The 57,671-nt window shown below is 39.8% G+C and carries 50 protein-coding genes and 6 tRNA genes (1 of these 56 running past the window's edge); 35 read left to right on the plus strand and 21 right to left on the minus strand.

Annotation, left to right across the window (positions count from 1 at the left end; translation table 11 throughout):
• Positions 1 to 281: 281 nt before the first annotated feature.
• From CWC18_RS04230 to CWC18_RS04270, 9 genes are all read right to left on the minus strand, one after another.
• Positions 282 to 509, minus strand: coding sequence for a hypothetical protein (locus tag CWC18_RS04230; protein ID WP_138593684.1), 228 nt, complete (start codon positions 507 to 509; stop codon positions 282 to 284).
• Between the two features lie 63 nt (positions 510 to 572).
• Entirely contained in the window at positions 573 to 1,811 is a 1,239-nt protein-coding gene (locus tag CWC18_RS04235) for an aspartyl protease family protein (protein WP_138674783.1), read from the minus strand.
• Positions 1,812 to 2,034: 223 nt separating this feature from the next.
• Complete coding sequence (locus tag CWC18_RS04240; RefSeq protein ID WP_138597398.1) at positions 2,035 to 2,673, minus strand: BPSL0067 family protein; 639 nt, start codon at positions 2,671 to 2,673, stop codon at positions 2,035 to 2,037.
• Between the two features lie 306 nt (positions 2,674 to 2,979).
• Positions 2,980 to 5,169, minus strand: coding sequence for a serine/threonine protein kinase (locus CWC18_RS04245; protein ID WP_138674784.1), 2,190 nt, complete (start codon positions 5,167 to 5,169; stop codon positions 2,980 to 2,982).
• The gene (locus CWC18_RS04250) at positions 5,166 to 5,726 is read right to left on the minus strand and encodes an ECF-type sigma factor (RefSeq protein WP_171041036.1); all 561 of its coding nucleotides are present in this window, start codon (positions 5,724 to 5,726) and stop codon (positions 5,166 to 5,168) included. Before CWC18_RS04250 ends, CWC18_RS04245 begins: the two co-directional genes overlap by 4 nt.
• A 354-nt stretch (positions 5,727 to 6,080) precedes the next feature.
• Positions 6,081 to 6,157 (minus strand) — tRNA-Val (locus tag CWC18_RS04255).
• 28 nt (positions 6,158 to 6,185) lie between these two features.
• Positions 6,186 to 6,262 (minus strand) — tRNA-Val (locus CWC18_RS04260).
• Between the two features lie 117 nt (positions 6,263 to 6,379).
• Positions 6,380 to 7,387 carry a DUF3080 family protein gene (locus CWC18_RS04265; protein WP_171041037.1) on the minus strand — a complete coding sequence of 336 codons (1,008 nt, stop codon included), beginning with the start codon at positions 7,385 to 7,387 and terminating at the stop codon, positions 6,380 to 6,382.
• Positions 7,365 to 8,714, minus strand: coding sequence for an MATE family efflux transporter (locus CWC18_RS04270; protein WP_138674787.1), 1,350 nt, complete (start codon positions 8,712 to 8,714; stop codon positions 7,365 to 7,367). The genes CWC18_RS04265 and CWC18_RS04270 overlap by 23 nt, the downstream gene beginning before the upstream one ends.
• 147 nt (positions 8,715 to 8,861) lie before the next feature.
• On the opposite strand from CWC18_RS04270, the gene CWC18_RS04275 reads away from it, so the two are divergent.
• Positions 8,862 to 9,497, plus strand: a complete 636-nt coding sequence (locus CWC18_RS04275; protein ID WP_138591955.1) for a riboflavin synthase subunit alpha — start codon at positions 8,862 to 8,864, stop codon at positions 9,495 to 9,497.
• 27 nt (positions 9,498 to 9,524) lie between these two features.
• On the opposite strand, the gene CWC18_RS04280 is transcribed toward CWC18_RS04275, so the two are convergent.
• Both CWC18_RS04280 and CWC18_RS04285 read right to left on the minus strand, forming a co-directional pair.
• Positions 9,525 to 9,728 (minus strand): CPXCG motif-containing cysteine-rich protein, encoded by a 204-nt coding sequence (locus CWC18_RS04280; protein WP_119860407.1) that lies wholly within the window; start codon positions 9,726 to 9,728, stop codon positions 9,525 to 9,527.
• Positions 9,729 to 9,813: 85 nt separating this feature from the next.
• Entirely contained in the window at positions 9,814 to 10,668 is an 855-nt protein-coding gene (locus tag CWC18_RS04285) for a fructosamine kinase family protein (protein ID WP_138674788.1), read from the minus strand.
• A gap of 217 nt (positions 10,669 to 10,885) precedes the next feature.
• Here CWC18_RS04285 and CWC18_RS04290 point away from each other — a divergent pair, with 217 nt between their 5' ends.
• Positions 10,886 to 11,575: a DUF445 domain-containing protein gene (locus CWC18_RS04290; protein WP_138591957.1), complete on the plus strand. Its 690-nt coding sequence runs from the start codon at positions 10,886 to 10,888 to the stop codon at positions 11,573 to 11,575.
• Between the two features lie 58 nt (positions 11,576 to 11,633).
• Here the strand turns inward: CWC18_RS04290 and CWC18_RS04295 are convergent, their stop codons facing one another.
• Complete coding sequence (locus tag CWC18_RS04295) at positions 11,634 to 11,987, minus strand: DUF3718 domain-containing protein (protein WP_138591958.1); 354 nt, start codon at positions 11,985 to 11,987, stop codon at positions 11,634 to 11,636.
• Between the two features lie 271 nt (positions 11,988 to 12,258).
• On the opposite strand from CWC18_RS04295, the gene CWC18_RS04300 reads away from it, so the two are divergent.
• From CWC18_RS04300 to CWC18_RS04310, 3 genes are all read left to right on the plus strand, one after another.
• On the plus strand, positions 12,259 to 13,053 hold the full coding sequence (locus CWC18_RS04300) for a hypothetical protein (protein ID WP_138674789.1): 795 nt from the start codon (positions 12,259 to 12,261) through the stop codon (positions 13,051 to 13,053).
• Positions 13,054 to 13,161: 108 nt separating this feature from the next.
• Positions 13,162 to 14,544, plus strand: coding sequence for an amidohydrolase (locus CWC18_RS04305; protein WP_138674790.1), 1,383 nt, complete (start codon positions 13,162 to 13,164; stop codon positions 14,542 to 14,544).
• 11 nt (positions 14,545 to 14,555) lie between these two features.
• Positions 14,556 to 15,794 (plus strand): amidohydrolase family protein, encoded by a 1,239-nt coding sequence (locus CWC18_RS04310; RefSeq protein ID WP_138674791.1) that lies wholly within the window; start codon positions 14,556 to 14,558, stop codon positions 15,792 to 15,794.
• A 150-nt stretch (positions 15,795 to 15,944) separates the two neighbouring features.
• Here the strand turns inward: CWC18_RS04310 and CWC18_RS04315 are convergent, their stop codons facing one another.
• Genes CWC18_RS04315 through CWC18_RS04335 form a run of 5 tightly spaced genes read right to left on the minus strand, consistent with a single transcriptional unit; the run spans position 15,945 to position 17,972 of the window.
• Positions 15,945 to 16,274 (minus strand): TusE/DsrC/DsvC family sulfur relay protein, encoded by a 330-nt coding sequence (locus tag CWC18_RS04315; RefSeq protein WP_138591962.1) that lies wholly within the window; start codon positions 16,272 to 16,274, stop codon positions 15,945 to 15,947.
• Between the two features lie 2 nt (positions 16,275 to 16,276).
• Positions 16,277 to 16,543 (minus strand): tRNA 2-thiouridine-synthesizing protein, encoded by a 267-nt coding sequence (locus tag CWC18_RS04320; protein WP_138591963.1) that lies wholly within the window; start codon positions 16,541 to 16,543, stop codon positions 16,277 to 16,279.
• Positions 16,544 to 16,545: 2 nt separating this feature from the next.
• On the minus strand, positions 16,546 to 16,902 hold the full coding sequence (gene tusC, locus CWC18_RS04325) for a sulfurtransferase complex subunit TusC (RefSeq protein WP_138674792.1): 357 nt from the start codon (positions 16,900 to 16,902) through the stop codon (positions 16,546 to 16,548).
• On the minus strand, positions 16,899 to 17,252 hold the full coding sequence (tusD, locus tag CWC18_RS04330) for a sulfurtransferase complex subunit TusD (protein WP_138591965.1): 354 nt from the start codon (positions 17,250 to 17,252) through the stop codon (positions 16,899 to 16,901). The genes tusC and tusD overlap by 4 nt, the downstream gene beginning before the upstream one ends.
• A 54-nt stretch (positions 17,253 to 17,306) precedes the next feature.
• A complete protein-coding gene (locus CWC18_RS04335) occupies positions 17,307 to 17,972 on the minus strand; it encodes a Bax inhibitor-1/YccA family protein (RefSeq protein ID WP_138674793.1) in 666 nt (221 codons plus the stop codon).
• Positions 17,973 to 18,210: 238 nt separating this feature from the next.
• On the opposite strand from CWC18_RS04335, the gene CWC18_RS04340 reads away from it, so the two are divergent.
• The 23 genes from CWC18_RS04340 to CWC18_RS04450 all read left to right on the plus strand — a co-directional run bounded on the left by CWC18_RS04340 (position 18,211) and on the right by CWC18_RS04450 (position 47,353).
• Positions 18,211 to 18,301, plus strand: a tRNA-Ser gene (locus CWC18_RS04340).
• Positions 18,302 to 18,356: 55 nt separating this feature from the next.
• Positions 18,357 to 18,447, plus strand: a tRNA-Ser gene (locus CWC18_RS04345).
• A gap of 34 nt (positions 18,448 to 18,481) precedes the next feature.
• Positions 18,482 to 18,572 (plus strand) — tRNA-Ser (locus CWC18_RS04350).
• Positions 18,573 to 18,607: 35 nt separating this feature from the next.
• Positions 18,608 to 18,698 (plus strand) — tRNA-Ser (locus tag CWC18_RS04355).
• Between the two features lie 147 nt (positions 18,699 to 18,845).
• Complete coding sequence (locus tag CWC18_RS04360; protein WP_138674794.1) at positions 18,846 to 19,220, plus strand: hypothetical protein; 375 nt, start codon at positions 18,846 to 18,848, stop codon at positions 19,218 to 19,220.
• Between the two features lie 133 nt (positions 19,221 to 19,353).
• Positions 19,354 to 19,812: a GAF domain-containing protein gene (locus CWC18_RS04365; protein ID WP_138674795.1), complete on the plus strand. Its 459-nt coding sequence runs from the start codon at positions 19,354 to 19,356 to the stop codon at positions 19,810 to 19,812.
• Positions 19,812 to 20,090, plus strand: a complete 279-nt coding sequence (locus CWC18_RS04370; protein ID WP_119860394.1) for a hypothetical protein — start codon at positions 19,812 to 19,814, stop codon at positions 20,088 to 20,090. Before CWC18_RS04365 ends, CWC18_RS04370 begins: the two co-directional genes overlap by 1 nt.
• Positions 20,091 to 20,105: 15 nt before the next feature.
• The gene (gene proQ / locus CWC18_RS04375; RefSeq protein WP_138591969.1) at positions 20,106 to 20,756 is read left to right on the plus strand and encodes an RNA chaperone ProQ; all 651 of its coding nucleotides are present in this window, start codon (positions 20,106 to 20,108) and stop codon (positions 20,754 to 20,756) included.
• A gap of 10 nt (positions 20,757 to 20,766) precedes the next feature.
• On the plus strand, positions 20,767 to 22,797 hold the full coding sequence (prc, locus tag CWC18_RS04380) for a carboxy terminal-processing peptidase (RefSeq protein ID WP_138674796.1): 2,031 nt from the start codon (positions 20,767 to 20,769) through the stop codon (positions 22,795 to 22,797).
• A gap of 181 nt (positions 22,798 to 22,978) precedes the next feature.
• Positions 22,979 to 24,433 carry a Na+/H+ antiporter NhaC gene (gene nhaC, locus CWC18_RS04385; RefSeq protein WP_138591971.1) on the plus strand — a complete coding sequence of 485 codons (1,455 nt, stop codon included), beginning with the start codon at positions 22,979 to 22,981 and terminating at the stop codon, positions 24,431 to 24,433.
• Between the two features lie 40 nt (positions 24,434 to 24,473).
• Positions 24,474 to 27,074: an aminopeptidase N gene (pepN, locus tag CWC18_RS04390; RefSeq protein WP_171041038.1), complete on the plus strand. Its 2,601-nt coding sequence runs from the start codon at positions 24,474 to 24,476 to the stop codon at positions 27,072 to 27,074.
• 3 nt (positions 27,075 to 27,077) lie between these two features.
• Complete coding sequence (locus tag CWC18_RS04395) at positions 27,078 to 27,299, plus strand: DUF2835 family protein (RefSeq protein WP_010363942.1); 222 nt, start codon at positions 27,078 to 27,080, stop codon at positions 27,297 to 27,299.
• A gap of 238 nt (positions 27,300 to 27,537) precedes the next feature.
• Entirely contained in the window at positions 27,538 to 29,655 is a 2,118-nt protein-coding gene (locus CWC18_RS04400; protein ID WP_138674798.1) for a DUF1302 domain-containing protein, read from the plus strand.
• 11 nt (positions 29,656 to 29,666) lie between these two features.
• Positions 29,667 to 31,034, plus strand: coding sequence for a DUF1329 domain-containing protein (locus tag CWC18_RS04405; RefSeq protein WP_138591975.1), 1,368 nt, complete (start codon positions 29,667 to 29,669; stop codon positions 31,032 to 31,034).
• Positions 31,035 to 31,131: 97 nt separating this feature from the next.
• Positions 31,132 to 32,127 carry a YCF48-related protein gene (locus CWC18_RS04410; protein WP_138591976.1) on the plus strand — a complete coding sequence of 332 codons (996 nt, stop codon included), beginning with the start codon at positions 31,132 to 31,134 and terminating at the stop codon, positions 32,125 to 32,127.
• The gene (locus CWC18_RS04415) at positions 32,127 to 34,457 is read left to right on the plus strand and encodes an efflux RND transporter permease subunit (protein ID WP_138591977.1); all 2,331 of its coding nucleotides are present in this window, start codon (positions 32,127 to 32,129) and stop codon (positions 34,455 to 34,457) included. Before CWC18_RS04410 ends, CWC18_RS04415 begins: the two co-directional genes overlap by 1 nt.
• Before the next feature lie 202 nt (positions 34,458 to 34,659).
• Positions 34,660 to 39,498, plus strand: a complete 4,839-nt coding sequence (locus tag CWC18_RS04420; protein ID WP_138674799.1) for an NAD-glutamate dehydrogenase — start codon at positions 34,660 to 34,662, stop codon at positions 39,496 to 39,498.
• Between the two features lie 98 nt (positions 39,499 to 39,596).
• Entirely contained in the window at positions 39,597 to 40,607 is a 1,011-nt protein-coding gene (gene pyrD, locus CWC18_RS04425) for a quinone-dependent dihydroorotate dehydrogenase (RefSeq protein ID WP_138591979.1), read from the plus strand.
• Positions 40,608 to 40,732: 125 nt separating this feature from the next.
• Positions 40,733 to 41,260 carry a cell division protein ZapC domain-containing protein gene (locus CWC18_RS04430; protein ID WP_138591980.1) on the plus strand — a complete coding sequence of 176 codons (528 nt, stop codon included), beginning with the start codon at positions 40,733 to 40,735 and terminating at the stop codon, positions 41,258 to 41,260.
• 68 nt (positions 41,261 to 41,328) lie between these two features.
• Positions 41,329 to 43,440 carry a bifunctional 23S rRNA (guanine(2069)-N(7))-methyltransferase RlmK/23S rRNA (guanine(2445)-N(2))-methyltransferase RlmL gene (gene rlmKL / locus CWC18_RS04435; protein ID WP_138674800.1) on the plus strand — a complete coding sequence of 704 codons (2,112 nt, stop codon included), beginning with the start codon at positions 41,329 to 41,331 and terminating at the stop codon, positions 43,438 to 43,440.
• Positions 43,433 to 43,663, plus strand: a complete 231-nt coding sequence (locus CWC18_RS04440; RefSeq protein WP_138591982.1) for a glutaredoxin family protein — start codon at positions 43,433 to 43,435, stop codon at positions 43,661 to 43,663. The genes rlmKL and CWC18_RS04440 overlap by 8 nt, the downstream gene beginning before the upstream one ends.
• A gap of 1 nt (position 43,664) precedes the next feature.
• A complete protein-coding gene (uup, locus tag CWC18_RS04445; RefSeq protein WP_138591983.1) occupies positions 43,665 to 45,590 on the plus strand; it encodes an ATP-binding cassette ATPase Uup in 1,926 nt (641 codons plus the stop codon).
• Positions 45,591 to 45,601: 11 nt separating this feature from the next.
• Positions 45,602 to 47,353, plus strand: coding sequence for a DUF3466 family protein (locus CWC18_RS04450; RefSeq protein ID WP_138674801.1), 1,752 nt, complete (start codon positions 45,602 to 45,604; stop codon positions 47,351 to 47,353).
• 89 nt (positions 47,354 to 47,442) lie between these two features.
• On the opposite strand, the gene CWC18_RS04455 is transcribed toward CWC18_RS04450, so the two are convergent.
• Complete coding sequence (locus tag CWC18_RS04455; RefSeq protein WP_138591985.1) at positions 47,443 to 47,949, minus strand: DUF2062 domain-containing protein; 507 nt, start codon at positions 47,947 to 47,949, stop codon at positions 47,443 to 47,445.
• 165 nt (positions 47,950 to 48,114) lie between these two features.
• Here CWC18_RS04455 and CWC18_RS04460 point away from each other — a divergent pair, with 165 nt between their 5' ends.
• From CWC18_RS04460 to tcdA, 7 genes are all read left to right on the plus strand, one after another.
• Complete coding sequence (locus tag CWC18_RS04460) at positions 48,115 to 50,211, plus strand: DNA internalization-related competence protein ComEC/Rec2 (protein WP_171041039.1); 2,097 nt, start codon at positions 48,115 to 48,117, stop codon at positions 50,209 to 50,211.
• A gap of 110 nt (positions 50,212 to 50,321) precedes the next feature.
• Positions 50,322 to 52,058, plus strand: coding sequence for a lipid A export permease/ATP-binding protein MsbA (gene msbA / locus CWC18_RS04465; RefSeq protein WP_138591987.1), 1,737 nt, complete (start codon positions 50,322 to 50,324; stop codon positions 52,056 to 52,058).
• 3 nt (positions 52,059 to 52,061) lie between these two features.
• Positions 52,062 to 53,045, plus strand: a complete 984-nt coding sequence (lpxK, locus tag CWC18_RS04470; protein ID WP_138674803.1) for a tetraacyldisaccharide 4'-kinase — start codon at positions 52,062 to 52,064, stop codon at positions 53,043 to 53,045.
• Positions 53,032 to 53,229 carry a Trm112 family protein gene (locus CWC18_RS04475; RefSeq protein WP_119860375.1) on the plus strand — a complete coding sequence of 66 codons (198 nt, stop codon included), beginning with the start codon at positions 53,032 to 53,034 and terminating at the stop codon, positions 53,227 to 53,229. The genes lpxK and CWC18_RS04475 overlap by 14 nt, the downstream gene beginning before the upstream one ends.
• Positions 53,217 to 53,978: a 3-deoxy-manno-octulosonate cytidylyltransferase gene (gene kdsB, locus CWC18_RS04480; RefSeq protein ID WP_138591989.1), complete on the plus strand. Its 762-nt coding sequence runs from the start codon at positions 53,217 to 53,219 to the stop codon at positions 53,976 to 53,978. The genes CWC18_RS04475 and kdsB overlap by 13 nt, the downstream gene beginning before the upstream one ends.
• Positions 53,965 to 54,630: a TIGR01621 family pseudouridine synthase gene (locus tag CWC18_RS04485; RefSeq protein ID WP_138591990.1), complete on the plus strand. Its 666-nt coding sequence runs from the start codon at positions 53,965 to 53,967 to the stop codon at positions 54,628 to 54,630. The genes kdsB and CWC18_RS04485 overlap by 14 nt, the downstream gene beginning before the upstream one ends.
• A 4-nt stretch (positions 54,631 to 54,634) precedes the next feature.
• Positions 54,635 to 55,423, plus strand: coding sequence for a tRNA cyclic N6-threonylcarbamoyladenosine(37) synthase TcdA (tcdA, locus tag CWC18_RS04490; RefSeq protein ID WP_432760769.1), 789 nt, complete (start codon positions 54,635 to 54,637; stop codon positions 55,421 to 55,423).
• 27 nt (positions 55,424 to 55,450) lie between these two features.
• Here tcdA and CWC18_RS04495 read toward each other — a convergent pair whose 3' ends face one another.
• The 3 genes from CWC18_RS04495 to CWC18_RS04505 form a co-directional block, all read right to left on the minus strand.
• Positions 55,451 to 55,855, minus strand: coding sequence for a SufE family protein (locus CWC18_RS04495; RefSeq protein WP_138674805.1), 405 nt, complete (start codon positions 55,853 to 55,855; stop codon positions 55,451 to 55,453).
• Positions 55,856 to 55,858: 3 nt separating this feature from the next.
• Positions 55,859 to 57,076 (minus strand): aminotransferase class V-fold PLP-dependent enzyme, encoded by a 1,218-nt coding sequence (locus CWC18_RS04500; protein ID WP_138674806.1) that lies wholly within the window; start codon positions 57,074 to 57,076, stop codon positions 55,859 to 55,861.
• A 102-nt stretch (positions 57,077 to 57,178) separates the two neighbouring features.
• Positions 57,179 to 57,671, minus strand: partial view of a citrate synthase gene (locus CWC18_RS04505; RefSeq protein ID WP_138591994.1) — the 3' end only. 794 nt of this gene lie beyond the right edge of the window; the window shows 493 of its 1,287 coding nt (coding positions 795-1,287); the start codon falls outside the window, past its right edge — the gene reads right to left on this strand; its stop codon occupies positions 57,179 to 57,181.

A 57,671-nucleotide genomic window follows, 5' to 3' on the forward strand; every position in this document is an offset into this window, starting at 1 on the left:
TCAAGTCTGAGCTAGTACATCGGGTTCTGGGCTTTTATTATCTGGCAATAACAGGTGGCGAATACGGCGTTCGCTTATAAACCACTCATTGTTTTTTAATGTTAGGTTTAATGGGGATACTAAGTCATTAACGAACGTGGTGACTGGATAAGGGGAGCGAGCAAGTAAATCGATAATACTCAGTCTGCCGTTGCCAGAAATAGGTGCGATTTCTAATACCAGTAATCGGCCATTTGTAAGAGGGTATAACCCATCAGGAACTGCTAATTTTCGTTGCAGGTTTAGTTGAGAGAAGACCCGTTTATTTCTTCTTTATCTATCGTTGCGCGCACTAACGTACCTTCAGAATATAGCCCAAAAATTAAAATGCTATTTGGGAGTACCGCAATATCTGCCGGCCCAATACGACCAGCAGTACATAATTTACTGTTAAAAAAGTGAGTGAACTTAGAGGTGAGTGAATTCAAATGATAGACTCTATTTTTAGTACTATCTATAATTTTAAACACGTCCCGCTGCCTTTAATAAACCGCATTAGGGTTAAAGGCCAGCGTAAACACTGGTCGAAAAAACTAATGGATAGAATAACCCGGTATGTGTTGACTGGTTAACTCAACACAGGCCTTGTGTTCTAAGCATAGCGAGTATGTGGCAGGGCGTGTGCTATAAGTTAGCCAATCACCTTTAGAAATATTTTTAGTTGGGATTGTATTTAGATGCGTAATGACATCTCCTGCTTTTATACCAGCGCCTTCGCCGGGTAAGTTAGGCATAACATAACGAACTAAGAACTCACCTGATAATAACTTACGTACTTCTAAGCCCATTAAGTTGTAGCGAATTGTTATTGCATGATTGCTAATTGGGGTTAGGTAGAGCGTTTCACTAAAGTAGTCGACCGTGGTTTCAAATTGATTGAATATGCCGTTACCAATAACCCAATAATCCTCTTCATCGACGTTTTCTATTAAATTTGTTTTAATATGTGGTAGGGTTAGCTCTCCAAAACTGACACTTGGCAAACTAACACGCTTATGCTCCGTTTTACCACTTAGGCCTATATCTGCGCCTGTCACATATGCTGTAGGCAAAGGGATTTTATGGTTTTCTAGGTATTGTGCACTGAGCTTCAAATAATGTCGGCTACCGGTATCAATAATTATGTCTTGTTGGGTAATATGTTGGTGGCCAAAATCTACTTCACCTTCAACATAGAGCTTACTCATAAAAATATCGAAAGAGATTGAGTACGTGTGTTTTGATGGCGTGAAAGGGCGCTTTGAAACACTGACTTGATTTGCTTTTTTATTAAATGTCCAAGAAAAGTGGCGCAATAGATCATGGCCAATCACACCGTCGAAGATTAACTCGTCAGGGCGGTCAAAATAGCGGGTTTTGCTGGTCTTAATAAACGCACCATGGAATTGACGAACTTCCAAATCACCGAATTTGAGTGAATCCATAGTAATTTGATGGCTTTGGCTGTCTTCTTCATCCCCCCAACCGCCCAGTTGCAACTCGTAGCCTTTAGGTAACTTTAAGGCACGTACTTTTGGGGAATCAAGTAGGATAGTAAATGAAGCACCGGTGTCTATCAAAAATTTGAAGTTATCAACGCCATTAATGCTGCCATATATAAAGGTTTTTTCACCAATGTAATCTGTTTTTATATCAAATTGATTGAATTGGCTATGCCAATTTGGCACGACATCATCGTTTGCACTGCGTAATTTAAAGATATTTATTATGTTACAGCCACTCATCATTATTAAAGCGGTGATCACTATCAATATTCGAATTATGTTCATCATGTGCTCGTACCTGTGTTGTATGGAGTGGAGCAGGGTAAATGATTGGCCGTGAAGTAAATGTGAAGGAAAGTACCGATACACGATAGCAGTTACAGATTTATATGAGGCGATTTATTATACTTTGTGCTTATCAAACTCTATTCTTATTATTTTCCTTCATAAGTTCAACTGTATGAGATTCATACCATCAATGTTATTTAAGTGATGGTATGAATCCTTTAAACTAAGTCTTTGGAACTGTTAAGAGTGAGTAATTTTCTGCTTCATGCCATGGGAGCAAGTGTACAGAAACTTTTCCATAATCAGCGGTACCATTACCTTCCCAGTTTTGATCTATTACGTATACGCCATTTGAATTAGAGCCGATAGCAATAGCCACATGACCATATGGCTTTGAATCTCCTGGTTGCCAGTATTTACCGTTAGACTTGAATTTTGCAATTACTCGCCATTTTAGATACATAGATGAATTTAACTTTGCACCACTCCAACGCCAATGGCTTGTATGCTCAGCATCAGATAAAGCTCTAATAAATTGAACGCATTGAAAGTAAGTATCGAAGCTTTCACCAACCGAAATTAGGTCATTTAAAGAGGTTATATATCTACTATCATGCTTACTAGCACTTGTTGAACCGTACTTTTTAAATACATTGGCAATATTGTTTGTGTATTTTAAATATAGAATACTTCCACCAAAAACATGGTCTGTTTCTCTAGAGAAATTATTAGGGTTTGAAATTAAACTCTCTAAGTCGTTTTTGACACCTGGTTTTAGGGTGGCAAATTTATAATCTTGGGCGTATAAGCCTTGTGATTGAATAATTACAAAAAGAAATAGTAAACTTTTTATGAGTTTCATATGATAAATCCTTATCGAGCGTTTATCTTGAGTGTTAATTAAATTAAAGGTTTACTGCCGTACATCTTGACCTTATGGTTCCGGTATATGGTAAATTAGTGACCTTACAATAAGCCATACTCATCAGTCTTATAGTTGTTGGGCTTTGTATATTAAAAAGCGCAGTACTATATGCTTTGCAGTGATAAGAAATTTACGTAGTTTTTTTTCTGGGAAAAAGGCACGCAATTGACTTGTTTTTTTTCATTTTTTGATTGGCTTGGTGTTAATTACTATTTACGGGAGAGCTCAAACGACTTATAAATTTCAGTAACTATTTATAAAGTATGGTTTTTTTCTTGCCGATAATTGTAAGATCTTAGCGCCTATGTCGGCAACTTCGGCTCTGGTAACTATTTTTTTTGGGTGAAAGTAGTTACTTTCAGCGCTACAAAATTTGTAGAAGTGGCAGAGTTGTGCGTGCTTTAGTGATTTTAAGTCGTTAAAGGAGGTCACATCTTTAAAGTGAATCGGTGTATAACTTTTGAGTTGGTTTGGGTCATATAGCTGTAAAAGCTGACTTACAGTTACAGCTAGCCATTCTTTTGAAACTGGCTTTTTTGGGTTGAAAGCATGAGGCGATGGTAAAAATCCAGCTTTATGGGCATAGTTGAGGTATGCATTAGCCCAAGAGAAGTCTTCAATAAAGCCTTGCTGATTATGTATTACTAGGTTTTTAAAATATTTATCGGTTTTACTTAATTGAATTAGACCTTTCTCGTGTGCGGATAGAAAAAGGATAGAAAGCGCTTCAGCTTGTTTGGAAACTTGTTCAGGTTGAAATACTCGTTGTTTACCATCATGCGAGGGTCGTCCAATGACTATACCTCGCATAGCTAAATAATGAATATTAGTATAATAGGGGTTATATGGCGTGACATCGCTAAATTCTATTGGTAAATCAGACCCATTCCGAATTACGAACCTTAAAGTTAATTTCTCATATTTTTTATTATATTTTAAAGCTTGAATGGTGATCGTGTGGATGCCATCGTCATAAAATATGTTGTGATAATACCCATCACTACTAATATAGCCACCGCCTTTAACCTTGAGTGATAGATCGGATATGTTGATACTATCGGGTATGACTTTCAATTTAATTTCTTCATTAACTTTACCTCCATGATTGGTAAAAACATAGGGAGAAAAAAAATTACCATGTCCCTCAAAGTTATTAATAGGACTAATAACAGGCTGGGTATTGCTTCCTTTCATAGTGTCATTGTTTAGTATTTTATAAAACTCACCGTTACTTTCTTGTGCTGTAAAGAGTGTGCTTAGAAAATCAATAGCTTGATTTTGCTTGGTTTGTTGCTCTCTAATAGTTGTGTTTTTAGATGATACAACATACAAAAAGGATGCCGAAAAAATTGAAATAAAGAAAAAGTATGTGAATACAGGCTTAAACTTTGCACAATAGCATGTGAATCTATCTGTGTTTGATACATCCTTTATTTTTGACACGTCTAATACATATGCAGATTGCAGTGATTTTCTAAGTTCAGCGATTGTTGGCGTTCTATTAATCGCTTCTTTTAGAGAAGCTTGTTCAAGGACTGAATTAATCAGGCGTACTTTAAGTTGCGTTTGTCGAAAGTGGTTTTTTAAGACGTATTGGAACACCTTAGCAGCAGAATAGACATCACTGGAAAAGTTTAAAGTATCACCATTTAATTGTTCGGGACTTGAGAAGTTTAGGGTAAAGCCCAGAGGCTTTGTATTTGATTTGACGGATAAGCTAGAATGAGACTCTCGCGCGATACCAAAATCAACCAAACTCGGCTTCATTTTACTATTTATCAATATGTTACTTGGTTTTATATCTGCATGCAGGATTTGCTGATTATGTGCATGCTCTAATGCATCACATATATCGAGAAAAATACTAAAAGCTTGATCAAGGGATAAGTTCCGTTTGGACAAGAAGGTATTTAGCGGTAAACCAGGCACATAGTCCATAACCATATAATAGTAATGTTGGTATTCTCCAATATTAAAAACGCGCACTATGCCATGATGGCTGAACTTAGCTAAGCTTTGAGCTTCGTAGTTAAGCGTTGTCATACCGGCAGTTAGGTGAGGCGCAGGGTAAAGAAGTTTTATGGCAACGGTTTGATCGAATTTTCCATCACAGCGCTGAGCTTTATAAACCACTCCTTGGCCGCCTTCTCCTATGAGTTCTATCAACTTGAAATCGTCGATAATCTCCCCACTTAAGAACAATAGGTCATTATTGCCAAGTGCAAAATTTACACTGTTAGAAAGTAAAAGTGGTAAAAAGTGGTCTTGTTTATTTCGGATGTGTGAGGAGATGAGCTGCTTAACCTCTGCGGCAACTTTATTGTCTAGGTTGTTTATCTTAGACAGCTCAAGGGTCATTTCATTATCTGAAAAAGCTAATAAATCAGAAAATATATCGAGGGCATCGGTTTTTTTGCTCTCGTTGATAGTCATAGTGTGTCTACGAACTTACTGCGTAGAAAAGCGTTTGCTATATCAAGTTGCCGATAAACCTTTCCTGTTGATAAGCAGAGCTCGTTTGCTATTTCGTCGCCTGTCATACCTAAAAAATAGTAAAAAAGAGCCACTTCGTAACATGATTCTGACTTGTTTTTGAGTAGGCTTATTGCTTCATCAAAAATAGTGTATTGCTCATTTTCAATGATAGTTTGTTGGTCTAGCTGGCTTAAAGATGTATGGGTTATTAAATTACCACGTTTAGATGCATGTATTTTTCTCAGCTCACTCACTAAAGCATTTCGTATAAAAGTGGATACGTCTTTTAAATACTGTTTTCTACTGAAGTAATCTTTAGTGGGAGGAGCAAAGTAAATAAAGTATTCATTTAAAAAAGACGTCGTATTAGGCATTAAACTAAGTTCGGGGTTATTTTTTTGTAAGTTAGCTTTATGTTTTTTTAAGCTTGTTTTTAAGTGTAAAAATATCGCTGATTTAAGCTCATTTTCAGATTCGACACAGCCTGCCTTCCACTTTTGTATTAACAAAGTCACATCGTTTTTCATTATTAATGACCAGTCTATCCTAAGTAAGTGTTTTTTCTTATGCATTTACATATAAGCATTGTAAATCTAAAGTTAAAAAAGTTAAAGGGTTAACTTTGTTGGTCGTAGTGTATGCTGTTTTTTCATTAAAAAAGTGGTGCGTCACTGTATAGATTACTTAACAAAAACAAGTCGTTTTTTCAGTCTCTGTACTATTAATAATAGTGACATGCGGCTTTATTGAGTAAATGGCAGACTGAGGATTTAGATTTATGTAAAGCGAACTATGTATATTGACGTATTATTTGAATGTTATATGAAACTTGGTGGAATAGAGGATGAGGTGTTTTATAATGTTATTTTTGGTACAACCGAGTGGATTCGAACCACCGACCCCTACCATGTCAAGGTAGTGCTCTAACCAACTGAGCTACGGTTGTATTTCAGGTATGAACTCTAAATTAGAGTTGGTACGACCGAGTGGATTCGAACCACCGACCCCCACCATGTCAAGGTGGTGCTCTAACCAACTGAGCTACGGTCGTACTATAACGTTGTTATGTAATGAATATTACTTGGCAACGGCGGCTAATATATAGCGACAATGCGTTTTGATCAAGCGTGTTTTATAAATTTTTGTTTGTTTGCACTTTTTTTATTCATTAAGGACGAATTTCGCACGTTTTATAAAAGTCTTGCCACCACTTGACGTGCGTTACCGTACTCACTTTCATTTGCTTCAGCAGTGAGTTGGTATGTTCAGGGTTAAAAGATTCCGCTAAATCAGGGTGATTGCTCCAAAGCTTGAATAATAACGGAGATGCTTTTTCTAGCATATTGGTCAATTGTGATTGATAGGGTTGCAGCTTCTCTAAATAATACTTTGAAAATACATTGCTGAGTATTTGCGCTTTTTTCTTATTTTTACCTACTGGGCATAGCTCATCACTGATTTTTATTTGGTTTAACCAGCGTGTGGTTGTGTCGTTGAGTAATATGTGTTGTTTGGTGGATGTGATGAGCTTGGGAATGAATTTGTTTTTATGTAATTTTTGCAGCGCGATGGTAATGTTGTCGGTGTTTATCTTATTCACAGTAGCCTGATGTAGCAAGTGTGCTTGTAAATTAGAAAGCGCGGTCAGAGCTTCTAAGCTGGCTGTTTGTTGCTCTAGATGGCGGTCAAACGCAATTTCACTGGCGGTGAGGTACGTGAGCTGGGAGAGCTCAGCTTCATTAAAAAGCATGTGTTCAAAAGATTGCGCAAACTGTAGCTGCTTTTCTTTTTTTACTGCAATGAGTTTGTTTTTAATCGCCGTATCGTGAGTCTGCGGATCATCAAGACAGTTTTGCACATGTTGAACAAACTCAATGTTATATTTAAGTGCTTCGCTTGCAGGCCATACTTTGCCCAATTGATTATTTTTTTTTGCGATTAATTGGCTCAATTTACAGTGGTTAATACTGGCAAATTCTATGATTGATAAACTGACTTCTGAGGAAGGCTTGTCGACATTAGGGTGAGGCAGTTGTTGTAGTTCTTCGTTGTTTGGCGCATCTTTTTCCACAACAGAGCTTAGCCGCTGTTGATATTCTACGTAAGTATTGCTGGGCTGTGGCGAGCAAGCAGCAATATAAACTATGCATATACTAAGTAATGTTAATTTTAACAAGACGATTCCTTACACTGACTAATAACAACACAGAGGCAACACTGAGCCCGACGATGATCCCAACCCAAAAACCTTTGGGGCCCATAGCGGAAGTAATTATATCTGTTTTAGTTAATACGTAACCCAAACTAAAACCGATGATCCAGTATGAGAAAAATGTGATACCTGTGATCGGTTTAGTATATTTTAGCCCCCTGAGTACACCGTTAGCAGCAACTTGCAATGCGTCAGGGAGCTGATAAACACATGCAAGTATAATAATACTTGATGCGAGTAACGCGACCTGCTCATCTTTGGTATACAATAACACGATAGCGTCACGGCCGAAAAATGTAACTAGAGCGACAAAAGCAGCAATCATAACAGCAAGGAATAAGCTGGTAGAAATTGCCGTTTTTAATTGAGTGTTGGCTTGTTGCCCAGACAAGTTACCAATCCTAATGGCAATTGCCATTGATAAGCTCAGAGGCATCATAAATAGGATGGTGGTTACACTTGCCGCGACTTGGTGCCCTGATACAGCAATCGCGCCTAAGTCTGCGATGAACAATGGAATACAGGCAAATAAGGTAACTTCAAAAAAAGTCGCTAAGCAAATAGGCAGCCCCAATTTGGCGATATAGCCCATAAGATGGAGGTTCGGTAATTTTAAGCTTTGGAGTAGCCATTTCCCTTTGATTTTTTTACTGTTAAAACTATATACGATTTGCGCTAAGGCCATTGCCCAAAATACCAATGCGGTAGCTAGCCCGCATCCTGCACTACCAAGCGCAGGCATCCCTAATTTTCCATAAATGAAAATATAGTTTGCGATTACATTGATACCAAGCCCGATGATACTGATGTAAAAAGCCGGTTTTGTTAGGCCTATTCCTTCTGTGACATTTCGATATACAGAGAATAATAAAAAACCGAGTATGCCCCATTTTACGAAATCGATATAGCCTTGTGCCAAATCGGTAATTTCGGTTGTCGTGCCTAGATTTAAAAATACCGCTGGTGTGAACTGAGCAACGATGAAACCAAGCGAAGAAAGCAATAAACAAAGGTAGAGGCTTTGCTGAAAATACTGTTTTATCCCTTTTTCATCATTGGCGCCAAAACAATGGGCGACAATCCCCGTCAAGGCTAACAAAATTCCTTGTAATGAAAAGACTAACGGGTTCCAGATACCGGTAGCAATTGATAACGCAGCAAGATCATTGGTACTGACTTGGCCTGCCATAATCGTATCGACGACAGACATAAGGACCAACATGATTTGTGCTAAAAATACCGGAGTGGCAAGTTGGAGTAAGCGCTTGGCTTCCCAATAACTGAACTTCATAATCACACTACATGAGTAAAAACCCAATATTAATCATACCCTCACTATAAAGCCAGAGATTAATCACTCATTGAATATGGCCAATACCTTTAGCCATGATGCGCAATGAGGTATCATTATTCATACTATCATTCATTAAGGTCTTTCATGTTCACAGGTATTGTTCAAACTCAAGCAACGGTTATTTCGTGCAATAAATCAGAAGGAGTGTTAAGGCTGGTTCTATCTGTTGCAAGCAGCTACTTACAGCATTTAGATATAGGTGCAAGCATTGCAATTAACGGATGTTGTTTAACTGTCGTACGTTACGAAGTAAACGCTCAAGATATTGTTGGGCAAGTGTACTTCGATGTGATTGATGAGTCATTAAAATTAACAAATTTGGGATTATTACAACGTGGATCTAAGGTTAACTTTGAGCGTTCGTTAACATTTGGCACAGAGATCGGCGGCCATATTGTGTCTGGACATATTCATTGTGCGGCAGAAGTTGTCTCAGTGGTGAAAGATCACGATAATTGCAAAGTGCATTTAAGTTTACCAACTGAGTGGCTTAAATTTGTGCTTTATAAAGGGTTTATCACGATAAATGGCGCGAGTTTAACGGTAGGGGAAGTCGATGAACACGGTTTTTGGCTGCACCTCATTCCTGAAACTTTGGTTATTACAAATCTAGGGCGCGCAATGGCTGGAGATTTACTCAATATTGAGGTCGACCAACAAACGTATACAATAGTTAATACTGTGGAAGGGTATTTACGTAAAAGTACACAAGTTGCTTAAAAGTGCAGTATTCCTTCTGACTTAAATTCAGAATATCTGTTCGTCGTCACTGTCTACATGTAACTCAAGCTTATTAAATGCTCTATCTATATGCATATTTAAGTGGATAGGGTTACAGCATGCAGCGCAATCCTCGTAAAAGTCTTGATCGCCTTCGCTGGTATCAAGGCTTACAAATATATGGTGCCCACAGTGTGGACAGCTAATTCTTTGGTCATATACAGTTTTCATCTGGCTCTCCATTAGGCCTTATTAACCTAATTAATGCACTAATTTAAATATAGCACTAAATGCCAGTATGACAGATTTATTATGACTATTTTAAAATCTCTTGAATGCGCTGTTTAGCTTGATAAAGGTAATCGCCTGCGAATAAGTTTGCACTTAAAAGAAGGGGGTAAAGCTGATAGATAGCTTTTTTTAAGGTACGCTCTTGTTTTGCAGGTTTGACGGTATTGTAGCCGCTGTAAAAGGCTTCAGGCAGCGGGGTATAGAGCTCTGCCATCGCAATATCTACCTCGCTATCGCCGTAATAGCATGCAGGGTTGAATAGACAGGGTTTGTCTTGATTAAATGCGATATTGCCCGACCAGAAATGGCCATGTAATAGGGAAGGTTGTACATGGTGAGGCAGCAGTGTTTTTATAAGTGTGACAAATTCATCGATGTTAACTAGCATAATGCCTTTTTCTGCTAATAGTTGTAGCTGCCAACCAATGCGATCTTCAGCAAAAAATGTTTCCCACTTTTTGTGCCATTGATTTGGCTGGAGTAATTGCTGAATATAGTTATCGTGCTCTAAGCCGAACATCTCCTGCTCATGGCGTTGGTGCATTTTGGCAAGTAACGCGCCGCAATCGTGCCAATTAGGCGTACTCTGTTGTGTATCTAACCACTCCAAAACCATAAAGCTAAAGTCTAAGCTACTCCCTATGGTGATAGTGTCCCCTATCATAAAGTCACTATCACGGGTCAAAAGGTCTAATGAATGTGCTTGCGCTTCAAATCTTTCTAACGCGGTAAGTCGGTCAACTTTCACGAGATAGGCATGCTTATCATCACAGATTTTATACAACTTCTCTTTGTTATGAGAGGCTAATTGCTTTTTGTCTGTGAACTCAAAATCACTGTGTAGTGCGCTTGATATTTGTTGATTAACCATATTCCACATATGAAACATTACCTGAAAACGACAACTGGTTAAACAAACTATGGATGAAAACGGATAGAACTCAAATGAATAGTCGCTTTTTTTACTGCGTGTAGGTAGATGTAAGTATTTAGGTATGATAACTAGTGCATTGTTTGGTGGTTTTAACGCTTAACGGACGTATATTTTTTTCATTCAACCGTATAAAATGCCGCGGTAAAATATATAAGGTGTATCAATGAATAAAAGCTTAATTACAAATATTGTTGCGACGTTATGTGTATTAGTGGGATATGTAAGTGGACATGCAATTATTTTCTCAATAGGCATTTTTGCGTTGTCAGGTGCGGTGACTAATTTAGTCGCGATTCATATGCTATTTGAAAAGGTGCCATTTTTATATGGTTCAGGTGTGATCACATTAAAATTTAAAGAGTTCAAAAGCTCGATTAGAAAGCTGATCTTAGAGGAGTTTTTCCACAAAGATAAAATTAGCCATTTGTTACAGAGTCAAAAAGACAACTTAGATTTGACGCCTGTGATCAAAAAAGTTGATTTAGATCCTGCGTTTGACACATTAGTTGGGGTGATCGAATCTTCGCAGTTTGGACCTATGCTGACTATGTTTGGAGGAAGCGAAGCGTTACAACCAATGCGAAGCTCTTTCGTTGAAAAAATGCAAGACACACTCATTGATATTACCCAAGAACCTAAATTTAAAGCGCTAATGGTCAACGAGTTAATCGGGGGGAACGCCTCGTCTATTCATGACACCATAGAACAAGCAGTAGATCATCGTTTAGATGAACTCACGCCAACAATGGTTAAAGATATTATTCAAAATATGATTAAAACGCATTTGGGGTGGCTCGTTGTTTGGGGTGGAGTGTTCGGTGGTCTGTTTGGGTTAATGGCAGCATTTGTCTAATTTACAAAACTAATGCGCTAGCAAACGTCAAAGCGCATTAGTTGATTTTGTAACTGCATTATTTTGACCCAGAAATCGTAATTGGTGCGGAAGTATTTTCTATAGCTGCTGAAAGGTCCCTAATATGCGTGCTGGTTGTATTAATATTCAAGAAGTTTGCTGAGTTATCAAGGTTGTATCTAGAAGCAAACTCCTCCAGAGACATATCATTACATGTTAAACGGTTGCTAAGTACGGTTTTTCGTGTATTAAGTTGGCGTATGGTTTTGAGTATTGTTAATTTATGATTAGAGGCGACTGCGACACATAATTGTGTTGCAGCGGTATCGTCAGCAGCTACGAATTCATTGGCTAGAGAGTTTGTTGAAGTTAATAAAATTACAGCGCCAGTTACTATAGTTAATGTGTTCATTATAATGCTCCATTTATTGCGGTGTGTGAATACACTACAAGTATTACTTGTAATCTTTCTAAATGCTGTAAAGCAATATCGACAGAGTGTAACGAAGTATGAGAGTATGTATTTAATCTGTTAATTAATTGATTAATAATGAATTTATCGGTTTTTGGTAGACACATTTAGCTATTTTATTTTTTAAATTCTTTATTTTCACATTATGTTATCGGTGTATTTTCTTTCCAATAGCATAATTTTCAAATTTATAATTGTGTAATGTAAATTTATGTCAAAACATTTCAAGCATCTTGCGAAGTACTATCAAAAAGCGCTAGCAAAATCTATTCAGTTCAATCAACTATGTTACTACTGTGGCTGTGAAGCTACAGGCACTGATTTTTGTCCTCCATTAAACCATTGTGAGCTTGTAATTGAGTTTTCTGAAACTGCAGATTTTATAGCCGTCCCCAGCTGTTATGAATGTAACGCGTTACTTGCAAATGAAAGAGATTTGTTGTTATTGGATAGGGCGAAAAAGCTCAAACGTAAACTTGCCCAGAAATATGCTCAGGCGGTGAGGGTCTTTCATGTCTGGGAGCAAGATGAGTTAAGCCAAATGAGCCCAGAGTTTCATACCAGTATCGCAGCTGGTATTCGGTTAGGAAAAGAAACTCAAGATCGACTCGATTTTCCCAATTACACGTTAGAAGTTGCTGGAGCATCAGTTGGTATCCCACATGCTCGTTCTGAGTTTTTTGTGGGGGAACAGTGTTTCGACAGTTTTAAAGCGGCTCTAGAGCATTGCTATTCAAGCTATACCTTACAAAAAGGTAAATTTTATACCTTACTGGTAGAAGAATGTGAAGGCGATTTTGATAAAGCATTAAGTAAGTATATGCATCGTTTTAAAAAACCAACAGAGGCGGTATCTTCAATTGACCGAATAAAAGAATTTGCAAAGCAACACAAACAAAACTCTGATTTTGTCGCAAGGGCGAGTACACAGCTGCTAAAACGTTACCCTGAACTTGAACTCGAAGGGGCGCTTGCTAAATTATATGAAGATTACATAGCAAAATAGTATAGGAAAGCGATGATATTCATCGTGTAATATTGCGTTTTAAGGTATTTAAATCGCCTTTTAACGCTATATTAGTTACAGTGAAAAAAAACAGAAGAGATGACAACAATGCAAAAATTTGCTCCCTCCGTATTAGTGTTAGCGCTTGGTGCTGCACTGGCGGGCTGTCAAGACCAAGGCCCGCAAAAAGATCACGTCAAAATTAACAAAAACCCTTATCCAAGTACTTATACAGTGTTTGAGAATAGTTCTACTTTAATTACTAATGCTACAGTGTTAACTGGTACTGGTGAAAGATTAGAGCAAGCAGATGTATTTATTCTCGATGGTAAAATTGCACAAGTTGGCAAAGATTTAAATGTGAATGCAGACAATACTATTGATGCGCAAAGCAAATGGGTAACGCCTGGTATTATTGACGTTCATTCTCATTTAGGCGCCTACCCAAGTCCGTCTGTAGAATCTCATCAAGATGGTAATGAAATGACGAGCCCTAATACCGCAGAGGTATGGGTTGAGCATTCAGTATGGCCACAAGACCCTGGCTTTAATCGTGCACGTGAAGGCGGGATAACAACATTACAAATTTTGCCTGGCTCGGCAAATTTATTTGGTGGACGTGCTGTCACGTTGAAAAATGTGCCAGCTCATACCATGCAAGCTATGAAGTTCCCTAATGCACCTTATGGTTTGAAAATGGCCTGTGGTGAGAATCCTAAACGTGTATATGGCTCTAATAAAATTGCGCCTCAAACGCGTATGGGAAATATGGCAGGGTATCGTCAAGCATGGATTGAGGCGAGCGAGTATAAGTCAGCATGGGAGCAGTACGATGCTGAACATGCAGCGGGTTTGAACCCTGATGCGCCAAAGCGCGACATTAAGTACGACACATTACGTGGTGTATTAGATGGAGAAGTTATGATCCATAACCACTGTTATAAAGCAGAGGAAATGGCAATGATGATTGATTTAGCGAAAGAGTTTAATTATCACGCGGGCACATTCCACCATGGTATTGAAGCGTATAAAATAGCCGATTTACTGGCAGAAAATGGCAATTGTGCAGCGCTATGGCCAGATTGGTGGGGTTTTAAAATGGAAGCTTATGACATGGTTCTAGAAAACGTCGCTATTGTGGATGCGGTCAAAAACTCATGTGCTGTGGTTCATTCAGATTCTGATACGACTATCCAGCGTTTAAACCATGAAGCGTCAAAAATAATGCATACGGCGAATCAAAACGGGTTTGCGTTAAAAGAGCAAGATGCAATTAAGTGGATCACGTATAACGCTGCTAAATCTTTAGGTGTTGAAAAAGAAACCGGCTCATTGAGTCAGGGTAAACAAGCTGATGTTGTTATTTGGGATAAAAACCCGTTTAGCGTGTATTCGAAAGCAGAAACAGTCTATGTTGATGGCGCTAAGGTTTATGATAGAAATGATGAAAAGTATCAAGCAGTGAGTGATTTCATGCTTGGCCAAAGATAGGAGTGCACACCATGACTAAATTTAAAGTATCTTTAATTACCGGTGCATTACTAGTGAGTTCTTCGGCATTTGCTCAAGTTACAGCAATCACTAATGCAACGGTTCATACATCAACAGAACAAGGCATTTTGAAAGATGCGACGGTTGTTATTGAAAATGGCAAAATCACAGCGATTAACCCTGCAAGTGTAGCGGCTGATGTGACCATTGATGCAAAAGACCAAGTTCTAACGGCGGGCTTTATTGGTTCCATGAACCAATTAGGGCTGGTAGAAGTAGGCGCAGTATCACGTTCTCGAGATGCGGGTGATGATAAAGCGGGTATTGACTTTGATACTAGCTCGGCATTTAACCCTCGTTCTTCGTTGATCCCTTATGCTCGTAAGGGGGGCGTAACACAAAATGTGACAGTACCACATGGTGGCGATAGTATTTTTGCTGGTTTGGCATTTGTTGCTGATTTAAGTGGAAAATTTGGCAGCATCACTGATAAACACTCTGCACTAGTTGTGCATTTAGGGGCTAAGAGTGATGGTTCTCGCGCGTTATCTTATAAACAGCTGGTAGATAAGCTTGAAGGGCAGCAGCAATCGCTTGCTGAAAAAGATGATAAAAAAGACAAAAAAGACAAAAAGCCCTCTTTAGAAGAGCAAGTATTGACGCAAATTCTTGATGGGGAAATGCCGATAGTGACACATTTGACCCGTGCTTCAGACATCTTAGAGATCATTAAAATCAAAAAGCAATTTGATATTAATGTTATTGTTTGGGGAGGTGAAGATGCCCAGTTAGTCAAGGCGCAATTGGCAGATGCACAGATCCCAGTTATTGTAAGCGCTGTGTCTAATTTACCGTCTGATTTTGACTCATTGCATGCAAGTTTAGAAACGGCAGGTGTGTTAGAAAAAGCAGGTGTTAAAGTTATATTGTCTATCGGAGGTGATGGTAGTCATAATGTTTACCAACTGCGCTTTGACGCGGGTATTGCTGTTTCAAATGGTATGAGTCATGAAGGAGCGCTTAAAGCCCTTACGGCTAACGTAGCCGATAGCTTTGGCATTGAAGGCGGCACAATAGCCAAAGGCCAGCGTGCAGATCTTGTTCTTTGGAGTGCAGACCCATTTGAGATAAGTACTCATGTCCAAAAGATGTGGATCAATGGTGAAGAGGTTAGCACTAAATCTCGTCACGATAAGCTACGAGATCGTTATACAACAGACTCAAAGCTACCACGTGCTTATACAAAATAATTTATATAAAAGTAATGGTAATTAAGATTAAAAAGGCGCTGAGATAGCGCCTTTTTATTTGGCCCGATTTATTTTGGTTTTTTGTCGTTATGCAACTGATTTTGCACGTGAGAACGTAAACCCATTTCGATATTAACCAAACTAAAAAAATTAAATACAGCGTGCAGGTTTAGGCAGACCCGCTATTTTAGTTGCCTGTTTAGCAGGGCCTTTTGGGAATAACTTGTATAAGTAGATACTGTTCCCCTTGTCTTCGCCGAGGGATTTTGCCATGGCCTTTACTAGCATTCTAATTGCTGGACTGGTGTTGTATTCTTCATAGAAATTTCTCACAAAAGTGATCACTTCCCAATGTGCGTCACTCAGCGTGATATTTTCTTGCTCAGCAATTATGGGGGCGAGTTCACGTGACCACTGAGTATGGTCGAGTAAGTAGCCTTGTTTATCTGTTTCAATGATTTGATTATTTATTTCTAACATAGTTACCAAGTAATTGATTTTTTTGCGTTGTCGATGAGCGTTACCCATTCAACATCGCTTATAGAAGAAAATGATGGATGTGCAGTAATACCTCTTGCAACTAGGCAATGAGATAACACATATTGTTGACTTGCTAAGTTTTGATAGCTAGCTTGGTCAAAGCAAGCCTCACCCATTAATAAGATACCATCTGAATCACTAATTAATGACGTGACAGTGACACTGTTAAATGTGCTCAGTGGCTTTGAGAAAATATGTAATGTGTTCATGTCTATAATGTCACTATTTGGTCTTGTTGAGCGATTAACTGACGCTGTTGCTCAGTGTTAACAATGCGAACATCAATGCTCAACTCCGCCAGTGTTAGCTGATATAAATCAAGCGCTGATTGGCAAACATAAACTTGATCTATGTCATATATTTCGAGCATTTTGATAGACTTTAAAAAGTTTTTTATTCCCATTTCCTGTGGTACCTGATCAGATTTTAGTGCTAGTACAGCTGGGCCTTGAAAAAGCCAACTAACATTTTGATCAATGGCGGCAAAAATAAGAGCTATATCTAAAGCGTCTCGGGTGTGCATATTATCAAACGGACTGTGGCTGCTAATGACCATAATATTTTTCATTTAAATTGCACCCATTTGTCTGATTGAGCGCTGAGCATAGCAAATTCAGCAAGTCCAGCGACCTTGAACACTCCTGTATTTGTCGTGTCTATACCGCGTTTTTCTGCTGCGCTAACACATAAGATAAGTGAGATCCCTTTGTCTGAGAGTGACTGCCATATTGCGGACACATTTAATTCATCACTGGCCAATTGAAGGCTTTGGGAGGCATGATAAACACCGTCTTGATACAAAAAAATACAGGGGATCTCATGACCTTGAGATAAAGCTGTATGTGCAAAGCGAGATAGGTTATGTAATGCAAGGTGATCAGATACACCTGAATGTAATGAGAGTACAAATTTACTCAAAATTAGCCCATAAAAAAGCCCCTAGATGGGGCTTAGTTTACCAGAACTAACTGGTTAGTCATCATTTGCACCTAAAAGTGCAAGTAATGAAGTAAATAAATTGTAGATATTCAAATACAGGCTAACCGTTGCCATGACGTAGTTAGTCTCACCACCGTTTACGATACGGCTTGTATCATACAAGATCAAACCAGACATCAGTAACACGACAGCTGCATTGATTGCCATAAATGCAATGCTACTACCGATGAAGATATTCACGATGCCTGAAATAATAACCACGATTAGACCAACCGTTAAAAAGCCACCCATAAATGAGAAGTCTTTTTTAGTTGTTAGTGCATAAGCTGACAAGCCGAAGAAGATCAGGGCGGTTGAACCAAGTGCCTGCATAATTAGTAATGTACCATTTGGCATAGCAGCATAATGGTTAAGCAGCGGGCCTAATCCAAAACCCATAATACCGGTAAATAAGAACACTAGACCAATTGCAGACGACGAATTAGCTTTTTTTTGAATAACAAAAATAAGACCGAAACCAATCAATGAGCAAACGATACCAGTAAAACGAGGTAGAGCCATTGTCATTGAAATAGCCGCAGTAACAGCGCTAAAAGCAAGCGTCATAGCTAGTAAAAAGTACGTGTTTTTAAGTACCTTATTAGTTTCGATTGTCGACATAGCTGGTTGAGCTGTGCCATATGAGTGATTGAACGCCATGTTAAACTCCTTAAGTGAAACAATGTTCAGATAATTAAACTGTACTAAGATTACCAAGACTTATATGGTTGGGCAAACTTTGTCGATCAAATAGAGTCCCAATAATATAAAAAGTTCCTTACACTGACCCTCGTTGCTTTATGTTTGAACGAATGAGCCGTTTTTTAAGCACTTAAACGTTTTTTTTAAAAAAAAGCTTCACATTGCCAAAGGGATTATCTAATATTCGCTCCGCTGCGGAGAGATGGCTGAGTGGTCGAAAGCACCGGTCTTGAAAACCGGCAAGGGTTTGTAGCCCTTCTAGGGTTCAAATCCCTATCTCTCCGCCACTAATTTATATAGGACTTGTAGATAATATTTACAAGTCTTGGCAGTAAAAATTTCGGAGAGATGGCTGAGTGGTCGAAAGCACCGGTCTTGAAAACCGGCAAGGGTTTGTAGCCCTTCTAGGGTTCAAATCCCTATCTCTCCGCCATTTATTTTAACTTTAAATAGTTAGCGCAGTATTCGGAGAGATGGCTGAGTGGTCGAAAGCACCGGTCTTGAAAACCGGCAAGGGTTTGTAGCCCTTCTAGGGTTCAAATCCCTATCTCTCCGCCATTTATTACTAACTTTAATAGTTAGCGCACGTTTTCGGAGAGATGGCTGAGTGGTCGAAAGCACCGGTCTTGAAAACCGGCAAGGGTTTGTAGCCCTTCTAGGGTTCAAATCCCTATCTCTCCGCCATTATTCTTAATTGAATACCAAAGCCGCTTTTAAGCGGCTTTTTTTTTCAAATTTTATCTGGGTTGCGCCAATGCGACTAAAGTCGACTGGCTTTTGCTTGCTAATGCTTCAATGTGACTATATTGACGAAATAACCGGATTGAATATATGAAGCCTTTATTGATAAAAAGTATTGGTATGTCGTTATTATCACCGATCATTATAGGGTCTGTTTTAGGGCTATATTATGGAGTGTTATTAGAACAACCCATTTGGTCAGTGTTTGTCGGATTACTGATGAGTGCAATTGCTAATGCACATATTGTCGGGTTAGCGATGGCTGCTTTTGTTGTACCTGGGTATTTGCTGATGCATAAATATAATAAGGTTCAATACTCTGCTGTGCTTACTTTAGGAATGCTCGGTGGAGCGGTATTTAGTCATTTGCTAACAGCCAGTTCTGGGGGTGGGTTTGTAGTCAATACAATCATGGCTGCCTTAGCTGCTGGGCTGTTCCTATTTAGCTTACGGCGCTTTGCTTAAGTGGCTGCTGGTAATTTAATCGATCGAGCTGAAATTTACAGATATTTAATACTTTTTCTGCATAAAAGGTTTCAATTAATAGCATGAAAGAGTACCTTAAGCTTTTGTATGACGTAACTGTGATATTAAGTAGATGCAGAAGCAAGATTTTTATCAGACACTTGTAAACCAAGCCAATTCTTTAATTTGTGATGAACGTAACGTAATCGCAAATATGGCGAATATCAGTGCACTTTTATTTACATCTTTAGACGATATTAATTGGGCCGGATTTTATCTTGTAGATACACCAAAAGAGCTCGTACTAGGACCTTTCCAAGGCAACCCTGCTTGTATACGTATTCCTGTAGGTAAAGGTGTATGCGGGACCGCTGCACAATCATTAGAAACTCAATTGGTCGATGATGTGCATGCATTCACAGGGCATATTGCTTGTGATGCAGCGTCAAACTCTGAAATTGTGATCCCAGTAATAAAAAATGGTCGTTTGTTTGCTGTTTTAGATATTGATAGCCCAAGGTTGGCAAGGTTTGACAAGCAAGACCAAGTAGGACTAGAAGCGTTAGTAAAGTGTTTTGAGGCTACTTTATAATGAAAGATTTAGTCAACGTGCAAGATTACCTTTTCGCGATTGCCGATGTAGGCGATTGGGAGGGGGAAGAAGAGCAAGTTACCGAGACTTTAAATGAGTTAATTCATTTTGCTTGGCAACTTTTACCAGATGATCTCGATTGTGAGAGCATCGACAATATAATCAACGGTATATGGGAACATCTTCGCGGTGATTTAGCTTTAATAGAAGTTGAATTCGAAGAGTTAACTGACTGGGTAATACACTATATCCATTCATCATTAGATGAAAAGGTATAACAAATAGGTTTAAAAATGGAAGCCACAAACAAGCTAAAAGATATTAATGAGGTTCTGGATTTTTTATATTCAGAGTTTCCTCAGTGTTTTAAACAAAAAGAGGGCATCAAGCCGCTTAAAGTCGGTATCTTTAAAGATATTGCTGAGCGTATTGAAGGTTCTGAGAAGGTAAGCAAGACTCAAGTACGTCAAGCATTGCGTAAATACACGTCAAACTGGCGCTATTTGGAAGCGGTTACTAAAAACGAGTTCCGTATCGATCTTGATGGAAAAGACGCTGAAAAGGTTGAGCAAGAGCACGTAGAGCACGCGCAAAAAGCCCTTGAAGAAAGCCGAGCTAAAATGGCTAAGCGCAAGAAGACACAGCGTCCTCGTCAAGATGGTGATAATAAGTCTTTTAAAAAGAAAGGCCCTGCACATCCTCGTTCTGGTGATAAAAATACCCGAGTTAATAAAAAGCCTGCTCCACAGCAAGCAAAAAGAAACCCAGGTAAAGTTGAACCATTGCCAGCGAACGAGGTCAAGGTTAATAACAAAGTTAAAGTTAAATTAGGACAAGCTTTGGTTAATGCAACAATTACTGAAGTGAACAAAGATGATGTTCACGTAGAATTAGTAACTGGTATGCAAGTAAAAACCAAAGCAGATAGCCTGTACATAGTTTAAGGAGTTGTGTATGAGTAAAAAGTTGACACTCATTCCCGTTGTAGCGGCGCTTTTTTCAAGTGTATCAATCGCCTCACCTGATTCGGTGACGGAAAAAGACATACCGGATTTAAAACCGGAAATTCAACATACAACGGCAAGCAAAAGGGTGACCAACTTATTTACTCGCCAACACTATAAACGTTTTAAGCTCGATGACGCTTTGGCAGAAGAAATATTTGATCGCTATGTAGAATCTTTAGATTACACAAAGTCACTATTTTTACAGAGCGACATCGACGCTTACAAAAAATATCGTCTTCAATTTGACGATGCGCTAAAAGCCGGAAAGCTGGATTTTGCGTTTGAAATGTTCAATATGAGCATGAAGCGTCGTTACGATCGTTTTCAGTTTGCAATTGACTTATTGGATACAGAAATTACGTTCGATAAGCCTGATGCTTTTTATTACGATAGAGAAGACCTTCCTTTTGCGACGAGCCAAGATGAACTAGATGAATATTGGCGTCAGAGAGTGAAGTCAGATGCGTTACGCTTAAAGTTAACAGGTAAAGATTGGGCAGATATAAAAAAGATCCTAACAAAAAGATATAAAAATACGCAAAAACGATTGGTACAAACTAATAGTGAAGATGCTTTCCAAGTCATGATGAACGCATTTGCGCGCAGTGTTGAAGCACACACGTCTTACCTTTCCCCACGTCGAGCTGAACAGTTTAAAATGGATATGGATCTAGAGCTTGAAGGTATTGGTGCTGTATTAGGATACGATGAAGATTATACGGTGATCCGGTCTTTGGTACCGGGTGGACCAGCAGATAAGTCTGAGCGGATCAAAGCAGACGATAAAGTAGTGGGGGTGGCCCAAGGTGATAAAGAATTCGTCGATGTCATTGGCTGGCGTCTAGATGATGTTGTTGATTTAATTAAAGGTCCAAAAGGGACAAAAGTCAGACTACAATATTTGAAAGGCTCAGATGCCCATGGTACGCCAAAAGTTGTTGAAATCACAAGAGATAAAATTCGCCTTGAAGACCGTGCAGTTAAATCAGAAGTATTCGAAGCTAAATATTCAGACTTGACGAGTAAGATTGGTGTAATAGAAATTCCAAGTTTTTACAACAACCTTTCAAAAGACGTTAAAGTTGAGATCACAAAACTGAAGGAACAAGAAGTCGATGGCATCGTGATTGACCTTCGGCAAAATGGCGGTGGTTCACTTTACGAAGCGACGCAACTGACAGGCTTGTTTATTGATAAAGGTCCTGTAGTCCAAATTCACACCTTGTATAACCGTGTTGAAGCGCAGAAAGACAGAGATGGGATAACATTTTATGATGGACCTATGACAGTGCTCGTTGATAGGTATAGTGCTTCGGCTTCAGAAATATTTGCAGCGGCAATTCAAGATTATGGGCGTGGTGTAGTAGTTGGTGAACAAACCTTTGGTAAAGGGACTGTTCAACAGCATCGTGGGCTTGGAAAAACACTAGATTTATTTAGTAACCCATTGGGAAGCGTGACATACACAATTGCAAAGTTTTATCGTATTAATGGTGGAAGTACCCAACATAAAGGCGTGATCCCTGATGTTATGTTGCCATCAGCTATTGAGCCTCAAGAATGGGGCGAAAGCCAAGAAGACAATGCGCTACCTTGGGATAGCATCAAACGTGCAACATATAGTAGTTTAGATAACCTTACGCCAGTGGTTAAATATGTCGATGCGAAGCATGTTTCTCGTATGCAAACAGAACCTGAATTCAATTATGTCTATGACGATATAGCTCGTTACAAAGCACAAAAAGATGATAAGAAAATTTCTTTGATGGAGTCTGAACGCTTAAAAGAACGTGAAGAGTCGGATCAAAGAGCGTTGGCGAGAACAAATGCGCGATTAAAACGCTTAGGATTGGAAGCAATTAAAGATTTAGACGACGTACCAGATGTGATTAGTGAGCTTGACCCGTATCTTGAAGAAGCGGCGTTGATCACACAAGATTTGATTTCGTTCGGTCGGTTGGCGAAAAACGACCTTTAAGTCGACCCCTATATAGATACAAAGGCGCTTAGGCGCCTTTTTTGTTACGTATTTAACAGTGAATTTGTTATTATGCTGACAATTAATTTGCGACCTGCAAATATGGCAACAAGGGTCTCGTCTAGAGACTAGAAAAAATAAGAATAAGCATTAGCATTAGCTATGCAGAGGAGTGCTCAATTTGAAACAACAAAAAGTACCATCATTATTGGATGCATTAACGCCAATAGTGGTTCTTGTCAGCTTATTAGGAGCTGCGGTATATCTATATGGCGATAATTCATCTTCTGGCCCCAACCAAATAGCGTTGCTGTTCGCAACATTTACCGCAGCATTAGTGGGTCTAAAGAATGGATATACATGGAAAACACTTGAAGAGGCCATGATCAAAGGGATCACGATTTCCCTTGGTGCTATTTTAATTTTATTGATGGTCGGTGCATTAATTGGTACTTGGCTATTATCAGGCACCGTGCCGACATTAATTTATTATGGTTTACAAATCATCAACCCTAGTTGGTTTTATGCAGCGAGCTGTTTAATTTGTGGCATCGTTGCAATGAGTATTGGTAGCTCCTGGACCACAGCCGCCACCATTGGTGTTGCATTACTCGGCGTGGCCACCGGTTTGGGGCTAGACCAAGTAGTGACAGCCGGTGCGGTAATTTCAGGGGCTTATTTTGGTGATAAACTGAGTCCATTATCTGAAACAACGAACTTAGCGCCTGCTGTTGCAGGTGCTGATTTATTTGAGCATATACATCATATGCTATGGACAACGGTTCCGAGCTTTGTCATCGCATTGAGCATTTTTATTTTTATGGGATTTAATGCTGATGTAAGTGCTGACGTAGGGCGCATAGACGAAATTGTAGGGATCTTGCAAGGTCACTTTAATATTAATTTATTAATGCTTGTACCGCTGCTAGTGCTCCTTGTGCTAGCCTTTAAGAAAATGCCCGCATTCCCAGCAATATCAATTGGTGCTGTTGTAGGGGCTATATGGGCTATTCTCTTTCAGGGCGAGCTATTACAAAGCCAAATTGATGCTTCTCATGGAGAGCTAATAGGTTACTTTAAACTCGTATGGGCCACTTTCTATGAAGGGTTTAACATCTCAACGGGTGACGGTAAAATGGATGATCTGCTCAGTGGCGGTGGCATGGCGAGCATGCTGACAACAACTTGGTTGATCATGACAGCTTTGATGTTTGGCGCCATTATGGAAAAAACGGGATTATTAGAGATATTTGTCCGTAGTATTTTAAAGATAGCCAAAAGTACTGGGTCATTGATTGCCTCAACGATAGCAACATGTATTGGGACCAATGTGGTCGCGGCGGATCAATATATTGCTATTGTAGTGCCAGGGCGCATGTTTAAAGATGAATATAAAAAACGTGGATTACGCAGTGTAAATCTATCAAGAACACTTGAAGATGGGGGGACTATCACCAGTCCGTTAATCCCTTGGAATACCTGTGGTGCATATATGCAAAGTGTTTTGTTAATTAACCCGTTTGACTATGCGATGTATGCGTTCTTTAATTTAATTAACCCGCTATTAGCCGTGATTTATGCCTATTTAGGTGTCAAAATACTGAGGATCAAGCCTAAAAATTTAGATCAAGCTTAATTCGTTACGCCCCAATTTACGTTGGGGCGTTTTAAAGGAAATGAATATGCAAGAAAAGCCACAAGCAAAATATCTGAGAGATTATCAACCTCCCTCACACCAGATCTCTCATTTGGATTTATCATTTGATTTAAAGCCAACAGCCACATCTGTTATCTCAAAGGCCCATTATATTGCTCAAAGCGGTGAAACAGAGTTAAGCCTTAATGGCGTTGAACTAAAATTAGTAAAGTTATTGGTTAACGGCGTTGCGTATACTGATTTTGAACAATCAGCCACGCTTTTAGTGCTAAAGGCGTTACCAAATGCGTTTGATTTAGAGATCCATACTGAGATTTCGCCAAGTACGAACACCTCGTTAGAGGGCTTATATCAGTCTGCTGGCGCATACTGTACGCAATGTGAAGCTGAAGGTTTTCGAAAGATAACGTATTTTTTAGATAGACCCGATGTATTAACGACGTACGATGTCACCATTGTTGGGGATAAGTCAATTCCTTATTTATTATCTAACGGTAATAAAGTGAAGGAGGGAACGACTGAAGATGGCCGTCATTTTGCCAAGTGGCAAGATCCATTTAAAAAACCCAGTTATTTGTTTGCCTTGGTTGCAGGTGATTTTGATGTCTTAAAAGATGAGTTCATTACCTGTTCTGGTCGTTCAGTTGAACTGGCATTATTTGTTGATAAAGGCAATCTTAATAAAGCACTTCATGCTATGGAGTCGCTTAAACGCGCGATGGCATGGGACGAAAGTCGATTTGATCTCGAGTACGATTTAGATATTTATATGATCGTCGCGGTTGATTTTTTTAATATGGGTGCGATGGAAAATAAAGGGTTAAATGTCTTTAACAGTGCATGTGTATTAGCGAATCAACAAACTGCAACAGATAGAGATTATCACACCATTGAGTCTATTGTAGGTCATGAGTATTTCCATAATTGGACTGGTAACCGGGTAACCTGTCGAGATTGGTTTCAATTATCGCTAAAGGAAGGTCTCACGGTATTCCGTGATCAAGAGTTTAGTAGTGATCTTGGCTCTAGGGGGCTAAACCGTATTGATGCAGTGATGGCAATGAGAGCACATCAATTTGCAGAGGATGCAGGCCCAATGGCACATCCAATTAGGCCGCAAAAAGTAATAGAGATGAATAATTTCTATACAGTGACTGTGTACAACAAAGGCGCTGAAGTCATTAGAATGATGCATAGTTTACTTGGTGAGCAGGGGTTTCAAAAAGGGATGAAACTATATTTTGACAGGCATGATGGTCAGGCTGTGACATGTGATGATTTCGTCAGCGCAATGCAAGATGCAACTGGTGTTGAGTTATACCAGTTTAAATTATGGTATGAACAGATTGGTACACCTACACTAAACGTGACAACGGATTATGATGATCACGCGAAAACATTCTCAGTCAATGTGAGTCAACACCATGCACAAAATGACTCTGTATCTGATCCGCTTCATATTCCGTTCGCAATTGAACTATTAGACGACGCTGGGGAGGTAATTCCACTCATTTTTGATGGCTGTGAAGTTGCTAAAACTTTAAGTCTAACGACTGATACGCATCAATTTGTATTTGAAAATGTTGAGTCAAAGCCGGTACCTGTTTTGTTAGAGGACTTCTCAGCCCCGTGTATTGTTAATTATGATTATCATCTCGAACAGCTACTACATATTGTTAAATACGCAAGCAGCGACTATGCACGTTGGGAAGCAATGCAACAGGCTTTTTCGTTAGAAGTTCGCACAGCTGTAGAGCAACTTAATATAGGTAATACATACAGCCTTCAGTCTACACTCATTAACACGCTTCAAGAGCTTCTGAACCAGCGCAAAGGTGATGTTGCTTTACTGGCTGAACTTTTGACTTTACCAAACTTTGATGCGTTAGCTGCCATGTTTGAAGTAGTTCCTGTCGATGCGCTTGTGACAGTTACTTATAATTTTAAACAAGATATTGCAAATCATTTAGTTGATGAGCTTAAAGTTGCATTCTGTGCATCTAAAGAACACGGGCAGTTATCACATGACGGTGTAGCTGCACGCGCGATGAAGAATATATGTTTATATTATCTCGCATTGGTCAGTGACACAGAAATACAGAACTGGATCTGTGCACAAAGTGACAGTGAGAACATGACATTGAAATTAGGTGCACTTAAAGCTGGTACGTCAGCGCAGCTTGATTGTGCCAGTACACTAATGGATAAGTTTGATGCTGCATGGCGTCATGATCTGTTAGTAATGGATAAGTGGTTCTCTTTACAGGCAATGGCTGATAACGATAATGCTATTGACACAATCTATAAACTTTATGAACACCCGTGCTTTGACAAATCAAACCCTAATCGAGTTCGCGCTTTGATCGGTAGTTTTGCTCGAAATAATCCTGCTCAGTTTCACCGTGAAGATGGAGCTGGCTATCAACTACTAGGTGATTTATTAATCGAACTCAACGCCATAAACCCACAAAATGCGTCCCGAATGATTACACCATTTATGTCATGGCGTAAATTTGATAGCAGGCGTCAAGAAGCTATGAAGGTGCAATTACAGCGTTTGGCAGACTTACCGAATTTGAGCGACGATCTCTATGAAAAAGTGGAGAAAGCGCTGAGCTGAGTTATGCAAGAGTACTTTTTTAGCATGTATTTAGACTATGAACAGTGCTTGGATTTTTATAATGGCAGCATTAAATTTGTTCAGGTAGTAGAAGACGGCGGAAAGCGAATTCGCTTTCCGGTTATCCATGTAAGAAAATTTGTATCGTCGATAGGGATCCGTGGACGCTTTCGGCTCTGTTTAGATGAACAAAGTGCATTCATTTCGCTTGAAAAAATAGCTTAGTGATGACGTTTTCTTATGACTAATATTGTATTTTTGTTAAATGAGTTTGTTATAAACTTAAATTACGTGTTATAAATTATCTGGTAGGACGTCTTACCATGAGTAATATAGAGCCTAAAACGTTAAAAAAGCACCGATTGAACGCGTTCTATTTGTAATTTGATCCAATCGCTTCTATCGTTACGACAACAAAAAACAATAACTTGATTATAAAAACCCGCTTTAAGGGGGAGAAATAATGATAAAAAGATCGCTCTTTGTTAAAAACAAAATAATGCTCGGTCTTAGTGCTGCGGCGTTAACGCTAGGCAGCTCACCTTTGCTCGCTGCAAATTTTGAGGTTGGTGACTTTGAGATTACTTTCGACTCAACTTTTTCATACGGCCAAAGTATCCGTGTTGAGGATCGAGACTTCCAGTATATTGGTAAAAGTAATCATCCAAGGTTTGACTGGGACGGTTACAATGCATTGACAGGGAATACTGTTTATTCATCTGCCGAGGTATGGGCAAATTCAGGTGCCTATTCAAACAATGGTGATGCGGGGAACTTGAACTTCGATTCAGGCGATACCTTTTCGCAGTTGATAAAAGGGACCCATGACTTTGGTATTACCAAAGATAATTACGGTTTCTTTTCTCGTTTTATGTACTTTTACGATTTTGCAATGGAAGATGGTGATTTCGCATATCGTAATCCGGTGTCAGGCGGGAAAGTTGATCCATGCGCGGATGACAATACCAAAAAGCAAGTGTGTTCTGACATTCGTTTGTTAGATGCATTTGTGTGGGCTGACTTTGATCTTAACGGTGGTAATAATCCACTATCGGTTAGATTAGGGCAACAAGTAGTGAATTGGGGTGAAAGTACTCTGATTTCTCATGGTATAAATGTTAATCCTGTTGATATTGACCGTCTAAAGGCGCCTGGTTCAGAAGTTAAAGAGGCGCTTATCCCTGTCGGTATGCTTTGGGCTTCGTTAGGGATAACTGAAAATATAACCTTAGAAGGCTTTTATCAGTACCAGTGGCATGAGACACGCTTACCGGCTTCTGGTAGCTATTTCTCTACCAATGACTTCGCTTCTGAAAATGGTTATAGCCAGAATATACAATTAGGCTTCACTTCAAACCCTGATATTGATTTAATGCACTTAAGTGATTCATTAAATAATTTACAGGCTAACTGGTTAGGAGCACTTGCTGCGCAAGGTTTAGATACGTCAGACCCTAGTGTATTAAACAGCGCGTCAGCGCAGTCTTTACTGGGTAATATGTACTTGCAATATCCTACAAAAGTTGCGTTAAAAGGCAAAGGGGATGCAGGGAAAGTAGAACCCAAAGACTCTGGTCAGTATGGTCTACGTTTAGGCATTTACTCCCCTGAACTAAATGACACTGAATTTGCACTTTATTACATTAACTACCACAGTCGCCGTCCATTGATATCAGGTAAAGCATCTGATTTTACAAACGCTGCAATTGGCGCTGATCTGCAATATATTTCGCAAAATACCATTACAGAAGACAACATTACCAATCTAAAAGCGTTTACTCAGGGTCAGATTGCGTACCCTGAAGATATTAAGCTTTACGGTCTTAGTTTTAATACTGCAATTGGAGAAACAGCATTTGCTGGCGAGTTTACTTATCGCCAAGATGAGCCTCTTCAAATAGATGACGTAGAGTTATTGTATGCTGGTATGGTAGAGCAGTTAGCTTATGCTGGGCGCCGTGACGACTTTGCGGGTTTTTCTCAGCTCAGCCAAGGCGATGCGGTGAGTTATGTGAATCCAGGTGAAATTGCTCAGGGTTATGTCTTGAAAGATACAATGCAACTTCAGTTTACAGCAACCCATTTATTTGGCCCAACTCTGGGGGCGGACAGCTGGGCAGTTATTGGTGAAGTCGGTGGTGTGACAATTAAAGATATGCCGAGTTACGATGAATTGCGTTTGAATGTAGCGGGTACAGGCAGAAGTGGCACGATTGAAGGTTTAACAGGGCGCAGCTATGATCTTATTCATCAAGCGGTGTCTAATGGTCCAGAAGTAAACCCTTTCCCGTCAGCTTCAGCATGGGGCTACCGCCTGATAGCAAAGGGCGATTACAACAATTTATTTGCAGGGGTTAACTTCTCTCCAAGAATTGTTTTCTCGCATGATGTAAATGGTATTACTCCTGATCCAATGTTTTTGTTTGTAGAAGATCGTAAGTCACTGGGTGTGACTATGAACTTCAACTATCAAAATGCATGGTCATTCGATTTTGGTTACAACACGTTCTGGGGTGGTGGCGCAACCAACACATTTGCAGACCGTGATTTTGTATCTTTCAATATTAAGTATTCAATTTAAGGGCTTTCAGTATGTTTAGAAAACCTACATTTATCGCCGCTACAATAATAGCAATGCTTTCAGCACCAAGTGCGATGGCAAAAATGTCGGCAGAAGAAGTAGCACGTTTAGGCACAGATCTGACACCAATTGGTGCGCAAAAAGCAGGGAATGCTGATGGCTCTATCCCAGCTTGGTCTGGTGGGATAACGACACCCCCAGCGAACTATAAGCCAGGAATGCATCATCCTGATCCGTTTGCAGATGACAAAGTTTTATTTACGATTGATAAGTCAAATTTAGATAAGTACAAGTCATCACTGAGCCCGGGTCAGGTTTCGCTTTTCGAGACTTACCCTGACACGTTTAAAATGAATGTGTATGAAACACGTCGAACGGCTGCTTATCCGCAATTTGTTTATGACGCAACTAAAAAGTATGCATCTACCGCTGAGCTGATTGAAGGTGGTAACGGTATTAAAAATACTGCTATTGGGATCCCGTTTCCGGTGCCAAAAAATGGACTTGAAGCAATCTGGAATCACTTATTAAGATATCGTGGCTTGTCTATCGCACGTTTTGGTGGGCAGGCGATGCCAACAGAGTCTGGTTCTTATAACGTTATTGGATTTGATGAAAAGTTATTGGTTAAATACTCTGATCCAAGCGCAACACCAGGTGAGCTTAGAGAATCTAATGTATTATTTAAGTTCAAGCAAAAAGTAACACAACCGGCTAGATTGGCAGGCACGGCTTTACTTGTACATGAAACGATGGACCAAATTTTGACACCACGTCAAGCTTGGACCTATAACACAGGCCAGCGTCGAGTTCGCCGCGCGCCAAACGTTGCTTATGATGCACCAGGAACAGCATCAGATAGCCTACGCACGACTGATGATTTTGATATGTTTAATGGTTCCCCAAACCGTTATAATTGGACATTGAAAGGTAAGCAAGAACTGTACATTCCATATAATAGTTATAAGTTGCATAGTGATAAGCTAAAGTATGAAAACATTCTTATGGCCGGTCATGTTAATCCTGAACACGTACGTTATGAAAAGCACCGTGTATGGGTGGTTGAAGCCGACTTAAAAGATGGGACGCGTCATATTTATAAAAAGCGAGTCTTCTACATCGATGAGGACAGCTGGCAAATTCATGTTGCTGATCTTTATGACAACCGAGATCAAATGTACCGAGTTGCTATGGCACATGGTTTAAACTACTACGACGTACCTACACATTGGAGCACATTAGATGTGTATCATGATCTTAATTCTCGTCGTTACCTAGCAATAGGGCTAGATAATGAAGAGAAAATGTATGACTTCAGCAAGTCGTTCCAAGATAATGAGTTTACACAAAGCGCATTACGTCGCGAAGGTAAGCGTTAATATAGCGTTACTTCCATTTTGCCAATAGCCATTGGGCTATTGGCATTTCATATCTAGGCGAACTCTCGCCGTTCATATAGCATTTTGAGTAGTCAGCATGATTAAAAAAACCATTGCTAGTATATTTATGCTGTTTGTAATTTCTGCAAATAGTTATGCCGTGCCACAGGCCGCACTTCAAGTACAATCTCCTGATAAAACCTTATTTACTGATATTACATACAATGGGTCTAGTTTAATTGCTGTAGGCAAACATGGCGCGATTGTAACAAGTTCGGACGGTAAAGCATGGCAGCAATCAAGTGTGCCAGTGCAAGTATTGTTGACGGCAGTTACCTCATTAAGTGCAAAATTGTCGTGGGCATGTGGCCATGATGGCACTATTTTATTTAGTGACAATGACGGACGAAACTGGGAAGTTCAACAGTACGATCCTGATTTGGGTAAGCCGTGCTTAGACATCGAATTTAAAGACGCAAAGAATGGCTTTGCCATTGGTGCATATGGCATGTTTTATAGCACACATGATGGTGGTAAAACCTGGCAAAAAAAGTTTATTAATGAATTTTTACACCCAGATGACAAAAAATATTTGACGCAATTAAAAGAAGAAGATATTGCCGCTTACGAAGAAGAAACCCAGTTTATCCTGCCACATTTTAATCGACTCTTACTGTTAGAAGGCAAGCAGGTTTTAGTTGGTGAAATGGGGCTTGTTGCGTTCAGCGAGGATAATGGTAAATCATGGCAGAGGCTAGAGAAGTTTTACCCAGGGTCATTTTTTACGGTTGCTCAGCATGCAGGTGACCAGCTTATTGTTGCAGGATTAAGAGGGAACGCCTTTGTAGCTGATATTGATACGCTCGATTTCCAATCATTAAAGATTGACACAACAGCGACGATTAATTCTATTGTGCATGTAGGAAAAAATGCTTACTTGTTAGCCAATAGTGGTTTTATTTTCAAATATGGTACTCAAGTAACGCAATCGCAACTTGAGAGTAGCTACTCTGTAATGGCTGCGGTAAAGCTTAATGATAAGTTATTCATGGCAACAGAGAAAGGATTAGTAGCTTGGGAGGTAGGGCAGTAATGCAAGCTATATTAAACAAACTTGAATATATGGTCTTTCGACATAGATTAGTAGTGGTTGTATTGTTTAGCTTACTTACGGCTGCGCTTGGCTACAAAGCAACTCAAATTCAACTTGATGCTTCATTTAACAAAAATATTCCACTACAGCATGAATATATGCAGCTGTATTTAAAACATGAAAAACAGTTTGGTGGTGCTAATAGTATTTTACTTTCTGTCTGTGATAAAAGTGGCGATATTTTTAATGCTGATTTTTTCGCCCAGCTTAAAGCGGTGCATGATCAGCTTTATTTTATCTCAGGTGTTAATCGACCACTAGTGAATTCTATATTTTCACCAAGTGCACGCTTTGTCGAGGTTGTAGAAGATGGCTTTGCGGGGGGGCCTATAATTCCTGCCAATTTCTCGCCAACAGAGCAGGGTTTAGCGACCGTAAAGCAAAATATTGAAAAAGCGAATGTCGTGGGCAGAATGATTGCCAGTGATTATAGCTGCGCAATGGTGTCGGCTCAATTAATGGAAATTGATCCGCAAACGCAACAAAAGTTAGATACATTGGCGTTTGCCGAAAAGCTAGAAGCTGAGATCAGAAAGCCACTGAGCACTGAGTCTGTATCTATACATATCATTGGCTTTGCAAAAATGGCAGGTGATATTGCTGATGGCGCAAAAGGGGTGGTGTTATTTTTTGCATTAGCCATCGCTTTTACTTTCATCATGGTTTGGTTGTTCTGTAAGAGCTTTAATTTAACCCTGTTACCAATAGCCTGCTCATTTATTGCTGTTGTGTGGCAGCTAGGGTTGCTGTCTGCATTGGGGTTTGGCCTTGACCCTATGTCTATTCTTGTGCCATTTCTGGTGTTCGCAATTGGCGTGAGTCATGGTGTACAGATGATAAATGCAATTGGTAAAAAGGTTGCTGAGGGCGTTTCAAGTAAGGTAGCTGCTCAAGCAAGTTTTAAGGCTTTGTTGATCCCTGGAGGGATCGCATTGCTTTCGGATACAGTCGGTTTTTTGACTTTGTTAGCCATTGATATAGGTATTATTCGCGAATTAGCTATTACCGCGAGCTTAGGTGTTGCGGTTATTATATTTACTAATTTGGTGTTACTCCCCATTTTGGCTTCGTACTTCGATTCAAGCAAAATAAAGCGGGTAGATGATGATAGTAGTCTGTCTAATAACGCATTTACCCTAGTGCGAGAATGTTTAGTAAAGGCGACAGATAAAAAGTGGGCACGAGTTATATTGTTTGTGTCAGCTATTTTATTTGCGTTTGGCTATTGGCAATCTCAGAGTATGCGTATTGGAGATTTACATGCTGGTGCACCTGCGCTTCATCAAGACGCACAATATAACCAAGATACATTTTTAATTTCTGATCGGTATGCCATTTCGTCAGATATTTTAAAGGTTATAGTAGAGGCTTATCCTGCAGCGTGTACTGAATATGACACCATGGAGCGTATTAGTCGTTTTCAGTGGCGGGTAGAGAACTTAGCTGGCGTTCAATCAGCGGTATCACTGTCTTCTGTGGCACAAGCAGTGAATACAGGTTACAACGAAGGTAATTTAAAGTGGCAGACACTGCCTAGAAATAGCGCGTCTTTGGTGCAAGCTACATCTCGCGTTGAGACCAGCACCGGTTTATTAAACGGTGACTGCTCTGTGATGCCAGTGATCATCTTCATGCAAGACCATAGAGCAGAGACAATTGATCATGTAATCTCAAACATAAAGTTGTTTGCTCAGGAAGAGGGCACAGATAAGGTTGCTTTTAAGCTGGCATCAGGGCCAATCGGTGTCATGGCTGCGACCAATGAGTCGGTTTCTGCGGCTCAGTTACCTATGATGATTTATGTTTATGGTGCGGTCATTATTTTATGTTTGGTCAGTTTTAGAAGCGTTAAAGCCACTATTGCTGTGGTATTACCACTTTATATCGTGTCGACATTAGCACAGGCACTGATGGTTAAACTGGAGATTGGACTGACTGTGTCTACACTTCCGGTTATTGCTCTGGGGGTGGGTATCGGCGTTGATTATGGTATTTATATATTGTCGTCGATGATGGGTCAATTAAAGCAAGGTGTGCCATTAACGGCAGCGTATCGAAACGCATTAGCTGAGCGAGGCAGTGCAGTTTTATTCACAGGAATTACACTAGCAATTGGTGTGAGTACCTGGATATTCTCCGCGCTGAAGTTTCAAGTTGATATGGGCATATTATTAACCTTTATGTTTTTAGTTAATATGCTGGGTGCAGTACTGTTATTACCGGCTATTGGGACACTATTGTGGACCGACCAGAAAAAAAACTGTGAATAATTGTGCTTCAAAATGGCCATGATTGGCCATTTATATCTATATTTTGTGAATAGATGAGCAAATAGCTGAAAAGGCTCAAATGTTTTCATCGAAAAAGCTGTTTATTAGCGTCAGAAAGGTTAAAATTCATTTGACTCCACGCTAATAAATGGCTGTACAAATAATCTACCGTTCAAAGGTGGTATAGATTAAGGAACACATAATGACACAAAATGAAGGTTCAGCATCGGTTATTCTTGATAACGTCTGTAAGTTGATTCATAAGAAAGTTCATGCCGAAAAAGTGTCACTCGTTGAAACATTCGCCAAAGCCTTGTACAGCAATATGTCTAAAGAGGATTTGGCCAATCGTAACGACAGTGACCTATATGGTGCCGCTCTTAGTCTTTGGAACTCTCTAGAACAAAACACTTCGGATGATGCTGTCATTCGTGTTTTTAATCCAGAAGTCGCGAAGGATGGATGGCAATCTTCACACACGATTGTTGAGATCATAGCTAAAGACATGCCTTTCTTGGTTGATTCAGTTCGCATGGCATTAAGCCGCGAAAATATAGCATCTCACCTGTTACTCCATTGCCCTTTGAAAATAAAGCGCAGTGACAATGGGCAAATCAGCGACCTGACGAACTTAAAAACAGAACAAGAACTTACTTCGACAAAAACCGTTTTCTTCATTGAAATTGACCGTCAAACGGATGAAGCAATCATAGCATCTTTCAAAACAGAGCTAGAGTCGGTATTAAAAGATGTTTCGGTTGCTGTTACGGATTGGATGGCAATTCGAGAAAGGCTGGTTTCGGTCAGTAACGAGTTACCCTCAAGAGATTCAGAGTGTAGCAAAGCTGAAATTAATGAGACGGTTGAGTTTCTCGATTGGTTAGTGCGCGATAATTTTACCTTTATGGGTTATCGCCAGTATGATTTATGCCCAGTGCAAGGGGATCATGAATTAAAAGCAGTTTCGGGAACTAGTCTTGGCCTGATGAAAAACTCGTCATCAGAAGGCAGTCGTCTTTTGTCGGAATTACCAGAAGTAGCGCGTAAAGAAGCGCGTAGTAAAAATTTACTGATTTTGACTAAAACCAATTCATTATCACGTGTCCATCGGCCTGCCTATGTTGATTATGTAGGTATTAAACGATTTGATGATAAAGGTAATGTTATTGGTGAAGATCGCTTCATTGGTTTGTTCTCATCAAGCTTCTATAATAACAGTGCAGCAGACGTGCCCGTTTTAAGGTCAAAGATTAACCGCATAATGCAAATGTGTGATTTTGCTCAAGGTACTCACGCATACAAAGCCGTTTTGAATATTCTAGAAACATATCCTCGTGATGAGCTCGTGCAGGCTCGTGAAGCAGAATTGCTTGAAGTCGCGATGGGAGTGTTACAAATTCAAGAACGCGATATGTGTCGTTTATTTGTTCGAAAAGACATATATGGTCGTTTCTTATCGTGCATGGTGTATGTTCCTCGTGAGCGTTATAACACCGCACTTCGTCGTGAAACTCAGCAACTTTTAGCAAATGCGTTTCAGTCTTCTGAAAAGGTAGAGTTCACAACTTATTTCTCCGAGTCTACGCTTGCACGAACGCATTACACCGTGCGCGTAGCTGACAACAACATTGAATATAACGTGAAAGACATCGAAAACAACTTGGTTGAAGCCGCTCGTACGTGGGAAGACAAACTACAAGGTGCACTGCTCGAAAGCGCCGGTGAGTCTAGAGGTAATGAATTAAACCGTAAATATGCGAGTGCATTCCCACACGCTTATAAAGATCAAGTATTACCAAGTGCCGCGGTAGTCGATATTGAAAAGCTTGAGCAATTAGATGATGAGCAAAAGCTTGAAATGCTATTTTATCGTCCACAAGAAGAAGCAAACTCACAAATTGTACGTTTAAGCTTATTCCATAAAGATGAGCCAATTCATCTTTCTGATGTTATGCCAATGCTTGAAAACTTTGGTTTACGCGTTATCGGTGAAACACCGTATGCGGTTAAAACCAATGATGGTCGAGTTAACTGGATCATGGATTTCTCAATGTTGTTGGACAGTAAAGGTGTTGCTGATTTTGATAAAGTATCAGCACGCTTCAGAGCTGCACTAACTAACGTATGGAATAACACCTTAGAAAACGATGGTTTTAACCGCTTAGTTCTATTAGGGGGCTTAACCGGCCGAGAAGCATCTATTTTGAGAGCCTATGCAAAGTACATGCGTCAAATTGGTGTGACATTCTCACAAACTTACATTGAAAGCACATTTGATAATTACCCAAATATTGCGGCAAAGATTGTTGAGCTGTTCACGAAAAAGTTCACTCCAGTAAAACCAGCATCAGAGAAAACACTAGATAAGCTTATTTCGGGCATTTACGAAGAGCTTGAAAATGTTGCAAACCTAGATGATGACAGAATCATTCGCTTGTATGTTGATATGATCAATGCCACTTTACGTACTAACTTTTTCCAAAAAGAAGCGAGCGGCGATAATAAGTCGTATGTCTCATTTAAGATCAAATCAAGTGGCATTCCTGATATGCCATTACCACTTCCGGCATTTGAGATCTTTGTTTATTCGCCTCGTGTTGAAGGTGTACATTTACGTGGCGGTAAAGTTGCTCGCGGTGGCCTGCGTTGGTCTGACCGTCGTGAAGATTTCCGCACTGAAGTACTCGGCTTAGTTAAAGCACAGCAAGTGAAAAATACGGTGATCGTACCTGTCGGCTCAAAAGGTGGTTTTGTATGTAAGCAACTACCAAGTGAGCGAGAAGCTTTCTTCAAAGAAGGTCAAGCTTGTTATAAAATCTTCATACGTGGTTTGTTGGATATCACAGATAACATTATTCATGGTGATATTGTGCCACCGATTGATGTGGTTCGTCATGATGAAGATGACCCATACTTGGTGGTTGCGGCAGATAAAGGCACAGCCACATTCTCTGATATCGCTAATGGCATCGCAGATGATTATAACTTCTGGTTAGGAGATGCGTTTGCATCTGGTGGTTCAATTGGTTATGACCATAAAAAAATGGGTATTACAGCAAAAGGTGCGTGGGAGTCTGTAAAGCGTCACTTCCGTGAAATGGGGATTGATTGTCAAACAACTGATTTCACAGCAGTAGCCATTGGTGACATGGCGGGCGACGTATTTGGTAATGGTATGCTCGCGTCAAAGCATATTCGTTTACAGGCTGCATTTAACCATATGCATATCTTTATTGACCCAACGCCAGATGCGGCATCTTCCTACGTAGAACGAGATCGCTTATTTGCTTTACCACGCTCTTCTTGGGAAGACTATGATAAGTCTTTAATTTCTGCTGGTGGTGGTATTTTTTCTCGCGCAGCAAAATCTATCACGTTAACGCCAGAAATGAAGAAAATGGTTGGCACGAAAAAAGCTAGTATGACGCCAAATGAATTGATCAAAGCATTGCTTATGATGCCATCTGATCTACTTTGGAATGGGGGTATTGGTACTTACATTAAGCATACCAGCGAAACGAGTACAGATGTGGGTGATCGTGCGAATGATGCGCTACGCATAAACGGTTCTGAACTAGGTACTAAAATATTTGGTGAAGGAGGTAACTTAGGTGCTACTCAGCTTGGACGAATTGAGTTTGCAGCCAAAGGCGGCCGTATTAACACGGACTTCATCGATAATGTAGGGGGGGTTGCGTGTTCAGATAACGAAGTTAATATTAAGATTTTACTTAATGGCTTGGTTGCTGAAGGAGATTTAACGCAGAAACAGCGCGATGAGCTACTGTATTCAATGACTGACGAAGTATCTGAACTAGTACTTGCAGATTGTTACCGTCAAACGCATACTTTATCTATTACTAAATCTAAAGGCCCGGCAACGCTGAAAGAGAAAGTGCGCTTTATTCATGCGTTAGAAAAAGACGGTAAGCTTGATCGTAATATTGAGTTTTTACCAACAGATGAAGAGTTAGCAGAGCGTGCAGCAGCCGGTAAAGATTTAACTCGTCCTGAGTTGTCAGTGTTAGTTTCTTACTCAAAAATGGTGCTTAAAGAGTCTTTGGTTGTTGATGAAGTATCGGAAAATCCGTACTATCGTCAATTACTAGTTACTTCGTTCCCAGTTCCACTTCGTGATAAATTTAATGCTGCAATGGATAATCATCCACTACGCAAAGAAATTATTGCCACTAAGTTAGCGAACAATATCGTCAATGATATGGGCCTAAACTTTATGGTACGCATGAATGAAGAGACAGGTGCCACAGACAGTGAAATCGCACTGTGTTACTCAATTGCAAGTGCTATTTTTGAAATGAGTGATACTTGGTCGTCCATTGCTGCACTAGATAATAAAATCCCTGCTTCAGTACAAACAGAGATGCTATACCAGTTACGTAGAACGGTTCGTAGAGCAACACGTTGGTTCTTACGCCATCGAAATAAAGCGATGACGATTGAACAAACTATTGAGTTCTTCACTCCAACATTCAAAGATGTCAGTGCAAACTTAAATAGTTACATGATTGAAGAAGAGAAAGAGACTATTTCAGCGAAAGCGTCTGACTTAGAAGCGCAAGGCGTACCTGCTGAGATAGCATTACGTATTGTGTCTTTGTCTAGCTTGTTCTCAGTGATGGATCTTGCAGAAGTTGCCGATAACTCGAAACGTAAGATTGACGTAGTATCAAATACTTACTTTAAACTTGGTTCGAGTATGGGACTTCATTGGTTCTTAGATCAAATTACCGCTCAGCCAGTAGCGAACCATTGGCAAGCGCTTGCACGTGCTTCATATCGTGAAGAACTTGATTGGCAGCAACGTTCGCTATCAGAAGTTGTGCTAAATAGCTTCGAAGGTGATGAGCATGATGTAAATGCACTAGTTGAGCAGTGGATGAACAGTCAGTCATCGTTGTTACACCGTTGGCAACAAATGCTATTAGAGTTTAAGACTTCGCAAAGTCATGATTTTGCTAAGTTCTCGGTTGCATTACGTGAATTGATGTTACTCAGTCATAACTGTGATACTTCCAAATAAATTATAATTCGTTAAAATACCCCGGCCTTGCTGGGGTATTTTTTTATCTGCTGCTTATGCGGCGGATTTGTGTTACTTAGGATCTTTTAGGAGTTTTCATGTTTTACGATATTGCACGACGCTATATGTTTAGCCGCGATGCTGAATGGGCCCACGACTTTGCATTAAATAACTTACGTCGTTTTGCAAATACACCACTGAGTGCTGCGTGGTCTCAAACAGTGGCTGAAAAGCCAGTGAACTTCTTAGGACTTGATTTTAAAAACCCAGTTGGATTGGCAGCAGGGTTAGATAAAAACGCAGAGTGCATAGATGCATTTGGACAAATGGGCTTTGGTTTTCTTGAAGTTGGTACGGTGACGCCAAGGCCCCAACCTGGAAACGACAAGCCACGTATTTTTAGGCTTCCTGATGCACATGCGGTTATTAATCGTATGGGATTTAATAATAAAGGCGTCGATAATTTAGTTAATAATGTAAAAGCGGCAAAGTACTCTGGGATCTTAGGGATCAATATAGGAAAAAATAAAGATACGCCGAATGAGCAGGGTAAAGATGATTACATCCATTGTATGCGTAAAGTATTCGAACATGCGTCATATATTACGGTAAACATCTCATCGCCTAACACGCCAGGGTTACGTGACCTTCAATACGGAGATGCACTCGATGATTTGCTTGAAAGCTTGAAGAGTGAGCAAATGGATTTAATTACAAAGCACAATAAATCAGTGCCTATGCTTGTTAAAATAGCGCCTGATATTGATTCGGTACAAGTTTCTCAAATAGCTGAATCACTTACAAAAAATCGTATCGATGGCGTGATCGCCACCAATACGACACTAGAGCGCACTGCGGTTCAAGGTATGCAGTATGCCGAAGAAGCCGGTGGGTTATCGGGTCGTCCAGTACGAGAAAAGTCGACGTTTGTTGTTGATGAGTTGAGACGTATTACCGACGGTAAATTACCAATAATTGGCGTTGGTGGCATTGATTCAGCAGAATCTGCTAAAGAGAAATTTTCTGCTGGGGCAGACTTAGTACAGGTATATACGGGCTTTATATATGAAGGTCCAGGCCTGGTAAAAAGGATCGTTGACGGGTTATAAGGATCGGTTATATAACAAAACGATCCTAAACAAATTGTTATTATAAAAAATTTCACAGTTTGGTTTTTTTAGTTATACTCCCATCTACTATTAAATAATCATAAATAGTTGGTGGGAGTAGTGTTGTGCAAGCATCTAAAGAATGGCAATGGCTGTTATGTAGCCAAAGAAATCGCTTGCTCGTAGACTTAGGTGAAGACCTCAGTTTATGTACCCCATTCAGACAGCGTCAGCTGACTCAAGATATTGTTCATAGCCCAAATTTCAGCCTAAATGAAGCCGGCTATTATCAAAATGTGTTTGCCTACCTATGCAAATTTGCTGTGTGGAGTGAAGCGCAATGTTGTCAAATTGCACTGAATGCAACCGCTGCAAAGTTTTATTTATTGCCAGTACAAGCAAAGAGTTGGTTTTTTCATTCTTATCAAGGGGGTGAAGCATGTACCGAGGCGATTATTAGCTTACATTCGAAAACTCAAACGGGTGAATTTTTTATCGTTGAGTATTGTGAAGAATCGTCACTTTGCATTAATTTGACCGCGAACTTCAAACTTGATGAGCATTTAGAGCTTGAGCAATTTCAAGCTATCAAAGTGTTAAACGATAGGATCCATCCGCTAGCGTTTACCGATAAAATTATTAAATCAGCGTAATCCTGTTACTCCTCCTCACGTTAACCTATGTTATACTCGCTTCCAATTGAATACATAGGGTTAGCACATTGCAATTTATCGCACTTACATCTATCGGCATAGAGCACTTATTAGCTGAAGAATTAGAACAAGCAGGCGTGACACTGGGTAAACAAAGTGTCGGCTCGGTCCGATTTGAAACGGATAATAGCACCGCGCAAAGAATTTGTATGATGACGCGCTTTGCCACTCGGATAATGCTTTTAATCGATGAAAGTGAAGAGATATCTGATAAAGATGCGCTCTATAAATTTGCACGCTTTCAAGCTTGGCAAGATTGGTTTGGACCAACGCAAACATTTGCGATTGAGTTTAATGGTACAAACACTGAGTTGAAGAACACACAATTTTCAGGCTTAGTCATTAAAGATGGTGTTGTAGACTATTTTAATGACTTATATGAACAACGACCAAATGTTGATAAATCTGAGCCTAATATCCGTATTATAGCGAAACTTAATCGCGATAAATGCGCATTATATATTGATTATTCTGGACCTCGTTTATCTGATCGAGGTTATAGAACTAAACAGGGCAAAGCGCCTATTCGTGAACACTTAGCTGCGGCATTAGTTAAGCGTAGTGGTTGGTTAGATGATATTACGCAACCTTTATTTGATCCATGTTGTGGTTCGGGTACGTTGCTGATTGAAGCGGCGGGTATGGCAAATAACGCGCCAACGAATACTGAACGCGAATTTGCGTTTAAACGTTTACCAAGCTTTCGAAAAGCGAAGTTTGATATAGTCAAAGCTGAACTTAAAGAACAGCAGCAAGATAATAACTTATGGCTAATTGGCTCAGATATTGACAGTAAACTCGTTGAAGTGGCCGCGCAAAATGCGGATCGTGCTGGTGTTAGTAACACGATTAAGTTTAAGCAAGGTGACGCGAATCAATTGAAAAGCATTGCCAAACGTGCAGGTGTTGTGATCAGTAATTTACCTTATGGTGAACGTATTGGTTCAATGGCTGAGTTAGTCAATTTACACCGTAATATGGGTGTAGCATTTAAAAAATACTTTCCTAACTGGAAGCTGGCTTTATTAGGAACAGACGATAGTTTGTTTAAACTATTGAAATTGTCGCGAGAAAAACGTTATAAATTTAAGAATGGTCCATTAGATGCTGAGTTTAATTTATATGAATTAAATGAGCGCCAACTGAATCAAAATGAACGTGCGACAGGACTGAATTATGAAGGCTCAAGTGCGTTCGCAAACCGAGTAAAAAAGAATAAGCAAGCATTAAAGTCTTGGCTTAAAAAAGAGCAGGTATCAGCTTATCGCGTTTATGACGCAGATATCCCTGAATACAACGTGGCTGTAGATGTATACAATGATTGTGCAGTGATTTTTGAGTACGCTGCGCCAAAAGAAATTGAAGATGATGTAGCGCAAAAACGTTTACAAGATGTGATCACACTTACGGCACAGCAACTCAATATTGAACCTGAGAATATTGCCGTAAAAGTGAGAAAACGCCAAAAAGGTGAAGCTCAATATACGTCAATGGATAAGCAGAATCGCTTTGAGATCGTTGAAGAATTCGGCGCTAAGTTTAAAGTAAACTTGTTTGATTACCTTGATACGGGATTATTTTTGGATCACCGCTTAGCACGTCGTTTTATTCAAGAAAATGCTAATGGTAAACGTGTGCTTAACTTATTTGCATACACCGGCTCTGTGTCGGTTCATGCTGCTTTGGGTGGTGCTAAAGCGGTCACAACTGTTGATATGTCAAAAACGTATTTAAAATGGGCAGAAGAAAACTTTGCACTTAATGAGTTGAAAAATACTCGTTTTAGGTTTGAACAGGCTGATTGTTTGAAATGGTTGGAGCATGCTCAAGGGCAATATGATCTGATCTTCTTAGATCCACCTACATTTTCTAATTCAAAGAGAATGAAAGAAGCATTTGACGTACAGCGTGACCATATCCAGTTATTAACTTGGATAAAAAATATATTGAGTCCCAATGGCACACTTGTTTTCTCTAATAATAAACGTGGCTTTAAAATGGATGAAGTTGCACTGATTGGATTAGGACTTAGAGCTGAAAATATTTCAGAAAAAACACTCTCACCAGATTTTAAGCGTAACAAACAAATTCACAATAGCTGGTTAATCACACATGGCTAGGTTTGTTTTATACCATACCGATGGTTGTCACCTTTGTGAGCAAGCTTATTCGCTTGCTCTACAAACTTTATCTGCCAGTGATATTGAACAAGTTGATATTACGAGCAATGAAGCTTTGATGCAAAGTTATCAAGCAACTATTCCGGTATTCGAGCGCAAAAGCGATCATGTAAAGTTATCATGGCCTTTTGAACTATCTCAAATTCAACAACTCGTAGAATAATATGGATTTAATAAGAATAGCCAAAGCGCAATTGGCGTTTGGAACTCACCCTTTGCTAGATAATGCCGATGCAATTATTGAAGCGGGCGAGAGAGTATGTATTGTCGGCAGGAATGGCGCTGGTAAATCAACACTGTTAAAAGTACTAGATGGTGAAGTTGTACTTGATGATGGTGAAATTAATCGTGTTGGTGAGCTTAAAATCTCACGATTAGAACAGGACCCACCAAAAGGTGCCGAAGGCCCTGTATTTGACTATGTAGCCAGTGGCTTGCCTGATATTGCAAACCTGCTGATTGAGTTTAATCAGGTCAATGAAACATTACAAACGGATCAATCTCAAGCCCAACTCAATAAACTTGAGCGATTATCAACTAAGATCGAAGCGGCTGATGCATGGCGTTTTGAAAGCCGTATTCAAACGGTATTAAGCCAGCTTGAATTAACAGGTGATATGCGTTTAGAAAAGTTGTCAGGCGGATGGTTACGTAAAGTAGCGCTTGCGAAGGCCTTGGTCTGTGAGCCAGATTTACTCCTCCTTGATGAGCCAACAAACCACTTAGACATGAACAGTGTGATTTGGTTAGAGCAGTTTTTGAAAGAGTTTAAAGGTGGCATTGTCTTTATATCGCATGATAGGGCATTTATTCGTGCTGTAGCGACACGTATATTAGACCTAGACCGAGGCAAGTTAATTTCTTACCCAGGCGATTATGCGACCTACTTAGAACAGAAAGCGCATGACCTCAAAGTTGAAGAAACGCAAAATGCACTATTTGATAAAAAACTTGCTGAAGAAGAAGCATGGATCCGACAGGGGATCAAAGCGCGAAGAACGCGTAATGAAGGTCGAGTTAGGGCGCTTAAATCACTACGAACTGAGCGCAAACAGCGTATCGAACAAGTGGGCAAAACAGACTTTAACATCGAAACTGCAGATCGTTCAGGTAAGTTGGTCTTTGAAGCGCAACATGTTGACCATGCCTTTAAAGATAAGGTGATCACCAAAGACTTCTCTACCTTAGTGATGCGAGGCGACAGAGTAGGGCTTGTTGGGCCTAATGGTGTGGGTAAAACAACACTGCTCAAGTTGCTTTTTGGTAACTTAGCTGCAGATCAGGGTAAAATTAAACAAGGTGTGAATCTAGAAGTTGCTTATTTTGATCAATATAGAGAGAAACTAGATGAGAATGCGACGGTACAAGATAACGTTGCAGAAGGTAAGCAAGAAGTTATGATGGGTGGCCGAAGCCGTCATGTGTTGGGTTATCTACAAGACTTTTTGTTTCCGCCAGCCAGAGCAAGAACGCCGGTAAAGGCATTGTCAGGTGGCGAAAAAAATAGACTATTATTGGCAAAGCTATTTCTTAAGCCATCAAATATTTTGGTGTTGGATGAGCCAACCAATGATCTCGATATTGAAACCTTAGAGCTATTAGAAGAGATTATAAATCAATATCAAGGCACAATATTAATAGTAAGCCACGATAGGGAATTTATTGATAACACGTGTAATAGTGTTTGGGCTTTTGAAGGCAAAGGTGTGATCACGGAGATTGTCGGTGGGTATAGTGATTATGAACAGTATGTTGCCCATCGAGCTGCCCAAGCCAAAGAGTTAGAAAAGCTTGATAAGCAAAAAACGCAGAAGAATGAAAAGTTAAATACAAAACCAGCCCCGCAATCGAGTAACAAAAATACTAAGTTGAGTTACAAATTAAAACTTGAATTAGAAGAGTTGCCCAGTAAAGTAGAGTCACTTGAGCTTGCATTAGAAGCACAGCAAGAAATTGTTAACTCTGCCGATTTTTTCAAGCAAGATGCAGGAACAACGCAAGCCGCGTTGAACCATTTAGCTGATCTTGAGTCGAAGCTTGAAACCTCGTTTGAGCGTTGGGAAGAACTTGAAGCATTACAGAATCAGTAGTAAGGAATAAAATGAAGCACACTTTAATAGCAGCGGGCATTTTTGCTGGCTTGAGTGGCCAGACTTTGGCTGCCACATATCAACTTACAGAATTACCAAGGCACGAGGGCTCTGTACATTCAATCGTTTCAGACGCAAATGAAGGTGGTCAAATAATAGGCACGGCGTCTAATTTATTTAATTTACCTATTGATGTTAGCTATATTGATTTTGATGATTCGCGAATTAAAAATGCATATGAAACTGAAAAAGCTCAAGTGGAGCGAATAGACGAAACGATTACGTTTACTTTAGAAGATATTAAAAATGGGTCTGCTAAAACAAACCCTGATGCAAATTCGTTCATGTTGAATTTTTTAGGCTCTTTGGGTGGTTCAGCTGAATATCAAAAGCTTTCAGATCGTATTGGCGTAGCCTATAGCTCGTCGTTTGCCGATGAGCAAGTTTTATTTGATGAGCAAAGTGTTGATTATGATGGTTTGACCCGCTCAGTTAGTAATTATTTGACAGCGATAAGTGATGATGGTGTTGTGGTTGGATGGGGATCTGCACCTTTTACAAAGACGCAGTTTACTCCTAAAGATGAAAATGAAGAAAAAACATTTTTCGTCAGAGATTGGAGCAATCGTGGTATTGTGATCACACCATCCGCTACAAAAGTAATGCTAGATCCTCCTTTCATCCAGCATGGCGGAGCTAGTATAGCAACGGATATAAAGCGACTTGCAAGCGGTGGATATCGTGTCGTTGGTTATGCGAGTGTTGGAATTATTGAACGTCGTCAAGAGGATTATGATGATAGGTGTAAGGGGGAAACAGCACCTATAAAAGCATGTGTCTGGGCTGAAGAGCGTAGGACTGTTAATATTGATGGTTCGCCGTCTTTTTATGACTTACGAGCATATCAGTGGACGCTTGACGATAACTTTGTAGTGACTGATGGTAAAGAAATAGGTGTTGGGGCTGTAAGAAAAGATGATGAGACTAACAATATTTACAGTATTGCAATGGCTACAAATAACAATGGGGTCGCTGTTGGTTATTCAATTGCGCGATATGAAGATGACATAAATTCATTGGTGGTTCCTGGTTATTTTAAAGATGGTCAATTTACTGATATCTCAGAACGTGATAGATGGTATAAAACAGGTAAAGCTGTTGATATAAATGATAGTAATATCATAGTTGGTTACCGAGCTGAATATATAAATAGAGCTCTGAGAGATGCAACCGGTTTTTACTATGACATGAATAGTAACGAGATTTCAGATATTCCTACATATTTCACCGGCTCTGAAACAGTTATTAACGATATCAATAACACTGGCTATGTTGTAGGCCAAGGTGAGATTGAAAAAAGTGGAACTAATCGACGTCGTGAAGGTTTTATTTATAAAGTAGGGGATGAAAGTATTGTTAATATTAATTCATTACTGCCTTGTAAAGATGCATCAGGTGAAGATTATCCATACACCATCGCTGAGGCTGTAAAAATAACGGATTCAAATCATATTTATGCTATTGCTGTTAAGACTGTAGAACGTAGAGATAGGTTAGGCGGTATTGAAAAGGACAGTAAAGGTGAAATTGAATTCGAGTCAGTTACACTACCTGTTTTATTGACGCCAATTAGTGGCGAAGTCGAAAACTGCCCTCCGCCTGAGGCGGAAAGCTACGAACGTCAATCTGGTTCAATATTTACTTTTGCTTTATTTGCTATGCCATTACTATGGCTGAGACGTAGAAAGTTACAGTTACGATAAATTGATTGACCTGGAGTAGGGTCGGATATATAACCAATAAAAAAGGCCTTTAGTGGCCTTTTTTATTGGTTACGTAAGTTACTCGAAAATTAGCGTTTACGTGCATCCCAAGCTTTATTTACAGAGCGACGCCATAGATAGTCTATACTAATATAACCTAATGTAGCGGCAATTGAAGCACATATAAGTGATCCAACCATAAACGCGGGGCCAATTGTTGTTATGCTTTGGACTAACCATTCCCAACTTGCTTCAAAATGAAATGGCTGGGTTTCTTGTCCAAGTGCAAATACCCCGACAACATAGGAGCAATAAAAAATAGGAGGCATTGTCAGTGGGTTAGTAAGCCAAACTAAAGCAACGGAAAGCGGCAAATTTACGCGAAATGGAATTGCGAATGCAGCTGCTAATATCATTTGAAAAGGAACAGGGATGAATGCGAAAAATAAACCTACCGAAAAAGCACCTCGTGCAGAGCGCCGATTTAAATGCCATAGGTTAGCATCGTGTAACCAACGGCCAAAAATCTTCAAGGATTTTTGTTCTTTAATTTTATTGTGATCAGGTAAAAAGCGTTGAATCGTTTTTTTAGCCATAGCAAGCAACCGTATACTTCAATTTTTATGTGTTGGGGATTTCTATTCGGCTGTATCATCACCGTATTTTTTTACAAAACATGGCAGTTTTATAGCTGTATTGTCTTCCTCACGATTTTGTCCCGTTATTTTAAGCGGTTTCTGCCAGTATTGTTAGGGTTTATTGTGTCTATTTTCAATGTTATTGGCCATCACAGCTTATTTTACACATTTAACACTGAAAATATGACATTTAATGAGGAGGTATTCATTGTTGGTAAGATACATCGGGTGTTAGGGGGGCAACCTACAAATTATGTTCAAGTACGTTTGTCCCAAGTAGGTGATATGCACTACGGACCTTTAGTGAAGCCATTGGCTAACTTAGCCATTAAAAATACAGGTTTCGATATTCAAACTGGTTTGAAATTAACAGGCAAGGCCAAATTAAAGTTGTTTCGAGGACGAAAAAACTTTTCAGGCTTTGATAGTGAACTTTACGCTTTTAAAAGTAAAATAATATTTAAAGGACGGATTAACAGCTACCAGGTGTTTGGATCGCAAGAAGAAAACGCATATCATGAATACAGGCATTTTATATGGCGCACATTTGGCTCCTTAGAACTTGACTGGTTTTATTATACATTACTGACTGGCGATAAAAGTAAGATTGAGGATAACGACAGAGAGGTGATGCGAACACTTGGGTTGAGTCATTTGATGGCAATTTCTGGGTTACATATAGGGATCATGTTTGCGATCTCATTTTGGATAAGCAAATTTGCGTGTTGGGGGGTTCTTAGTATTACAAGAAACAACCATGCACAACGATTTCATTTGAGGCTGTTTTACGCGTTAGCTGGACTAGTGATTGCATTTATCTACGTCTATTTAAGCGGCATGAGCGTATCTGCTATAAGAGCTTATAGTATGATTTTATTAGCTACATTAGTATACTTTTTAAAAAGGAATATAAGCAAACCTAGGCTATTACTTATCGCTGCAAGCTTAACTTTATTACTAGACCCGTTTGTGCTGTTAAATGTTGGATGGTATTTTTCATTTATTGCGGTGACTGCTATTTTTATTGCCGTTGTGCATTATCATACTGATTTTGTAACACCTATGAGTTGGTTGTTTCAGTTAGTCAAAGTACAGTTTTACATTGGTATTTTGCTAGCGCCCTTAAGCATCTTTATTTTTCAAGGTGTTAGTTTGGCCGGTTTATTTACTAACTTAGTCGCAATCCCTCTACTGACGTTTGTTATTTTTCCTTTTATCCTAGTGGGTATTGCGCTTTCTTACCTCGTAAACATAACTGACGTTTTAGAGCTGTTCGATGGTCTATTTAATGGGCTATTACAAAGTACTATAGAGGTATTAGGATCAAATGGCTGGTGGAATAGCGGGAAAATAGAATTAATTACTTTGCTATTTATCTACTGTGTATTCATATTTTTGTTTGTTGAACCCATGAGAAAGTTGGTTTGGTGGCCAATCATATTATATGGTGTTTACAGGTTGACTATCATTCAGCCTCGTTGGGAGATAGATGTTTTTGATGTCGGGCATGGAACGTCGGTATTAGTCACCAGCCAAGGAAAAGGGCTCCTCTACGATTTGGGTGCTAAGTACTTTAATAAATACGCCATTTTTGAACATGTAGTTCAGCCGCATATTGTAGCAAATGACATCGAATTGGCTTACACGATACTAAGTCATCAAGATAAAGACCATATTGGAGGGGTTGAGGAGCTTTATAGATTTGACCGGTTTGAATCTTTGGCGGAGTTTCATAAAGGTAATACCCACAGCCATTGTGAACTGAAATCTTTACAGCTTAACAATGTATTTGTTGAGACCTTATGGCCTATGTTTGATTTAGGCTCTAAAAATAATAATTCTTGCGTTGTTAAAATAAGTGACGGTAAGGTTTCCCTTTTGTTACCTGGAGACATTGAGCGTAAAGCTGAATTTAAGCTAATAGAGCATTATCCGCTCGGCAGGCTAACTAGTACGATTCTGCTTGCACCGCATCATGGTAGTAAAACATCGTCATCTGATGAGTTCATTCGGGCAGTAAATCCCGAGATTGCGATCTATTCGCGTAGTTATCACTCCCAATGGAAACTCCCTCATAATGAGGTTATCAATAGGTATAGAGAGTCAGATGTAGTGCAACTAGATACAGCTATCAATGGTCATATTAATATAAAGGTGTTTGATGGTGAATTGGTGCTCAGTAAAGCGCGAACTGCTAAAGAATTTTGGTTTCTTAGGTAATATTTTTATCGAATACAGAGTACATCGGCGATTAATTTAAGTTGGGCATTTTGTTTTATTAGTATGACAAGTACAATACCTTGTTTTGTAGAAATATTGGAAGAAAGTATATGCAATTGAGCGCGAAGCAAATTTATAAACGTTTGCTGGCTTACACGTTTGAGTATAAAGCGGTTGCCATATGTGCCGTTATTGGGATGCTTGGATATGCCGCAATGGATGCGCTATTTGTTCGCTTAATGCAACCATTTATAGATGAAGGTTTGAGTGACAGAAATGTGGACGTACTGTCTTGGGCACCGATGGTTGTAATTGCATTGGTACTTGGTCGCGGTATTTTCAATTATATGGCATCGTATTGTCTGACCTATGTAGGTTCTCAAGTCGTTAGGCAGCTCAGACAAGAATTATATGAACATATGCTGTACTTGCCTGTTTCATTTCATGATAAACATTCCAACGGTGAGCTGATATCAAAGATCACGTTCGATACTGAGCAAGTCCAGCAAGCGATCACACGTGCACTACAAGTTATGATCCGAGAAGGTGCTTTCGTTATTTTTCTACTTGTGGTTATGTTCCGTTCAAGTTGGCAATTATCTTTGGTGTTTTTAATTATTATTCCGGTTGTCGCACTGATTGTTACCCTTGTTTCTAAACGTTTTCGTAAAATATCGAAAAATATTCAAGATGCAATGGGAGAAGTCACCCGCGGAACTGAACAAATGCTAGCGGGTCATAAAGTTATTCACGGCTTTGGTGGGCAAAGAAAAGAAATCGATAAATTCTCAATTGTGAATAATAGAAACAGACAGCAAAGAGTTAAAATGGATGCGACACGTGCATTAAGTGTTTCTGTTATTCAAATACTGGCGGCAAGCGCAATGGCGCTTATTCTAGCAATCATTGCCATGCCTTCCATGATTGATACTATCAGCGCTGGGGCATTTGTTTCACTGTTGACATCGATGATGATGATGTTGAGGCCATTAAAGCAATTGGCGAACGTGAATAGCGATTTACAACGCGGAATCTCTGCAGCGCAAAGTATTTTTGAAATTTTAGATACACAGACAGAAAAAGACACAGGCACGGTTTCGCTTGATAAAGTAAACGGCAAGTTGGAAATCAAAGACGTAACGTTTTGTTATCCCACTAAAGACGCACCTGTTATAAAATCACTTAGTTTAAACGTGAACGCGGGTGAAAGTATTGCGCTAGTTGGGCGCTCTGGCTCTGGAAAGTCAACATTATCAAACTTGTTGCCTCGTTATTATGACATTGAGCAAGGGGCTATTGAGCTTGATGGTATAGACATCAAGTCACTTTCCTTACAGGACTTGAGGAGGCAGTTTGCTCTAGTGTCACAGCAAGTTGTATTGTTCAATGATACCATTGCCAATAATATTATGTACGGATTAGAAACACCATTGTCTTTTTACGAGTTAAAGTCTGTTGCACAACAAGCACATGTTTGGGAGTTTATTAAAGATCTCCCTGACGGGTTAGATACAATGGTTGGAGAGAATGGCGTTATGCTCTCTGGTGGGCAGCGTCAACGACTGGCAATAGCTCGCGCCATTGTTAAAGATGCACCTATCCTTATTTTAGATGAGGCAACATCAGCGCTTGATACTGAGTCAGAGCGGTTAATACAAGATGCACTCGATACTTTAATGAAAAATAAAACGTCTATTGTGATAGCACATCGACTCTCAACAATCGAAAAATCAGATAAAATTTATGTTGTAGAGCAAGGCGAAATTATTGAACAAGGCACTCATCAAAGCTTATTGGCCCAGCAAGGGGCTTATGCGACGTTGTGTAAAATGCAGTATGGTGAATAAGTTTTGAAAAGTATAGAGCAAACATGGTATCAACCTAAGTCTCTTGTGACCTATATGTTATTGCCTTTAAGTTTATTATTTTGGGTTGTTTCAACTCTTCGTCGTGGGCTATTTTCACTGGGGTTACGTAAACGATTTACGTCACATACACCAATTATTGTTGTCGGCAATATCAGTATTGGTGGTAATGGCAAAACTCCATTTGCTTTGTGGTTGGTCGCGTTTTTGCAGACACAGGGATTTAAAGTTGCACTGATCAGCAGGGGCTATGGGTCTCAAGCCTCAAATTATCCATTTGAGGTGACGGACTTGAGTTCGGTGGCAGAGGCTGGTGACGAGCCTTATTTATTACATTCACGTCTTGGTTGCCCTGTAGTGATAGGGCCAGACCGAGAAGCAAGCTGCAATTACCTTAAGAATAAATATAAAATAGACTTAATTGTTTCTGATGATGGATTACAACATTATAAGATGCCGCGATCTGTTGAGTTTTGTATCGTTGATAGCAAGCGTCGCTTCGGAAACGGATGTTTATTGCCTGCAGGGCCATTGCGAGAACTCCCTAGCCGGTTAAATAACGTTGATCTTGTGATCGAAAATGGTGGTACTGCACCTGTTAATTACGTTTTACAAAGCGCGGGTATTTACAGTGTTAATACCGGGCTCAAGTGTGACGAATTTCCTAAAAAAGGAGTCGCGGTTAGCGCAATAGGCAATCCTCAGCGCTTTGAAAAATCGTTGCAAGAAGAAGGTGTTGATATCATCGATACTGCACACTTTCGTGATCATCATGCGTATATAAAATCGGATTTTAGTAAATTTGGTGATACGGCAATATTTATGACCGAAAAAGACGCTGTAAAATGCCAAAGCTTTGCGAAAGAGAATTGGTATTTCTTAAAAGTTGAAGCACAACCGAGTAAGATGTTAGTAAATCAGTTATTAGATATTTTAAAGAATAAAGAGATCTATCATGGCCTTCGATAAAAAGTTATTAGAAATTTTAGCCTGTCCTGTGTGCAAAGGTAAGTTGCAATATGACAAAGAACACAGCGAACTTATTAGTACTGCATCCAAGTTAGCATATCCAATTAGAGATGATATTCCCGTTTTATTAGAAAACGAAGCAAGAGAATTGAGTTTAGACGAGGTTGAAAAGTGGCATTCGTAGTCGTTATACCTGCCCGTTATGCATCGAGTCGTTTACCTGGAAAACCGCTGGCGGATATTTGTGGTAAGCCAATGATCCAACATGTTTTTGAACAAGCTTCCCGCTCTGATGCGAGCGCAGTGTACATCGCAACAGATCATTCATTGGTGGTTGATGCTGTGCGAGGGTTTACCGATAAGGTTTTAATGACGAAAGAGGATCATCAGTCAGGCACTGAAAGGTTAGCGGAAGTCGTTGAAACACTAAAATTAGACCCTGAAACAATTGTTGTTAATGTGCAGGGGGATGAGCCGTTACTCGAAGCTGAAAACATAAATCAGGTTGCAAGCTTGTTAACGACCTCAAATGCACCGATGGCAACACTCAGTGTGAATGTTGAAGATGTTGAAGATGTATTAAACCCCAATGCAGTAAAAGTGGTAAACGACGCTCACGGCAATGCGTTGTATTTTTCTCGCTCACCCATCCCTTTTCAACGTAGCAGTATGTTAGCGTTAGATAAAGACGCTATTCCCGTTGAAAATTTTCAGCGGCATGTTGGTATTTATGCTTACAGAGCTGGGTTTATTAAAGATTATTTGGCGCTCCCTGTCTCGCCACTTGAGGGTCAAGAGTCGCTTGAGCAGTTACGCGTTTTATATCATGGTCACAAAATAAAAATATCAAAAGCTGCAAAGCCTGTGCACGCAGGTGTAGATACACCAGAAGATTTAGCGCGAGTTGTTGAGTTAGTTAATGACCAAGTTTGAAATAATCGCAGATGAGTGTGATTTTATTGTTGCGATTAAACCCGCGGGAATAAGTTTTCATAGCGAAGGCGGTGCAGGGTTCGTTGTGCAATTAGAGGCGCAACTTAAGATAAAGCTTTTTGCTGTCCATCGTTTAGATAAGGTGACATCAGGGCTATTGATTTTCGCTAAATCTAGCACTGTAGCCAGCCAGTTAAGTGAGTTATTTGCAAATAGAGAAATAGACAAAGTGTATTTAGCCCTCATTGCTAATAAGCCAAATAAAAAACAAGGTTGGATTAAAGGCGATATGTCTAAGGCCCGAAGAGGTGCACATAAGCTACTTAAATCAGTAGATAACCCTGCAATAACACGTTTTTATACGATGAGTATTGAAGCTGGGCTTCGAGGCGTTATTTTAAAACCTTATACAGGTAAAACGCACCAGCTTAGGGTGGCAATGAAGAGTATTTCAGCCCCCATTTTTGGTGATGAATTATACGGAAGTGAGAAAGCTGACCGTGTATATTTGCATGCTTATGCACTTCGTTTTCAGTGGCATGGCCAAATCTACAATTATCAGGCTATTCCTTGTGAGGGCGAAAAGTTTATGAAATTAATTAATCATGAGGTTTTCTCAAAGTGGAATAGCCCATGGTCGCTAGAGTGGTAGTATAATGGAACAACAAACGCAATTAAGGTTTGGTGGTATTTCACGTTTATATGGTGAGCAGCAACTCAATTGGCTACAACAAGCTCACTTTTGTGTGGTCGGTATTGGTGGTGTTGGCAGTTGGGCTGCGGAGGCATTGGTTCGTACTGGAATTGGCAATATCACATTGGTTGATTTAGATGATATCTGTGTGACCAATATAAACCGTCAAATACATGCACTCTCAAGTAGCGTGGGTGAACAAAAAATTGAAGCGATGAAATCCCGTTTGCTAGATATAAACCCCAATTGTAAAGTGAGTTTAGTGGATGACTTTCTAACATTAGATAATATTACAGATCATATTACAGGTTATGACTATGTGATAGATTGTATTGATGCGGTTAAAGAGAAGTCAGCGCTAATCGCTCATTGTAAACGTCGGAAACTACCGATTATTACCACTGGTGGAGCTGGCGGCCAAACGGATCCTAGCCAAATTTTATATGGTGATGTGGCGAAAACCACTCAAGATCCTTTACTGGCTAAAGTACGGTATATTTTACGTAAAAATTATAACTTTACGTCAAACCCAAAACGAAAGTTTGCAGTTGATTGTGTCTATTCGACTGAACAGCTTGTGTACCCAACATCAAATGGAGAAGTATGCCAGGCTAAGCAACAGGCTGATGGGTCGAAAAACATGGATTGTGCTACTGGCTTTGGATCGGCAACGATGATAACGGGAACATTTGGTTTTTTTGCGGCATCAAGGGCCATTAAAAAGTATTTGCAAAAAAGAGAAAAATGCTGAATGTTTAGATAGTTACTTTCTCAGTGTTTACCACTGAGAAAGTTTGCTTTGTATAGTCTCTATGATTGCGCGAACCCCATTGCCACGAGACGGACTAAGGTGCTTAATTAATCCCAAAGTTTCAAACTCAGCATAAGCGTCAACTTCTTTCGCGTGCGCTGGTGAAATACCACTATACATACTTATAATAATGGCAAATAGTCCTTTTACTATCCGTGTGTCGGAGTCACCTACGAGGATAAGGTTTTGCTGATCTTCATCTAAATCTATATGTAACCAAACCTTACTTTCACAGCCTTTTATGAGCGAATCATCTGTTTTTAAACAATCAGGAAGGCTAGGCAGCTGTTTTGCAAGCATCATGACCTCTCTATAGCTTTGTTGCCAACTACGTGAGGCGACGAGTGTGTTTCGTATGTCTTGGTAGTTCACAGTTTATCCTTCAATTAATTCAATGCTACTCTTCAAAGCACTAATAAATGCGTCCACATCGGCGTGAGAGTTGTAAAAAGCAAGGCTTACTCTTAATGTACCTGCAATTTCAAGTTCTGAAATGAGTGGCTGGGTACAGTGATGGCCGCTACGCAGGGCGACGCCATAACTATTCAATAGCGTGGCTATGTCGTAGTGATGCTCGGCTCGATAATTAAAGCTGATGGTGCCAATATTATTCTCGGTATCGCCGTAAATGGTGATCCCCTCTATGTTCTGAAGTGCATCTAGGCAGTATCTAAATAGTGCTTGCTCGTATGTTTGTAGGCGATCATAATCAATATTATCGAGGTAATCTAATGCAGCACCGAAGCCAAGTACGCCCGAAATATTAGGGGTGCCGGGTTCAAACTTTGCAGGAGCATTCCGGTAAGTTGTCGTTGAAAAAGTGACTGTCTCTATCATTTCGCCACCCGTTTTGAATATGGGTAGGGCATTGAGCTTGTTATATTTTCCGAATAAAAACCCGACCCCTGTAGGGCCCAGTGCTTTATGTGCAGATCCGACATAAAAATCACAATCTAGATGCGACAAATTCGGTCTAAGGTGTAGAAATGCTTGAGCGCCGTCAATAACGGTCACAGCGTCTGCTTTTTTTGCTGCTTTAATTATCGCCTCTACATCATTAATATTTCCTAAAGTGTTTGAAGCGTGGGTACATGCAACGACTTTAGGTTGTAACTGTGCGATCATATCTAAGGCTGAGGCTAAATCCAGCACACCTTGTTGGTCTACTGGCATCACTTGTAAAGATGCCCCGCTAAGTTTTGCTGCTTGTTGCCACGGGACGATATTGGCATGGTGTTCTAATGCACTAATCAGGATAATATCACCTTGACTCAAGCTTTTGGCAATGCCCGCAGCAACTATGTTGATACTTTCCGTAGCACCGCTTGTCCAGACTATTTCTTGTGCCGAAACGGCTAAGTATTTTGCTAGTTTTACCCGCACCTGCTCATATTTGGATGTAGTGATTTCACTTAATGAGTGTAAACCTCTGTGTACGTTTGCGTTGTTTTTACGATAAAAATCATTTATTTCATCGATAACACACTGAGGCTTTTGACTGGTAGCACCAGAATCTAAGTAGATTAAAGGCTGACCATCAACCGTACGAGTCAATAAAGGGAAGTCGTGACGAAGCTCAGCTATGATGTTCATGTATAGTATTTCCGATGATTTTACCGAAGTGGATTGTAATTTGATTTTTGTCATATGCAATAAAAAAGGCCGCAAAGGCGGCCTTTTCATAAAAGATAGGCGTTATCTTTTTGCTGCATCTGAATAGTCACGTTGTGCGTAGCCTGTGTAAAGCTGGCGAGGGCGACCAATTTTGTGGCCTGCTTGAGACAGCATCTCATCCCAGTGAGAAATCCAGCCAACAGTACGAGACATAGCAAAAATAACTGTGAACATACTTGTTGGAATACCAATAGCTTTCAGGATGATACCTGAATAGAAATCAACGTTTGGATAAAGTTTCTTCTCGATGAAGTATGGGTCTTCAAGAGCGATTTGCTCTAGGCGCATTGCAACATCTAAAAGCGGATCTTGAATATTAAGCTCTTTTAAAACTTCGTGACAAGTTTGACGCATTACAGTTGCGCGAGGGTCGAAGTTTTTATACACACGGTGTCCGAAGCCCATAAGACGGAATGGGTCGCTCTTATCTTTTGCTTTCGCTACATACTCGTCGATACGGTCAAGCGAACCGATTTCTTCAAGCATATTCAGACACGCTTCGTTTGCACCACCA

The organism is Pseudoalteromonas aurantia (assembly GCF_005886875.1).
Taxonomy (GTDB): Bacteria; Pseudomonadota; Gammaproteobacteria; order Enterobacterales; family Alteromonadaceae; genus Pseudoalteromonas; species Pseudoalteromonas aurantia_A.

What these genes read in the sequence shown, in the direction of transcription:
- CWC18_RS04315 (WP_138591962.1), bottom strand. Translation starts at nt 16,274, where the DNA reads ATGTTAGAAATAAATAATCAAATCATTGAAACAGATAAACAAGGCTAC.
- CWC18_RS04305 (WP_138674790.1), top strand. Translation starts at nt 13,162, where the DNA reads ATGCAAAAATTTGCTCCCTCCGTATTAGTGTTAGCGCTTGGTGCTGCA.
- CWC18_RS04455 (WP_138591985.1), bottom strand. Translation starts at nt 47,949, where the DNA reads ATGGCTAAAAAAACGATTCAACGCTTTTTACCTGATCACAATAAAATT.
- CWC18_RS04360 (WP_138674794.1), top strand. Translation starts at nt 18,846, where the DNA reads ATGAAGCCTTTATTGATAAAAAGTATTGGTATGTCGTTATTATCACCG.
- CWC18_RS04440 (WP_138591982.1), top strand. Translation starts at nt 43,433, where the DNA reads ATGGCTAGGTTTGTTTTATACCATACCGATGGTTGTCACCTTTGTGAG.
- CWC18_RS04310 (WP_138674791.1), top strand. Translation starts at nt 14,556, where the DNA reads ATGACTAAATTTAAAGTATCTTTAATTACCGGTGCATTACTAGTGAGT.
- pepN (WP_171041038.1), top strand. Translation starts at nt 24,474, where the DNA reads ATGAATATGCAAGAAAAGCCACAAGCAAAATATCTGAGAGATTATCAA.
- CWC18_RS04365 (WP_138674795.1), top strand. Translation starts at nt 19,354, where the DNA reads ATGCAGAAGCAAGATTTTTATCAGACACTTGTAAACCAAGCCAATTCT.
- CWC18_RS04405 (WP_138591975.1), top strand. Translation starts at nt 29,667, where the DNA reads ATGTTTAGAAAACCTACATTTATCGCCGCTACAATAATAGCAATGCTT.
- CWC18_RS04245 (WP_138674784.1), bottom strand. Translation starts at nt 5,169, where the DNA reads ATGACTATCAACGAGAGCAAAAAAACCGATGCCCTCGATATATTTTCT.
- CWC18_RS04500 (WP_138674806.1), bottom strand. Translation starts at nt 57,076, where the DNA reads ATGAACATCATAGCTGAGCTTCGTCACGACTTCCCTTTATTGACTCGT.
- CWC18_RS04285 (WP_138674788.1), bottom strand. Translation starts at nt 10,668, where the DNA reads ATGTGGAATATGGTTAATCAACAAATATCAAGCGCACTACACAGTGAT.
- CWC18_RS04320 (WP_138591963.1), bottom strand. Translation starts at nt 16,543, where the DNA reads ATGAACACATTACATATTTTCTCAAAGCCACTGAGCACATTTAACAGT.
- CWC18_RS04290 (WP_138591957.1), top strand. Translation starts at nt 10,886, where the DNA reads ATGAATAAAAGCTTAATTACAAATATTGTTGCGACGTTATGTGTATTA.
- proQ (WP_138591969.1), top strand. Translation starts at nt 20,106, where the DNA reads ATGGAAGCCACAAACAAGCTAAAAGATATTAATGAGGTTCTGGATTTT.
- tcdA (WP_432760769.1), top strand. Translation starts at nt 54,635, where the DNA reads ATGGAACAACAAACGCAATTAAGGTTTGGTGGTATTTCACGTTTATAT.
- CWC18_RS04410 (WP_138591976.1), top strand. Translation starts at nt 31,132, where the DNA reads ATGATTAAAAAAACCATTGCTAGTATATTTATGCTGTTTGTAATTTCT.
- CWC18_RS04280 (WP_119860407.1), bottom strand. Translation starts at nt 9,728, where the DNA reads ATGAAAACTGTATATGACCAAAGAATTAGCTGTCCACACTGTGGGCAC.
- CWC18_RS04295 (WP_138591958.1), bottom strand. Translation starts at nt 11,987, where the DNA reads ATGAACACATTAACTATAGTAACTGGCGCTGTAATTTTATTAACTTCA.
- pyrD (WP_138591979.1), top strand. Translation starts at nt 39,597, where the DNA reads ATGTTTTACGATATTGCACGACGCTATATGTTTAGCCGCGATGCTGAA.
- CWC18_RS04300 (WP_138674789.1), top strand. Translation starts at nt 12,259, where the DNA reads ATGTCAAAACATTTCAAGCATCTTGCGAAGTACTATCAAAAAGCGCTA.
- tusC (WP_138674792.1), bottom strand. Translation starts at nt 16,902, where the DNA reads ATGAAAAATATTATGGTCATTAGCAGCCACAGTCCGTTTGATAATATG.
- CWC18_RS04270 (WP_138674787.1), bottom strand. Translation starts at nt 8,714, where the DNA reads ATGAAGTTCAGTTATTGGGAAGCCAAGCGCTTACTCCAACTTGCCACT.
- CWC18_RS04400 (WP_138674798.1), top strand. Translation starts at nt 27,538, where the DNA reads ATGATAAAAAGATCGCTCTTTGTTAAAAACAAAATAATGCTCGGTCTT.
- CWC18_RS04420 (WP_138674799.1), top strand. Translation starts at nt 34,660, where the DNA reads ATGACACAAAATGAAGGTTCAGCATCGGTTATTCTTGATAACGTCTGT.
- CWC18_RS04370 (WP_119860394.1), top strand. Translation starts at nt 19,812, where the DNA reads ATGAAAGATTTAGTCAACGTGCAAGATTACCTTTTCGCGATTGCCGAT.
- CWC18_RS04235 (WP_138674783.1), bottom strand. Translation starts at nt 1,811, where the DNA reads ATGATGAACATAATTCGAATATTGATAGTGATCACCGCTTTAATAATG.
- uup (WP_138591983.1), top strand. Translation starts at nt 43,665, where the DNA reads ATGGATTTAATAAGAATAGCCAAAGCGCAATTGGCGTTTGGAACTCAC.
- CWC18_RS04335 (WP_138674793.1), bottom strand. Translation starts at nt 17,972, where the DNA reads ATGGCGTTCAATCACTCATATGGCACAGCTCAACCAGCTATGTCGACA.
- CWC18_RS04475 (WP_119860375.1), top strand. Translation starts at nt 53,032, where the DNA reads ATGGCCTTCGATAAAAAGTTATTAGAAATTTTAGCCTGTCCTGTGTGC.
- CWC18_RS04395 (WP_010363942.1), top strand. Translation starts at nt 27,078, where the DNA reads ATGCAAGAGTACTTTTTTAGCATGTATTTAGACTATGAACAGTGCTTG.
- CWC18_RS04275 (WP_138591955.1), top strand. Translation starts at nt 8,862, where the DNA reads ATGTTCACAGGTATTGTTCAAACTCAAGCAACGGTTATTTCGTGCAAT.
- CWC18_RS04240 (WP_138597398.1), bottom strand. Translation starts at nt 2,673, where the DNA reads ATGAAACTCATAAAAAGTTTACTATTTCTTTTTGTAATTATTCAATCA.
- msbA (WP_138591987.1), top strand. Translation starts at nt 50,322, where the DNA reads ATGCAATTGAGCGCGAAGCAAATTTATAAACGTTTGCTGGCTTACACG.
- CWC18_RS04485 (WP_138591990.1), top strand. Translation starts at nt 53,965, where the DNA reads ATGACCAAGTTTGAAATAATCGCAGATGAGTGTGATTTTATTGTTGCG.
- CWC18_RS04450 (WP_138674801.1), top strand. Translation starts at nt 45,602, where the DNA reads ATGAAGCACACTTTAATAGCAGCGGGCATTTTTGCTGGCTTGAGTGGC.
- prc (WP_138674796.1), top strand. Translation starts at nt 20,767, where the DNA reads ATGAGTAAAAAGTTGACACTCATTCCCGTTGTAGCGGCGCTTTTTTCA.
- CWC18_RS04415 (WP_138591977.1), top strand. Translation starts at nt 32,127, where the DNA reads ATGCAAGCTATATTAAACAAACTTGAATATATGGTCTTTCGACATAGA.